51 protein-coding genes and 1 pseudogene (1 of these 52 cut by a window edge) are annotated in these 56,392 nt (G+C 72.7%); 26 read left to right on the plus strand and 26 right to left on the minus strand.

Translation table 11 applies throughout. The features are described 5' to 3' along the window. Nucleotides 1–864: hypothetical protein (locus tag SM793_RS06125; RefSeq protein ID WP_320436988.1), on the plus strand; the 864-nt coding region annotated here is incomplete at its 5' end. A 362-nt stretch (nt 865–1,226) separates the two neighbouring features. Beyond that, on the plus strand, nt 1,227–2,957 hold the full coding sequence (gene metG / locus SM793_RS06130) for a methionine--tRNA ligase (RefSeq protein ID WP_320436989.1): 1,731 nt from the start codon (nt 1,227–1,229) through the stop codon (nt 2,955–2,957). A gap of 196 nt (nt 2,958–3,153) precedes the next feature. Here the strand turns inward: metG and SM793_RS06135 are convergent, their stop codons facing one another. Next, nucleotides 3,154–3,648 carry a MarR family winged helix-turn-helix transcriptional regulator gene (locus tag SM793_RS06135; protein ID WP_413815885.1) on the minus strand — a complete coding sequence of 165 codons (495 nt, stop codon included), beginning with the start codon at nt 3,646–3,648 and terminating at the stop codon, nt 3,154–3,156. A gap of 115 nt (nt 3,649–3,763) precedes the next feature. On the opposite strand from SM793_RS06135, the gene SM793_RS06140 reads away from it, so the two are divergent. The 3 genes from SM793_RS06140 to SM793_RS06150 all read left to right on the plus strand — a co-directional run bounded on the left by SM793_RS06140 (nt 3,764) and on the right by SM793_RS06150 (nt 4,989). Then, on the plus strand, nt 3,764–4,153 hold the full coding sequence (locus SM793_RS06140) for a multidrug efflux SMR transporter (RefSeq protein ID WP_320436990.1): 390 nt from the start codon (nt 3,764–3,766) through the stop codon (nt 4,151–4,153). A gap of 50 nt (nt 4,154–4,203) precedes the next feature. Beyond that, nucleotides 4,204–4,524, plus strand: a complete 321-nt coding sequence (locus SM793_RS06145) for a multidrug efflux SMR transporter (RefSeq protein WP_320436991.1) — start codon at nt 4,204–4,206, stop codon at nt 4,522–4,524. A gap of 126 nt (nt 4,525–4,650) precedes the next feature. Beyond that, nucleotides 4,651–4,989 (plus strand): DUF6087 family protein, encoded by a 339-nt coding sequence (locus tag SM793_RS06150; protein WP_320436992.1) that lies wholly within the window; start codon nt 4,651–4,653, stop codon nt 4,987–4,989. Between the two features lie 62 nt (nt 4,990–5,051). Here SM793_RS06150 and SM793_RS06155 read toward each other — a convergent pair whose 3' ends face one another. Both SM793_RS06155 and SM793_RS06160 read right to left on the minus strand, forming a co-directional pair. Beyond that, nucleotides 5,052–5,981 carry a class I SAM-dependent methyltransferase gene (locus SM793_RS06155; RefSeq protein WP_320436993.1) on the minus strand — a complete coding sequence of 310 codons (930 nt, stop codon included), beginning with the start codon at nt 5,979–5,981 and terminating at the stop codon, nt 5,052–5,054. A gap of 29 nt (nt 5,982–6,010) precedes the next feature. Then, complete coding sequence (locus tag SM793_RS06160; protein ID WP_320436994.1) at nt 6,011–7,084, minus strand: NAD(P)/FAD-dependent oxidoreductase; 1,074 nt, start codon at nt 7,082–7,084, stop codon at nt 6,011–6,013. Between the two features lie 289 nt (nt 7,085–7,373). Between SM793_RS06160 and SM793_RS06165 the strand changes: the two genes are divergently transcribed. Then, nucleotides 7,374–8,432, plus strand: coding sequence for an aldo/keto reductase (locus tag SM793_RS06165; protein WP_320436995.1), 1,059 nt, complete (start codon nt 7,374–7,376; stop codon nt 8,430–8,432). Between the two features lie 32 nt (nt 8,433–8,464). Here the strand turns inward: SM793_RS06165 and SM793_RS06170 are convergent, their stop codons facing one another. Further along, entirely contained in the window at nt 8,465–9,406 is a 942-nt protein-coding gene (locus SM793_RS06170) for an NAD(P)-binding domain-containing protein (RefSeq protein ID WP_413815886.1), read from the minus strand. Nucleotides 9,407–9,563: 157 nt separating this feature from the next. Here SM793_RS06170 and SM793_RS36350 point away from each other — a divergent pair. Then, nucleotides 9,564–9,773 (plus strand): annotated as a pseudogene (locus SM793_RS36350) (winged helix-turn-helix transcriptional regulator); the annotation flags it as partial. 104 nt (nt 9,774–9,877) lie between these two features. On the opposite strand, the gene SM793_RS06180 reads toward SM793_RS36350, so the two are convergent. Continuing rightward, complete coding sequence (locus tag SM793_RS06180) at nt 9,878–10,300, minus strand: DUF350 domain-containing protein (RefSeq protein WP_320436996.1); 423 nt, start codon at nt 10,298–10,300, stop codon at nt 9,878–9,880. Nucleotides 10,301–10,524: 224 nt separating this feature from the next. On the opposite strand from SM793_RS06180, the gene SM793_RS06185 reads away from it, so the two are divergent. After that, a complete protein-coding gene (locus SM793_RS06185; protein WP_320436997.1) occupies nt 10,525–12,357 on the plus strand; it encodes an NHL domain-containing thioredoxin family protein in 1,833 nt (610 codons plus the stop codon). 110 nt (nt 12,358–12,467) lie between these two features. On the opposite strand, the gene SM793_RS06190 is transcribed toward SM793_RS06185, so the two are convergent. Beyond that, complete coding sequence (locus tag SM793_RS06190; protein ID WP_320436998.1) at nt 12,468–13,781, minus strand: M18 family aminopeptidase; 1,314 nt, start codon at nt 13,779–13,781, stop codon at nt 12,468–12,470. 387 nt (nt 13,782–14,168) lie between these two features. Next, nucleotides 14,169–15,998, minus strand: a complete 1,830-nt coding sequence (locus SM793_RS06195) for an acyl-CoA dehydrogenase (RefSeq protein ID WP_320436999.1) — start codon at nt 15,996–15,998, stop codon at nt 14,169–14,171. A gap of 227 nt (nt 15,999–16,225) precedes the next feature. Between SM793_RS06195 and SM793_RS06200 the strand changes: the two genes are divergently transcribed. Together SM793_RS06200 and SM793_RS06205 are read left to right on the plus strand one after the other, a co-directional pair. Further along, complete coding sequence (locus tag SM793_RS06200) at nt 16,226–16,726, plus strand: SseB family protein (protein ID WP_045941044.1); 501 nt, start codon at nt 16,226–16,228, stop codon at nt 16,724–16,726. Nucleotides 16,727–16,868: 142 nt separating this feature from the next. After that, nucleotides 16,869–17,828 carry a pirin family protein gene (locus tag SM793_RS06205; protein ID WP_320437000.1) on the plus strand — a complete coding sequence of 320 codons (960 nt, stop codon included), beginning with the start codon at nt 16,869–16,871 and terminating at the stop codon, nt 17,826–17,828. 151 nt (nt 17,829–17,979) lie between these two features. Here SM793_RS06205 and SM793_RS06210 read toward each other — a convergent pair whose 3' ends face one another. The 3 genes from SM793_RS06210 to SM793_RS06220 form a co-directional block, all read right to left on the minus strand. Next, entirely contained in the window at nt 17,980–18,801 is an 822-nt protein-coding gene (locus SM793_RS06210) for a protein phosphatase 2C domain-containing protein (RefSeq protein WP_320437001.1), read from the minus strand. Between the two features lie 325 nt (nt 18,802–19,126). Then, nucleotides 19,127–19,750, minus strand: coding sequence for a TIGR03086 family metal-binding protein (locus tag SM793_RS06215; protein WP_320437002.1), 624 nt, complete (start codon nt 19,748–19,750; stop codon nt 19,127–19,129). Then, the gene (locus SM793_RS06220; RefSeq protein WP_320437003.1) at nt 19,747–20,706 is read right to left on the minus strand and encodes an alpha/beta hydrolase; all 960 of its coding nucleotides are present in this window, start codon (nt 20,704–20,706) and stop codon (nt 19,747–19,749) included. The genes SM793_RS06215 and SM793_RS06220 overlap by 4 nt, the downstream gene beginning before the upstream one ends. A 152-nt stretch (nt 20,707–20,858) precedes the next feature. Between SM793_RS06220 and SM793_RS06225 the strand changes: the two genes are divergently transcribed. Continuing rightward, entirely contained in the window at nt 20,859–21,503 is a 645-nt protein-coding gene (locus SM793_RS06225) for a TetR/AcrR family transcriptional regulator (protein WP_320437004.1), read from the plus strand. A 39-nt stretch (nt 21,504–21,542) separates the two neighbouring features. Here SM793_RS06225 and SM793_RS06230 read toward each other — a convergent pair whose 3' ends face one another. The 4 genes from SM793_RS06230 to SM793_RS06245 all read right to left on the minus strand — a co-directional run bounded on the left by SM793_RS06230 (nt 21,543) and on the right by SM793_RS06245 (nt 25,380). Then, a complete protein-coding gene (locus tag SM793_RS06230; RefSeq protein ID WP_320437005.1) occupies nt 21,543–22,883 on the minus strand; it encodes an amidase in 1,341 nt (446 codons plus the stop codon). Nucleotides 22,884–22,932: 49 nt separating this feature from the next. After that, nucleotides 22,933–23,208: a hypothetical protein gene (locus SM793_RS06235; RefSeq protein WP_320437006.1), complete on the minus strand. Its 276-nt coding sequence runs from the start codon at nt 23,206–23,208 to the stop codon at nt 22,933–22,935. Between the two features lie 94 nt (nt 23,209–23,302). Beyond that, entirely contained in the window at nt 23,303–24,403 is a 1,101-nt protein-coding gene (gene alc, locus SM793_RS06240; protein WP_320437007.1) for an allantoicase, read from the minus strand. 59 nt (nt 24,404–24,462) lie between these two features. Then, nucleotides 24,463–25,380: a LysR family transcriptional regulator gene (locus SM793_RS06245; protein ID WP_413815887.1), complete on the minus strand. Its 918-nt coding sequence runs from the start codon at nt 25,378–25,380 to the stop codon at nt 24,463–24,465. Nucleotides 25,381–25,551: 171 nt separating this feature from the next. On the opposite strand from SM793_RS06245, the gene SM793_RS06250 reads away from it, so the two are divergent. Together SM793_RS06250 and SM793_RS06255 are read left to right on the plus strand one after the other, a co-directional pair. Next, a complete protein-coding gene (locus SM793_RS06250; RefSeq protein WP_320437008.1) occupies nt 25,552–26,502 on the plus strand; it encodes an LAETG motif-containing sortase-dependent surface protein in 951 nt (316 codons plus the stop codon). 103 nt (nt 26,503–26,605) lie between these two features. Further along, nucleotides 26,606–27,676 carry a hypothetical protein gene (locus SM793_RS06255; protein WP_320437009.1) on the plus strand — a complete coding sequence of 357 codons (1,071 nt, stop codon included), beginning with the start codon at nt 26,606–26,608 and terminating at the stop codon, nt 27,674–27,676. Between the two features lie 520 nt (nt 27,677–28,196). Here SM793_RS06255 and SM793_RS06260 read toward each other — a convergent pair. The 7 genes from SM793_RS06260 to SM793_RS06290 all read right to left on the minus strand — a co-directional run bounded on the left by SM793_RS06260 (nt 28,197) and on the right by SM793_RS06290 (nt 37,418). Further along, nucleotides 28,197–28,982, minus strand: coding sequence for a DUF6339 family protein (locus SM793_RS06260; RefSeq protein WP_320437010.1), 786 nt, complete (start codon nt 28,980–28,982; stop codon nt 28,197–28,199). Next, on the minus strand, nt 28,979–29,905 hold the full coding sequence (locus SM793_RS06265; protein ID WP_320437011.1) for a hypothetical protein: 927 nt from the start codon (nt 29,903–29,905) through the stop codon (nt 28,979–28,981). Before SM793_RS06265 ends, SM793_RS06260 begins: the two co-directional genes overlap by 4 nt. Then, nucleotides 29,902–31,764, minus strand: a complete 1,863-nt coding sequence (locus SM793_RS06270) for a hypothetical protein (RefSeq protein ID WP_320437012.1) — start codon at nt 31,762–31,764, stop codon at nt 29,902–29,904. The genes SM793_RS06265 and SM793_RS06270 overlap by 4 nt, the downstream gene beginning before the upstream one ends. Before the next feature lie 104 nt (nt 31,765–31,868). After that, nucleotides 31,869–32,894, minus strand: coding sequence for a PD-(D/E)XK motif protein (locus SM793_RS06275; protein WP_320437013.1), 1,026 nt, complete (start codon nt 32,892–32,894; stop codon nt 31,869–31,871). Continuing rightward, complete coding sequence (locus SM793_RS06280) at nt 32,891–35,539, minus strand: Z1 domain-containing protein (RefSeq protein WP_320437014.1); 2,649 nt, start codon at nt 35,537–35,539, stop codon at nt 32,891–32,893. The genes SM793_RS06275 and SM793_RS06280 overlap by 4 nt, the downstream gene beginning before the upstream one ends. Before the next feature lie 103 nt (nt 35,540–35,642). Continuing rightward, nucleotides 35,643–36,014 (minus strand): very short patch repair endonuclease, encoded by a 372-nt coding sequence (locus tag SM793_RS06285; RefSeq protein WP_413815888.1) that lies wholly within the window; start codon nt 36,012–36,014, stop codon nt 35,643–35,645. 1,050 nt (nt 36,015–37,064) lie between these two features. Beyond that, the gene (locus SM793_RS06290) at nt 37,065–37,418 is read right to left on the minus strand and encodes a hypothetical protein (protein ID WP_320437015.1); all 354 of its coding nucleotides are present in this window, start codon (nt 37,416–37,418) and stop codon (nt 37,065–37,067) included. On the opposite strand from SM793_RS06290, the gene SM793_RS06295 reads away from it, so the two are divergent. Beyond that, complete coding sequence (locus SM793_RS06295; RefSeq protein ID WP_320437016.1) at nt 37,393–37,776, plus strand: hypothetical protein; 384 nt, start codon at nt 37,393–37,395, stop codon at nt 37,774–37,776. The two genes, SM793_RS06290 and SM793_RS06295, sit on opposite strands and share 26 nt — an antisense overlap. A gap of 71 nt (nt 37,777–37,847) precedes the next feature. On the opposite strand, the gene SM793_RS06300 is transcribed toward SM793_RS06295, so the two are convergent. Beyond that, entirely contained in the window at nt 37,848–38,501 is a 654-nt protein-coding gene (locus tag SM793_RS06300; protein WP_320437017.1) for an ATP-binding protein, read from the minus strand. 228 nt (nt 38,502–38,729) lie between these two features. Between SM793_RS06300 and SM793_RS06305 the strand changes: the two genes are divergently transcribed. The 10 genes from SM793_RS06305 to SM793_RS06350 all read left to right on the plus strand — a co-directional run bounded on the left by SM793_RS06305 (nt 38,730) and on the right by SM793_RS06350 (nt 51,403). After that, nucleotides 38,730–39,563 (plus strand): hypothetical protein, encoded by an 834-nt coding sequence (locus SM793_RS06305; RefSeq protein ID WP_320437018.1) that lies wholly within the window; start codon nt 38,730–38,732, stop codon nt 39,561–39,563. Nucleotides 39,564–39,769: 206 nt separating this feature from the next. Then, the gene (locus tag SM793_RS06310) at nt 39,770–40,540 is read left to right on the plus strand and encodes a YcnI family protein (RefSeq protein WP_320437019.1); all 771 of its coding nucleotides are present in this window, start codon (nt 39,770–39,772) and stop codon (nt 40,538–40,540) included. A 100-nt stretch (nt 40,541–40,640) separates the two neighbouring features. Then, nucleotides 40,641–41,321: an SCO family protein gene (locus SM793_RS06315; RefSeq protein WP_320437020.1), complete on the plus strand. Its 681-nt coding sequence runs from the start codon at nt 40,641–40,643 to the stop codon at nt 41,319–41,321. Then, nucleotides 41,318–41,824, plus strand: a complete 507-nt coding sequence (locus tag SM793_RS06320) for a copper chaperone PCu(A)C (RefSeq protein WP_320437021.1) — start codon at nt 41,318–41,320, stop codon at nt 41,822–41,824. Before SM793_RS06315 ends, SM793_RS06320 begins: the two co-directional genes overlap by 4 nt. Before the next feature lie 11 nt (nt 41,825–41,835). Beyond that, nucleotides 41,836–44,076 carry a FixH family protein gene (locus tag SM793_RS06325; RefSeq protein ID WP_320437022.1) on the plus strand — a complete coding sequence of 747 codons (2,241 nt, stop codon included), beginning with the start codon at nt 41,836–41,838 and terminating at the stop codon, nt 44,074–44,076. Between the two features lie 14 nt (nt 44,077–44,090). Then, entirely contained in the window at nt 44,091–45,395 is a 1,305-nt protein-coding gene (gene efeB / locus SM793_RS06330) for an iron uptake transporter deferrochelatase/peroxidase subunit (RefSeq protein WP_320437023.1), read from the plus strand. A 246-nt stretch (nt 45,396–45,641) separates the two neighbouring features. Continuing rightward, a complete protein-coding gene (gene pheA, locus SM793_RS06335) occupies nt 45,642–46,577 on the plus strand; it encodes a prephenate dehydratase (protein WP_320437024.1) in 936 nt (311 codons plus the stop codon). A gap of 495 nt (nt 46,578–47,072) precedes the next feature. Then, entirely contained in the window at nt 47,073–48,347 is a 1,275-nt protein-coding gene (gene serS / locus SM793_RS06340) for a serine--tRNA ligase (protein ID WP_320437025.1), read from the plus strand. Nucleotides 48,348–48,401: 54 nt separating this feature from the next. Beyond that, the gene (locus SM793_RS06345) at nt 48,402–49,250 is read left to right on the plus strand and encodes an HAD family hydrolase (RefSeq protein ID WP_320437026.1); all 849 of its coding nucleotides are present in this window, start codon (nt 48,402–48,404) and stop codon (nt 49,248–49,250) included. 290 nt (nt 49,251–49,540) lie between these two features. Further along, a complete protein-coding gene (locus tag SM793_RS06350; protein ID WP_320437027.1) occupies nt 49,541–51,403 on the plus strand; it encodes an LCP family protein in 1,863 nt (620 codons plus the stop codon). A 61-nt stretch (nt 51,404–51,464) separates the two neighbouring features. On the opposite strand, the gene SM793_RS06355 is transcribed toward SM793_RS06350, so the two are convergent. Next, on the minus strand, nt 51,465–52,229 hold the full coding sequence (locus tag SM793_RS06355) for a sporulation protein (protein ID WP_320437028.1): 765 nt from the start codon (nt 52,227–52,229) through the stop codon (nt 51,465–51,467). Between the two features lie 204 nt (nt 52,230–52,433). On the opposite strand from SM793_RS06355, the gene SM793_RS06360 reads away from it, so the two are divergent. Next, nucleotides 52,434–53,174, plus strand: a complete 741-nt coding sequence (locus SM793_RS06360) for a FadR/GntR family transcriptional regulator (protein WP_320437029.1) — start codon at nt 52,434–52,436, stop codon at nt 53,172–53,174. A 76-nt stretch (nt 53,175–53,250) separates the two neighbouring features. After that, on the plus strand, nt 53,251–54,546 hold the full coding sequence (locus tag SM793_RS06365; RefSeq protein WP_320437030.1) for an MFS transporter: 1,296 nt from the start codon (nt 53,251–53,253) through the stop codon (nt 54,544–54,546). Nucleotides 54,547–54,607: 61 nt separating this feature from the next. Here the strand turns inward: SM793_RS06365 and SM793_RS06370 are convergent, their stop codons facing one another. The 3 genes from SM793_RS06370 to SM793_RS06380 form a co-directional block, all read right to left on the minus strand. Further along, the gene (locus SM793_RS06370; RefSeq protein ID WP_320437031.1) at nt 54,608–55,324 is read right to left on the minus strand and encodes an ABC transporter permease; all 717 of its coding nucleotides are present in this window, start codon (nt 55,322–55,324) and stop codon (nt 54,608–54,610) included. A 94-nt stretch (nt 55,325–55,418) separates the two neighbouring features. After that, nucleotides 55,419–56,336 carry an ABC transporter ATP-binding protein gene (locus SM793_RS06375; protein WP_320437032.1) on the minus strand — a complete coding sequence of 306 codons (918 nt, stop codon included), beginning with the start codon at nt 56,334–56,336 and terminating at the stop codon, nt 55,419–55,421. A 9-nt stretch (nt 56,337–56,345) separates the two neighbouring features. Continuing rightward, nucleotides 56,346–56,392: the final stretch of an ABC-2 transporter permease gene (locus tag SM793_RS06380; RefSeq protein WP_320437033.1), read on the minus strand. 865 nt of this gene lie beyond the right edge of the window; the window shows 47 of its 912 coding nt (coding positions 866–912); its start codon lies beyond the right edge, outside the window; its stop codon occupies nt 56,346–56,348.

A 56,392-nucleotide genomic window follows, 5' to 3' on the forward strand; every position in this document is an offset into this window, starting at 1 on the left:
GTGGGCGGCATCATGACCGACACCGACGCGGAGGTCGCCCACCTCGCACTGGAGATGATCGAGAACAACCTCCGCGCCGGCACCCTCACCATCAGCCGCGAGACCGTCCCCACCTGCCGGGCCTGCGGCCACATGACCGGCACCGGCGGCCACCCCTGCAACGCCTGCGGCAGCACCGACACCGAAAACCGCACCGGCCTCCACCTCGTCGCCCAACCCGCGAAGGACCGCCCCGTCCTCGACCGCTCGGACATCCACGCCAGCCACCGCCAGCAGCCCAAGCACCTCCAACACACCGCCGGTCGCGTCGCCGAGCGCCTGATCCTCTCCCGAACCCGCGACCACGGCATCGACCTCTCGCCTCTCGGACTCAACGGCCTCGTCCTCGACCCCCGCGTCGGCGTCCACGCCACCGTCCTCGCCGCCGCCAGGCGGCACGAAGCGGACACGGCCGTCATGACCATCACCGAGAACGCGGCCAACCACATCGCCGCCCACGGCCGGCACTTCCGCGAACACAACGGCATCCGGCTTCAGTACGCCCTGCACGGCCACCTCCCGTACGACCACACGGCCAGCCTGCAACCGCTGCACGAGGCGTACCGAGCCACCCGCGAGATCACGAACGCCTTCGAACTGTGGTTCCTGCCGCTCCTCTCCCTGAACGCCAAGACCATCACCCGGCCGGACCAACTCTCCGCGCTCTTCAAGCACTACATGCGGGCGTGCCTGGCCGGCCCCGCCGGAGCGGACAGTGCTCTCCTCGCCTCCGTGCGGCACTCGGTCTCCGTCGGCGAGACCACCTGGATCACCAGTCGTCGGGCGCTGGCCGCCGTGGTGGCCGATCGGCGGGACGGGCACTGATTGTGCACCTCATCCGGATTCTGGCTGCCGAGCGCGAAGGTACCGGCGGCCCCATTCACGACTGGGAGCCGCTGCCCTGACAGTTGCCGGTCGCGCGGGTGGGGCCGGCGGTCGGGCAGGAAGTCGGACGGGTCGACTTCCGGTGCGGCGGGAGTGCCCGGGGCTCGGTGGGCGCCGGGGAAATGGGAGCGAAGGGACGGGGGTGCCTTGGATAGGATTGCGCAGCCCACAGTGGAACGTCGCTCTGGCCGGCCGACCGGGAGTCGGCGACTGTGCCCGGTTCCCGCCGCCGCCCCAGAGCCTGCGCCTGTCACGGCACTCCGGGACAGGGGTGCGTGCGGGAGAAATCGGAGCATCCGAGGATGGCTCGGCACCTGATCACCAGCGCCCTTCCGTACATCAACGGGATCAAGCACCTGGGCAACATGGTCGGGTCCATGCTGCCTGCGGACGTCTACTCGCGGTACCTGCGCCGGCGCGGCCACGAGGTGCTCTACATCTGCGCGACCGACGAGCACGGCACGCCGGCCGAACTGGCCGCGCAGGAGGCCGGGTTGCCGGTCGCGGAGTTCTGTGCGCGGGCGCACGGGCAGCAGCGGGCGGTGTACGACGGCTTCCGGCTGTCGTTCGACCACTTCGGTCGCAGCTCCTCGCCGCAGAACCGGGAGATCACCCAGGAGATCGCGCGCGAGCTGCACGCCAACGGCTTCATCGAGGAGCGGGCGATCCGCCAGGTGTACTCCAACACCGACGGCCGCTTCCTGCCGGACCGCTACATCGTCGGCACCTGCCCGCACTGCGGCTACGACAAGGCGCGCGGCGACCAGTGCGAGAACTGCACCCGGGTGCTCGACCCGACCGACCTGCTGGAGCCGCGCTCGGCGATCAGCGGCAGCGCCGACCTGGAGGTGCGGGAGACCACGCACCTGTTCCTGCTCCAGTCGAAGCTGACCGGGCAGGTGGAGGACTGGGTCGCCGCGCACGCCGACGAGTGGCCGGTGCTCGCCTCCTCGATCGCCCGCAAGTGGCTGACCGAGGGCCTCCAGGACCGGGCGATCACCCGCGACCTGGAGTGGGGCGTGCCGGTGCCGGCCGACGTGTGGCCGGAGCTGGCGGCCTCGGGCAAGGTCTTCTACGTCTGGTTCGACGCGCCGATCGAGTACATCGGCGCGACCAAGGAGTGGTCGGACGCGGCCGCGGCCGGTGAGCTGCGGGACTGGAAGTCCTGGTGGTACGAGGCCGACGAGACCGTCCGCTACACCGAGTTCATGGCCAAGGACAACGTCCCGTTCCACACGGTGATGTTCCCGGCGACGATCCTCGGCTCGCGCCGCCCGTGGAAGAAGGTCGACTACGTCAAGGCGTTCAACTGGCTGACGTACTACGGCGGGAAGTTCTCCACCAGCCAGAAGCGGGGCATCTTCACCGATGTCGCGCTGGAGCTGCTGCCGGCCGACTACTGGCGCTACTTCCTGATGGCGCACGCGCCGGAGTCGGACGACTCCAGCTTCACCTGGGACCTCTTCGCCTCCGTGGTCAATAAGGACCTCGCCGACACCCTCGGCAACTTCGTCAACCGGGTGCTGTCGTTCAGCCGCAAGCGGTTCGGCGAGGAGGTGCCCGCCGGGCACGCGGCGGGCGAGGCCGAGGAGCGGCTGGGCGCGCAGATCGCGGAGCTGCTGGCCGACTACGAGACCCAGCTGGAGGCGCTCAACTTCCGCAAGGCGACGCAGAGTCTGCGCACGCTGTGGAGCGCGGGCAACGCCTACCTGGACGAGAAGGCGCCGTGGCTCCAGGCGAAGACCGACCCGGAGGCCGCCGCGCTGACGCTGCGCACGGCGATGAACCTGATCCACCTGTACGCGGTGGTCTCCGAGCCGTTCATCCCGACGGCGGCGCAGGCGATGCGCGAGGCGTTCGCGCTGCCGGCCGGCGCTCCGGCGCGCACCCTCGCCTGGGTGGACGCGGCCGGGGCCCGGGCGCTGGACGCGGTGCCGGCGGGGACGCCGTTCACCGTGCCGCCGGTGCTGTTCGCGAAGATCACGGACGAGGACCTGGCCGCCTGGTCCGCCCGCTTCGGCGGCGGCGAGTAGGCGCGGAAGCGGCGAGCAGGCACGGAAGCGGCGAATAGGCGCGGAGCAGCCCACCTCGCAGTAGAGCACGGCACGACCGCTCGGCCGTCCCTCCCGTTCGCGGGAGAGGCGGCCGAGCCGCGTTTCCGGGGACGGGAGGGCGGGGCGGCGGCGGGCGGGACGGCGGCGGGCGGCCCAGCGGGCGGCCGGCCCGGGTTCAGCCCAGGGCGCTGCGCGCGGCGCCGAGCAGCGGGGCCAGCTCGGGGGCGCCGACGGCGGCCTCGTCGAGGGCGCCGGTGAGGGCCTCCTCGTAGGTGGCGCGGGCCTCCCGGTGGCGGACCCGGCCGGCGTCGGTGAGCACGGTGTAGACGCCGCGCCTGTCGTCCGGGCAGAGGTCCCGGTAGGTGAAGTCGGCGGCGCCGAGGCGGGCGACCAGCCGGGTCACGGAGCTCTGGTTGAGGCCGAGGCCGGTGGCGAGTTCCTGCATCCGCAGCTCGGACTTGGGCGCCTCGGCGAGCAGGCCGAGGGCGCGGTACTCGGACAGCCCCAGGCCGTGCCGCCTCTGCAGGACGGTGGCGAGCCGGGCCTCGACCTGGGCGTGCAGCGCGGTGAGCCGGTTCCACATGCGGGCATCGGCCGCGCCGGGGGCCGCGTCGTCGGGGGCCGCGGACGCGGGGGCGTCGGACAGGGTGGCGTCGGGGGTGGTGGGCACGGGGGTCCTCCCTTGCCGGGCGGGGTGGTTGACACAGCTTACTTGTACATGCATGCTCTTGCCCAGCAGAAAGTGTTTGCACATACATGCAACAACTACCCCGGGGGCTCGTCCCATGGCCTGGATCCACCTGCTCGTCGCCGCCGTCTTCGAGGTCGTCTTCGCCCTCGCCACCAACGCCACCCACGGCTTCACCGAACTGGGCCCGTCCCTGCTGACGGCCGCCGCGGCCGCCGGCGGGATCTTCTTCCTCAGCCTCGCGCTGCGCACCCTCGACGTCGGCGTCGGCTACACCGTGTGGACCGGCATCGGCTCGGTCGGCACGGTCGTCCTCGGCACGCTGATCTTCGACGAGGAGATGAACGCCGGGAAGGCCCTCGCCTTCGTCCTCATCATCGGCGGGGTGCTCGGCCTCAAGCTCGCGGACCGGCTGAGCAGCCGCAGCGCCTCCGCGACGACCGCCGGGGCCGAGTCCGGAGCCGTGTCCGTGTCCGCGTCCGCCTGATTCTCCGCCGACTCTCCCGACCGGCATCCCCACCAAGGAGTTGAACCGTCATGGCCTGGGCCTACCTGGCAGTCGCCGTCGTCTTCGAGATCGTCTTCGCACTCGGTACCAACGCCACCAAGGGCTTCACCCGCCTCTGGCCCTCCGTACTCACCCTGACCGCCGCCGCGGGCGGCATCTACACCCTGAGCCTCGCCCTGCGCACCCTGGACGTGGGCGTCGGCTACACGATCTGGACGGGGCTCGGCTCGATCGGCACGGTGGTGTTCGGCGCGCTGATCTTCAAGGAGCGGATCACCCTGCCCAAGCTGGCCTCCTTCGCCGCGATCATCGCCGGGGCGGTCACCCTGAAGCTCTCCTCCGGACTCTGATCCCCCTCCACCGAGCTCTGATTTCCCCTCACCGGAGGCGTTTTCACCCGATCGTGGAATCGCCCGGTCGGGGACGGATCGGCAAGACTGGCCGTCCCCGACCGACACCCGAGGGAGGCGCGGACGATGGACGCCGAGGAGGGGCCGCCGGCCGATCAGCCGCTGGCCGAGTGGTACGCCGAGCGGGCGCGCCGCCGTCGGGCGCCGGGGACCAGGGACGCGATCACCCTCGCCCCCGGCCCCCGGCGTGCGGCGCACCTCTTCCAGGACGTGCCGCGCCTCGTGGTCGAGTGGGACGGCCACGCCTGGCAGCCGGTCGCGGTGGCCGAGAACTACGCCGAGGCCTACCCGTTGATCGTCCGCCCCGGGTCGGAGTCCGCACCGGGGCCGGTGTTCCCGCAGGCGGACACTCCGGTGCCGCTGCTGCGGAAGGGCACCGGACGGCACCGCAAGCCGGACCGGTGAGGCCCGGCCGGTGAGGCCCTGACCGGTGGGTTCCACCGGTCAGCCCCGACGCCCCCGGGCCGCTACCGGTCGGCGGTCGCCCGAGCCGTGTGGACGGTGATCGCGGTGAGGTAGAAGGCGTCCGGTCGGGCCAGGATGCCGGTGGACGCCTCCCGGTCCAGCAGGGCGTCCAGCACCGCCCGGTCGTCCGCCTCCAGCTGGGTGTCCAACTGCTCGCGCCGGCGGGAGAGCTGGACGTGCAGGAACTCGCGGGCCGCGGCGTCCAGCGGGGCCGGACGGTCGACCAGGAACGTCCGGGTGCCGCTCGGCACGAGCCCGGCCTCGGCCAGCATGGCCGGCCAGTCCTCCACCACCGCGACCGCGCCGGGGGTGGCCTCGCGCATCTGCGCGAACACCTCCTCGTGCGCCGCGTCCAGCCGGGCCTGGAGACCGGGACGGCCGAGACCGAGGTCGCGCGGGAGGTAGCGGGCGGGCAGTCCCCGCTCGGCGACGGCCAGCAGGCCACCGGGGCGCAGCGTCCCGGCCAGGGCGGTCAACGCGGCCTGCTGGTCGCCCAGATGGTGGATCGCGTTGCCGGACCAGATCAGTTCGGCGCTGCCCAGGGTGCCGAAGTCCCCCGGCAGGTCGGCCTGTCGGGTTCCGACGCGGCCGACCGAACGGATCCTGGCCCGCTCCAGCAGGGCGGCCGACTGGTCGACCGCCACCACCTCGGCCGCCGGGAAGGTGTCCGCGAGCAGTCCGGCGATCACCCCGGGCCCGCTGCCCACGTCGAGCACCCGCCGGACGGGGGTGCCGTCCAGCAGTCCGCGCAGCCAGTGCGCGGCCTCGGTGACGGCCGGGGACTGGAGGTCGGCCTCGCGCTCCAGGTGGACGGCGAGGGCGTCCCAGTCGAAGTCGCCTTCGTGGCCGTGCTGGTGGCCGTGCTGGTGGCCGTGCTGGGGAGCGTTCTGGTGCCCGTGCTGCTGCCCGTGCTGGTGGGTGTGCCCGGTCATCGGGTACTCCGTTCCTTCGAGGTGGGTGGTCACCGCGCCGGTGCGGTGGCGGCGGCGGTGCTGTCGGCGGTGGCAGTGCTGTTGGCGGTGGCGGTGCTGTCGGCGGCAGCAGTGCTGTCGGCGGCGGTGCTGTTCGCGGTGGCGGCGGCGAGGGCGCGTTCGATCTCCTCGTCCACCAGATCGTGGTTGAGCGCGAAGGCCGCCGCGGCACCGGCCCCGGCGGCGGTGATCACCTGGGCCCGCGGGTCGGCGACGTTGCCCACCGCCCACACCCCGGGCACGCTGGTGCGGCCCGCCCGGTCGGTGCCGACCCAGCCCTGGGCGTCCCGGTCGCAGTCCAGGCCGAACAGCGGGGCATCCCGGGGCACCAGGTGCGGGAAGAGGAACAGCGCCTCGCGCGGCACGGCCGAGCCGTCGGCCAGTTCGACGCCACGCAGCCGGTCGTCCACGACGACCACCCGCGCGACCTCGCCCTCCACGACCCGGACGCCCCGGGCGGCGAGGCGGGCCCGGTCGTCCGTGGCGAGGTCCAGGGTGTGCGCGAGGAGGACGACGTCCGCCGACCACTGGCGGAGCAGCAGCGCCTGCCCGACCGCGCCCGGGTCGTTGCCGAGCACGCCGAGCGGCCGGTCGCGCACCTCGTAGCCGTGGCAGTACGGGCAGTGCAGCACGTCGCGGCCCCAGCGGCCGGCCAGACCGGGCAGCTCGGGAAGCCCGTCTCGCAGACCGGTGGCGACCACCACCCGGCGGGCCCGCAGGACCGACCCGCCGGCCAGGTGGACGTCGAAGGCGGGGGCATTGGTGCCCGGCACCGACACGATCCGGTCCACCCGGCCGTCGAGCAGATCCGCTCCGTAGCCCCTCAGCTCGGCCCGGCCCGACTCCAGCAGCGCCGCCGGAGCCATGCCGTCACGGGAGAGGAAGCCCCGCATGTGCGCGGCCGGGGCGTTGCGCGGTTGCCCCGCGTCCACCACGGCCACCCGGCGGCAGGCCCGGGCCAGGACCAGGGCCGTGCTCAGCCCGGCGGCGCCGCCGCCGGCCACCACCACGTCGTAGCCGCCCTCGGCGGCCCGGACGCGCACGTCGCTGTGTGTGTCGCTCATCGCGATCACCTCCACCGCCAGGCTGCGCCGGGCACCGGCGGGGAGGCAACTTTCGTTGCTGTTTCAGCAACGCCCCTCTGCCCTACCGGGTGACGCGCCACTTGCGTTCGAGCGCACTCCAACTCCTAAGGTCGGCACGGCCCACCAGACCCCACCGGGCACCCCGGTGCCCCTCGGCGCGGGCCCGGACCCCTCGGCGTGGCCCGGCCCCCCTGCCCGCACCCTCGCCGCACCCGCGCCGCACCCGCGCCGCACCGGCGTCACGCCAGACGAACCAGGAGGAACCACCATGCGCTACCGCGTCCTCGGCGGCACCGGCATCGAGGTCAGTACCTACTGCCTCGGCACGATGATGTTCGGCGCCATCGGCAACCCCGACCACGACGACTGCGCCCGGATCATCCACGCCGCGCTCGACGCGGGCATCAACTTCGTCGACACCGCCGACATGTACTCGGGCGGCGAGTCCGAGGAGATCGTCGGCAAGGCCCTGCACGCCCGCGGCGACCGCGACGACGTCGTGCTCGCCACCAAGGTGCACTTCCCGATGGGCGAGGGCCGCAACCGGAGCGGCAACTCCCGCCGGTGGATCGTCCGCGAGGTCGAGGAGAGCCTGCGGCGGCTGCGGACCGACCGGATCGACCTCTACCAGGTGCACCGGCCCGACCCCGGCACGGACATCGAGGAGACCCTCGCCGTGCTCGGCGACCTGGTGCGGGCCGGCAAGATCCTCGCCTTCGGCTGCTCGACCTTCCCCGCCGAGGAGTTGGTCGAGGCCCACCACGTCGCGGAGCGGCGCGGTCTGCCGAGGTTCCGGACCGAGCAGCCGCCGTACTCGCTGCTCGCGCGCGGCATCGAACGGGACGTCCTGCCGACCGTGCGGCGGCTCGGCATGGGGGCGCTGACCTGGTCGCCGCTCGCCTCCGGCTTCCTCACCGGCCGCTACCGCAAGGACCGGCCGATCGACCTGGGCACCGGTCGCGCCGCCCTGATGCCGGCCAGGTTCGACCCGGCGCTGCCGGTGAACCAGGCGAAGCTGGACGCCGTCGAGAAGCTGACCGCCGTCGCCGAGGACCTCGGCCGCACCCTGCCCGAACTCGCCCTTGCCTTCCCGCTCGCGCACCCGGCGGTGACCTCGGTGATCATCGGCCCGCGCACCCTGGCCCAGCTGGAGGCGGCCCTCAAGGGCGCCGACCTCGTCCTCGACGACGCGGCCCTGGACCGGATCGACGCGATCGTCCCGCCCGGCACCAACGTCTACCACCCGGACGGGGTCTGGCAGCCCCGCGCGCTCACCGAACCGGCCCTCCGCCGGAGGCCGGAGGCCGACCGCCGGGCGGCCGGCTGAGCCCCGCGACGGCCGCCCCCGGTCACCCCTGGTCACCCGCGCAGCAGGTCGACCACGCCGGTGAGGTCCTCGGCCCCGTTGCGGGCGTCGGCCACCAGGCGGCGCCTCATCAGGTCGAAGTAGGGCGTGAGCAGTTCGGCGCTCACGCCCTGCTCCTCGGCGGTGCGCAGGAAGGTCGGCACACCCGCGACCTGCATGGCCAGATCGGAGACGACGCCCCCGGTGTAGTCCCCCGCCACCAGCTGCCCCGCCGTGGTCGCGACCGAGCCGGTCATCGCGGTGAGCCAGGAGGAGAGCAGCGGCGCCAGCGCGACCGGGTCGACGGACTCGTCCCGCACCAGCGCGAACGCGTGCGCGACCCCCGCGAACATCCCGTACATCGCGCTCAGCAGGGCCACGTCGTGCAGCGCGGCGAAGCCCGCGTCCTCGCCGACCCAGCGGGTGCCGGCCGGGACGGCGAGGGCCTCCCGGTGCTCCTCGAACAGCTCCCGCGAGCCGCTGTAGAAGACGTACGGCCCGGCCTGCGGGACACCGATCATCGGCGGGACGGCCATGATGCCGCCGTCCAGGTAGCGGGCACCCCGGGCGGCCGCCCAGGCGGCCCGGGCGCGGGCCGTGCCGGGGGTGCCGGTCACCAGGTTGACGAGGTCCTTGCCGGCCAGGTCGACCCCGGCCAGGGCCTGCCCGACCGACTCGTCGTCCAGCAGGCAGACCACCACCAGCCGGTTGGCGGCGACCGCCGCGGCCGGGGTCGCCGCGAGGGCGGCGCCCTTCGCCGCGAGCGGTTCGGCGCGGGCGGCGGTGCGGTTCCAGACCGTGAGCGGATGCCCGGCGGACAGCCAGGCGCCGGCCAGCGCGGTGCCCATCGCGCCGAGGCCGAGCAGGGTGAGCGGGGTGAGCGGAGCGGGACCGGCGGTGCCGGGACGGGTGTGGGTGGCGGTGTCGGTGTCGGTGGCGGTGTCGTTCGTCGTCATGCCGACCAGGCTCGTCGTACGCCCCGGAAGTGCTCAAGTACGCACTTCGGAGTGGGTGGTTACCCTGAGGTGAGCGAGCAGGTCGGCGGAGGGGCGGGGGCAGGGCATGGCGACTAGACCGAGGCCCGGCGCGTACGTGTGCGGGATCGACGCCGCGATGGACGTGATCGGCGGCAAGTGGAAGGTGCTGATCCTCTGGGCCCTCGGCGAGCGTCCGAGCCTGCGCTTCGGCGAGTTGCGCCGCAACGTCCCCGGGGTCACCGAGAAGGTGCTGGCCGCCCATCTGCGCGAGCTGGAGGCGGACGGCATCGTGCACCGCGCCTCGTACGAGGAGGTGCCGCCGCGGGTCGAGTACTCCCTCACGGCGGCCGGACGGCGGCTCAACGAGGCGCTGGCCCCGCTGGGCGCCTGGGGCAGGCAGCACGTGCTGGACGGCGCCGGCTCCGCGGAGGCGCCCGGCCCCGCGGAAGGTCAGGCGATCGAGGCCGACACGATCGCCGCCACCGCGAGGTTGCAGCTGGCGGTCACCCAGACCGCCGGGTGCGGCTCCGGGTCGACCAGGATCGCGCCCAGCCTGCCCGGCGTCAGCACGTCCACCAGCCAGAACGCGACGGCCATCAGCACCAGGCCGAGCACCCCGTAGCAGCCCGTGGAGACCAGGCCCTTCCCGAAGTCCTCGTAGGTGTACAGGATCGCGGTGGCGACGATGCCGCCGATGCCCAGCAGCGCCGAGCTGAGCAGCACGGCGGCGTTGCGGTTGCGCTCCACCCAGATCTGGTGGCCCAGCCGCCCCGGCGTGAGGGCGTCCACCAGGAGGATGCCGAGCAGCAGCAGGACGACGCCGACACCGCCGAAGGCCGCCGCCGCGCCGAGTCCGTGCAGGATGTCGTTCATGGGTTGTCCAGCCCCCCGGGTCCGTGTCGCAGATCGCTCCTCATGGGACGGGCCACCCGCGTGGGGCCCCGTCCCGCGGTCAAGGATCGGCAAAAGATAACGCATCCGGATCCAGCCCGGGAACGGAGATCCACGGGACCCCCCGACCACATCCCGACCCACTGCCCGCCCACCTGGACGCCCCGTCCGGAATGCCGGGCGGGGCGGTGCTGTTTGATTGGCTCATGGCATCCCGTGCACGTGTACGCGCCCCCGAGCTGGTCGGGGCAGGCGGTTGGCTGAACACCGGTGGCAAGGAGCTCACGCTCGCCGACTTCCGGGGCAAGATCACCGTCCTGGACTTCTGGACCTTCTGCTGCATCAACTGTCTGCACGTCCTCGACGAGTTGCGGGAGCTGGAGGAGAAGCACCGCGACACCGTGGTGATCGTCGGCGTGCACTCCCCCAAGTTCGTGCACGAGGCCGACCACCGGGCGGTGGTGGACGCGGTCGAGCGGTACGAGGTGCACCACCCGGTGCTGGACGACCCGGAGCTGGTCACCTGGAAGCAGTACGCGGTGCGGGCCTGGCCGACGCTGGTGGTGATCGACCCCGAGGGGTACGTGGTGGCCCAGCACGCCGGCGAGGGGCACGCGCACGCGATCGCCCGGCTGGTCGAGGAGCTGGAGGCGGAGCACGCGGCGAAGGGGACGCTGCGGCGCGGTGACGGCCCGTACGTGGCGCCCGAGCCGGTCGCCGGGGACCTCAGGTTCCCGGGCAAGGCGGTCCGGCTGCCGAACGGCCACTTCCTGGTGGCCGACTCCGGGCACCACTCGCTGGTCGAGCTGGAGGCGGACGGCGAGACCGTGGTCCGCCGGATCGGTGACGGGGTCCGCGGCCTGGTGGACGGCGCCGCTCCCCGGTTCAGCGAGCCGCAGGGCCTGGTGCTGCTGCCCGAGGGCGTCGGCGCCGGGTACGACGTGGTCGTCGCCGACACCGTCAACCACGCGCTGCGCGGCGTCCGGCTCGCCGACGGCGAGGTGACCACCCTCGCCGGTACCGGCCGGCAGTGGTGGCAGGGCTCGGCGACCGAGGGCGCGGCCCGCGAGGTGGACCTCTCCTCGCCGTGGGACGTCGCCTGGTTCGACGGCCGGGTCTGGATCGCGATGGCCGGTGTGCACCAGCTGTGGGCGTACGACCCGGCCGCCGGCACGGTCGGCGTCGCGGCCGGCACCACCAACGAGGGCCTGGTCGACGGCCCCGCCGCCGAGGCCTGGTTCGCCCAGCCCTCCGGCCTGGCGGTGTCGGCGGACGGCGAGCGGCTCTGGGTCGCGGACTCCGAGACCTCGTCACTGCGCTGGGTTTCACGTGAAACCAAGGAGGTGCACAGCGCCGTCGGCACCGGTCTGTTCGACTTCGGGCACCGGGACGGCCAGGCCGACCAGGCGCTGTTCCAGCACCCGCTGGGCGTCACCGTGCTGCCGGACGGCTCGGTGGCCGTCAGCGACACCTACAACCACGCGCTGCGCCGCTACGACCCGGCGAGCGGCGAGGTCAGCACGCTGGCCACCGATCTGCGCGAGCCCTCCGGCGCGGTGCTGGTGGACCAGGACATCGTGGTGGTCGAGTCCGCCCGGCACCGGCTGACCCGGCTGCGGCTGCCCGAGGAGGCCGTCCGGGTGGAGGCGGTGGCGCACCGCACCCTGCGGGCCGCCACCGAGGTGGCGCCGGGCGCCCTGCGGCTGGACGTGGTGTTCCGGGCGCCGACCGGCCAGAAGCTGGACGAGCGCTACGGCCCGTCCACCCGGCTGCTGGTCAGCGCCACCCCGCCCGAGCTGCTGGTCTCCGGGGCGGGCGCGGACTCCGCGCTCTCCCGTGAGCTGGTGCTCTCCGCCGAGGTGGCCGAGGGCGTGCTGCACGTCTCGGCGATGGCCGCCTCCTGCGACGACGATCCGGCGATCGAGTACCCGGCCTGCCACGTCCACCAGCAGGACTGGGGCGTGCCGGTACGGCTCACCGCCGACGGCGCGCGCCGGCTGCCGCTGGTGCTGGCGGGCCTGGAGCAGCCCGCGCCGTAGACCGCGCCGTAGACCGCGCCACGACCTGCGCGAAGGGCCCGGCGAGCGTGTGCTCGCCGGGCCCTTCCGGGTGTCGGGGGAGGGGCTCAGCCCTCCGCGGGAGGAGGGGCTCAGCCCTCCAGGAACGCCTTGATCGCGCTCGCCAGCAGGTACGGGTCCTCCGCGCCGCACAGCTCGCGCGCCGAGTGCATGGACAGCGCGGCGATACCGCAGTCCACGGTCTGGATACCGAGGCGGGCCGCGGTGATCGGGCCGATCGTCGTCCCGCAGGGCATGGCGTTGTTGGAGACGAAGGTCTGCCACGGCACGCCGGCCTTCTCGCAGGCCGCGGTGAACACCGCCCGGCCGACGCCGTCGGTGGCGTACCGGTTGTTGACGTTGACCTTGAGGATCGGCCCGGCGTTCGGCATCGGGTGGTGGCCCGGCTCGTGCCGCTCGCTGTAGTTCGGGTGGACGGCGTGGCCCATGTCGGAGGACAGGCACACGGTGCCGGCCAGCGCCCGGGCCCGGTCCTCCAGGCCGCCGCCGCGCGCGTACACGCTGCGCTCCAGGACGTTGCCGAGCAGCGGGCTCTGCGCGCCGGTGTCCGACTCGCTGCCGGTCTCCTCGTGGTCGAAGGCGGCCAGCACCGGGATGTACGGCAGGGCCGCGCCCTCCGTCTCGGCCGCGCCGGCCACGGCGGCGAGCGCGGCGGTGGCGGCGTGCACGGAGAGCAGGTTGTCCAGTCGCGGACCGGCCAGCAGCTCGCGGTCCCGGCCCAGGTAGGAGGCGGGCTGGACGTCGTGGGTCATGAGGTCCCAGCCGGTCACCTCGGCCGGGTCGACCCCGGCCCGCTCGGCGACGTAGCCGATCAGCGCGCCCTCGTCGACCGGCCCGAGGCCCCAGATGGGCGTCAGGTGGCGCTGCTTGTCGAGCTTCATGCCCTCGTTGACCTGGCGGTCCAGGTGGATCGCCAGCTGCGGCACCCGCAGCAGCGGCTCGTCCAGCTGGACCAGCCGCCGGCTGCCGTCGCGCAGGGTGATCCGCCCGGAGAGGCCGAGGTCCCGGTCGAGCCAGGTGTTGAGCGGCACGCCCCCGTAGATCTCCACCGCGACCTGCCGCCAGCCGGCCGTCCCCGTGTCGGGGATCGGCTTGACCCTCAGATTGGGCGAGTCGGTATGGGTGCCGACCACGCGGAACGGCGTCTCCGGGCCCGCGCCGGCCGGCACGTACCAGGCGATCAGCGCGCCACCGCGGACGACGTACCGGCCGCCGGCCACCCCGTCCCAGGCGTCCGTTTCCAGTACCTGCCGGAAGCCGGCTTTCTCCAGCCGCTCGGCCGCGCTCGCGACCGCGTGGTAGGGCGATGGCGAGGTGCCGAGGAAGGCGATCAGGTCATCGGTGTGCGTCCGGTCGAAGAAGGCCTGGCGGGCGGCGGTCGACATGCTGCTCCTGGGTCGAGGGAGGGCCGAGGCCGAATGGGGATCGGCTTCGCACCTTGAGCATATGCCCGTACACGGACATGACACTCGGAGCATCCCAACGGATGCAGAACGCAGACAGAAACGTGAACTGCCGGGATCTGACGGCCCGCCGGGCCTCCACCGGGCACCCGCGGGACGGCCTCGCCGGGCACTCCTCGGACACCCGCCGGACACTCGTCCGACCACCCCGGCGCGCACGCGTCGGACCGCCGCCGGACCGCCCCGCCGCGCACGCGTCGGACCGCCCGCAGGACACTCGTCCGACCACCCGGTGCACACCGAAGGGCCCGGTCGTGGGACCGGGCCCTTCGGCGTGAGGGTGGGGTCAGGCAGTCAGTGCGGGCGGCGTCAGAACGCCCCCTCCGCCAGGTCCATGATCTCGTTGTCGATGCCCTCGGCGATCAGGCGCTGCGAGGCGACGGTCGGCAGGATGTTCTTGGCGAAGAAGCGGGCGGCCGCGACCTTGCCCTGGTAGAACGGCACGTCCTTCTCGGAGGCGCCGGCCTCGAGCTTGGCCAGGGCCACCGCGGCCTGGCGCAGCAGCAGCCAGCCGACCACGACGTCGCCGGAGACCATCAGCAGGCGGGTGGTGTTGAGACCCACCTTGTACATGTTCTTGACGTCCTGCTCGACCGAGGAGAGGTCGGCGAGCAGCTTGCCGACGATGGCCTCGAGGTCACCGGCGGCCTTGGCGAGCAGCTCGCGCTCGGCGGCCAGGGCGTCGCCGCCCTCGGCGGAGCCGAGGAACTTCTGGATCTGCTCGGACAGCGCGGTGAGCGCCTGGCCGCCGTCCTTGACGATCTTGCGGAAGAAGAAGTCCTGGCCCTGGATCGCCGTGGTGCCCTCGTAGAGGGTGTCGATCTTGGCGTCCCGGATGTACTGCTCGATCGGGTACTCCTGCAGGTAGCCGGAGCCACCGAAGGTCTGCAGGGACTGGGCGAGCTGCTCGTAGGACTTCTCCGAGCCGTAGCCCTTGACGATCGGCAGGAGCAGGTCGTTGAGGCGCTCGGCGGCCCCGTCGTGCTCGCCGCGCAGCTTGGCGGCCATCATGTCGTCCTGGACGGACGCGGTGTAGAGCACCAGGGCGCGCATGCCCTCGGCGTACGCCTTCTGGGTCAGCAGCGAGCGGCGGACGTCCGGGTGGTGGGTGATGGTGACGCGCGGGGCGGTCTTGTCCAGGAACTGCGAGATGTCGGCGCCCTGCACGCGCTCCTTGGCGTACTCCAGCGCGTTCAGGTAGCCGGTGGAGAGGGTGGCGATGGCCTTCGTGCCGACCATCATCCGGGCGAACTCGATGATCTTGAACATCTGGCGGATGCCGTCGACCTTCTCGCCCAGCAGCCAGCCCTTGGCCGGGTGCTTGGCACCGAAGGTCATTTCGCAGGTGTTCGAGGCCTTGAGGCCCATCTTGTGCTCGACGTTGGTGGCGTAGGCGCCGTTGCGCTCGCCCAGCTCGCCGGTCTCCCAGTCGAAGTCGAACTTGGGGACGATGAACAGGCCCAGGCCCTTGGTGCCCGGCTTGCCGCCCTCGGGGCGGGCCAGCACCAGGTGGATGATGTTCTCGGACATGTCGTGCTCGCCCGAGGTGATGAAGCGCTTCACACCCTCGATGTGCCAGGAGCCGTCCTCCTGCTTGATCGCCTTGGTGCGGCCGGCGCCCACGTCCGAGCCGGCGTCCGGCTCGGTCAGGACCATGGTGGAGCCCCACAGGCGGTCGGTCATCCGCTTGGCGACCTGCAGCTGCTCCTCGGTGCCCTCCTCGGCGACGACGCCGGCGAAGGCCGGGCCGGAGGAGTACATCCAGATGGCCGGGTTGGAGCCGAGGATCTGCTCCGCGAAGGCCCAGATCAGCGAGCTGGGGGTGACCTGGCCGCCGATCGACTCCGGGATGCCCAGGCGCCACCACTCGGCGTCCATGTACGCCTGGTAGCTCTTCCTGAAGGCGGCCGGGACCGGCGCGGTGCTGGTCTCGGGGTCGAACACCGGCGGGTTGCGGTCGGTGTCGGTGAAGGACGCGGCGAGGTCGTTCTCGGCCAGGCGCGCGATCTCGCTCAGGATGTTCTTCGCGGTCTCGACGTCCATGTCCGCGAACGGTCCGGTGCCGTACACCTGCTCGCGGCCGAACACCTCGAAGAGGTTGAACTCCACGTCCCGCAGGTTGGACTTGTAGTGACCCATGGCCGTTTTCTCCGGTTCGTCGCTTCCGGGAGACCGCCGCGTTCGGGCGCCCCGTACCCACCAGTAGGCCTCATGATGCTACCCAGCGGTAACTTGTTTCAAGCCCCCGCCGGTGAATCCCTCGTGGATTCCACTATGAACGTGGTCACGTCCCACAAGCCGGGGCGGCCACTCCTTGTCAGGATCGACGCCCGCACGGGTGGCCGCGCTCCCGATAGCCTGTCCGTGTGTACGGCTATGACCAGAACGCATACCCGGGCGACCCCTACCAGCAGGCGGGGCCGCAGCCGGGCATGAACGGCATGCCCGGCCCCGGCCCGTACGGCGAGCAGCCACCGGGAGCGCAGCAGTCCCTCTACCCGGAGCCCTCGCCGCCGTCCCTGGCGGACGCCGTCCGGGCCTTCACCACCGGCTCGATGGCGGTGGAGGACTTCCAGGCCATCTTCATCACCTCCAAGGTGCACTGCCCGCGCGGCGAGCGGCCGGGCTTCCTGGCGCTGCACAACACGCCGACGCCGGTGATCCCGATGTTCAGCTCGCTCAAGGAGCTGCGACGGTACGCGGGCAAGGAGTCCAAGTACTTCACCGTGACCGGCGCCGAGGTCCTCGACCTGCTGCCGACCGGATACGGCTTCGCACTGGACATGGAGGGCGAGCACCGGATGGTGTTCGACGCCAAGGCGGTCGAGCAGATGGTCGACTTCACCATGCGCCGGATGTACGGCTGACCGACGATGGGCCAGGGGCCGCCCCGGCCCCGCCGTTCGGCTGACCGCAGCCATTTGGTTCAAAATTCAACTTGCTTCTTGTTGAGGATTGAACTAATCTCGTGGACGTAGGCCAGAGGAACATCCCCCGAAGGAGGCCGACATGCCCGCCGTGACCGTCGACAACCCGCTGACCCTCCCGCGCGTCACCACCCCCGACCCCGCCGTCACGAGTGCCCGGCCGGTCCTCACGGTGGCCACCGCCCCCGAGGGCTTCGAGGGCGAGGGCTTCCCGGTCCGCCGCGCCTTCGCCAAGATCAACCAGAAGTACCTCGACCCGTTCATCATGATGGACCAGATGGGCGAGGTGGACTACGCGGCCGGCGAGCCCAAGGGCACCCCCTGGCACCCGCACCGCGGCTTCGAGACGGTCACGTACATCATGGACGGGACCTTCATCCACCGGGACTCGCACGGCGGCGGCGGCACCATCACCGACGGCGACACCCAGTGGATGACGGCCGGCTCCGGCCTGCTGCACATCGAGACCCCGCCCGAGTCGCTGGTGCGGTCCGGCGGCCTCTTCCACGGCCTCCAACTGTGGGTGAACCTCCCCGCCTCGGACAAGATGATCGCCCCGAAGTACCAGGACATCCGCGGCGGCAGCGTCAAGCTCCTCAGCACCGGGGACGGCGGCGCCCTGCTCCGCGTCATCGCCGGCGAGCTGGACGGCCACCAGGGCCCCGGCGCCACCCACACCCCGATCACCATGATCCACGCCTCGATCAGCCCCGGCGCCCAGCTCACCCTGCCCTGGCGCGCCGACTTCAACGCCCTCGCCTACGGCCTCGCCGGCAACGGCACGGCCGGCACCGACCACCGCCCCTTCCACCGGGGCCAGGCGGTCGTCTTCGGCGACGGCGGCTCGATCACCCTGCGCGCCGACGAGCAGCAGGACTCCCGCGACAACAACTTCGAGGTCGTCCTCCTCGGCGGCCTCCCGATCCGCGAACCCGTCGCCCACTACGGCCCGTTCGTGATGAACAGCCACCGCGAACTCCAGCAGGCCATGGAGGACTTCCAGGCCGGCCGCCTCGGCACCATCCCCGCCGACGGCCACTGAGCCACCGACGGCGTGCGGGCGGCGGAGCCGGGTTCCCGGACCCGCCGCCCGCACGGGCGTGTCGGCCCCGGCCCCAGGGCGCGTCCTCACGGCGCGTCCTCAGGGCGCGTACTCAGGGAACGTCCTCAGGGAATGTCCTCAACGGCGCGCCCTACAGCAGGGCGTAGAGGGCCGAGGCGTCGTCGTGGGCCTTGCCGCGCGGCCAGCGTTCGCAGCTGGCGTCGGCGCGTTCGACCGCGCGGACCTGGGCGATCAGCTCGGCCGGGCCGGACTCGCCGAGCAGGCGCAGGGCGTCGCCCCAGCTGCCGAGGCCGAAGCGGTCGGTGAAGCGGGCCGCGCCGTCGGAGAGGGCGGCCACGGCGCGCAGGCCGGCCAGCGGGACGAGGCCGGTCTCGGCGTGGGCGGCGGCCTTGGGGCTGGCGGCGGCGATCCAGGGGCCGGTGCCGGAGTTCCGGGCGGCGCGGACGGCCAGCGTGTACTCCAGGTGCAGGGCGGCCCGTTCGGCGGAGCCGGGCACCGTCGACCAGACCTGTCGGCGCAGCTCCTCCCCGCCGGGGAAGCGCTGGTTGTCGCCGATCACCCGGGGCGGGCCGTCGGCCGGTTCCAGCACCAGCAGGGAGTCGCCGAGCACCAGGTACTCCAGCGAGGCGCCGTGCCGACGGGCGGCGACCACCATCGCGGCGGGTGTGTTGGGGTGGGCGAGGTCGCAGCGGCCGCCGTGCAGGGCGGCTGTCTCCGCGATGGCGTCGGCCAGGCACTCGGCGATCGAACGGTCCGGGCGGTCGGTGAGCCGGGCCAGCAGGTGCACCCCGAGTCTGCGGACGTACCAGGCGGTGCCGTGGCGGCAGCCGGACTCCAGGCCGGTCGGTGAACTCGAACCGTCGAGGAGGACGAGCGCCTCGGAGGTGGCCGCCGCGAAGTCCTCGCTCTCGCGGTCGGGCCGTCGCGCTTCCCCTGCGAGCTGTACCTGCATCCCGACAGTGTGCGGGCGGGGTGCGGCGCGCGCCCAGACCCGTGCACGCGACCTGCCGCGCGCCCCCGGTGGCAGCGCCGGCGATCCGGCCATACCGTCGGAGCAGGAGTGGACATTTCGGCCAATCGGGGCAGTCCGGGTTTGGGATCACCTTCGGGGGATCCTCACCCCCGGCGCTGACGAGGGCGAGGAGCGAGAGATGTTCTGGCAGTTCATCGTGCTGTTGGTCGCGACGATCGGCTTTCCGACCGCCACCCTGCTGTTCCTGATCGGCGGACCGCGCTTCCCTGACGAGCGGCGCGACGACCGCTGACCGGGAGCGCGTTCAGCGGACGGCCGCGGGCCAGGACGGGTCGCGGCCCAGCAGGGCGAGCGCGCGGTCGAACGGCCCGGTCCCGGCCGGGACCGTCCGGACGGCGGCGAACGCCCGCCCGGGCCCGCGGTCCGGGGCGGTGGCCGGGACCGCCCCGGCCGCCGTGAGCAGCGCCCCGACCAGCGGCGGTTCGGCCTCCACCGCCGCCACCAGCCGGGCCGGCGAGCCCAGCGCGGCCGCCACGTCCCAGGCGTGCACCAGGGTGTCCAGCAGCTGGAAGCCGATCGCCCGGTCGAGCGGGAACGGCCCGCCGTCGCCGATCTCCGGCAGGTACAGCGGGGCGGGCTCCGCCGCCGCGCCGGCGGTGGCGAACGCGGCGGTCAGCCGCTCGGCCGACTGCCGGAACGCGCCCGCCGGATCGCCGTGGACCGGCACGTCGCGCCAGTGCGCCCGGTCCGCCCCGGCGCCGAGGGCGGCCGCGGCGAAGCCGCGGTGCTGCCCCACCACGTGCTCCAGCAGCCACCGCAGCGGCCGGCCGGCGCACGGCGTCGCCAGCACCAGTTGCTCCGGCTGCACGGTGTCCACCACGGCGCCGGCCAACTCCAGGGCGCGGGTGTGCAGTTCGAGGATTCTCATACCGCGCCCACCGCCGTCCCCGCGCCGCCGACGGACCGGCGGGCGGGGACGGCCCCCGGCCCTGGCACGGCCCCCCGACCGTCCACGGTCCGGCGACCTGGCACGGTCCCGGCGGCCAGGAAGCCCGTCACCTGGTCGAGCACGGTCGGCTCGGTGAGGATCCGGCGGTGGCCGAGACCCCGGGTGGCCAGCAGTTCCAGGCGCCCCCCGTACGCCGCCCGGAGCCGGCGGGCGTGCGAGAACGGGACCACGTCGTCGTCCTCGTCGTGCGCGACCAGGATCGGCGGCGTGATCTCCCCGGGGTTGCGGGCGGCGTCGAAGTGGGTGCGGACGTCCGCCACCCCGGGGAACATCGCGCCGCTCGCCTCCCGGCGGCGCAACTCCCTCTCCACGGTGGCGTTCAGGCCCAGCCGGTCGCAGAACGCGGCCGGCAGCCAGGAGAGTTCGGAGGCGCCGGAGAAGGCGACCAGCCGCTCCGCCCGCAGGCCCTCGCGCAGCGCCAGGAAGGCCGCGTTGACGCCCAGCGAGTGGGCGACCACCGCCTCGAAGTCGCCGTACCGCTCCTGGAGCCGCAGCGCGACGGCGCGGTGGTCCAGCACGGTGGCGGTGCGCCCGCCGGAGTCGCCGTGCCCGGGGGCGTCGTAGCCGACCGCGGTCAGGCCGAGCGCGCGCAGCCGGAGCACCAGGTCCGCGAAGCGGGAGGCCCGGGAGCGCCAGCCGTGCATCAGCAGGACGGGCCGGGTGCCGTCGCCCCAGCGGTGGACGACCACCCGCACGCCCCCGTGCCGGAGCGTCCCGGTCTCGGCCCGGTCGTGGACCTCGCGCTCGCCGGGGCGGACCCGGCTGCGGCGCAAGGGGTGGCGGTAGAGCTCGAACGCGGCCCGGCCGGCGAGCCCGGGGGCGGCCAGCGAGGCGGTGTTCAGGGCGGTGCGGATCAGTGCGACGGCCGGGTCCATGCGGAACTCCTGTGGATGCCGAGGGGCGGGAGCCGAACTCGCCGAGATATTAGCACGATCGTTCGTGCTTTTTTCAGGTCGGACAGTGTTCCCCGCTACCCTGGCCACACGGACGGAAAGGCCGGGAAACGGCCGGAGGACTGGGGTGAGCGGTGGCCGGATCGACCACGGACGGACGGGTGCTGCGCGGCGAGGAGACCCGTCGGACGGTCCTGCGCCGGGCCGTCGGAATCGCCTCGGTCGAGGGGCTGGACGCGCTGTCGATCGGCCGGCTCGCCACCGACCTCGGCCTCAGCAAGAGCGGGGTCTTCGCCGGCTTCGGCTCCAAGGAGGAGCTCCAGCTCGCCACCGTGCGGGCCGCCCGGCGGATCTTCGCCGACGCGGTACTCGGACCGGTCCGCGACGAGCCCCCCGGCCTGCGCAAGGTCCGGCTGCTCTGCGAGTCCTGGCTCGCCTACTCGCGCGCCCGGGTCTTCCCCGGCGGCTGCTTCTTCTACGAGGTCAACGCCGAGTACGACGCCCGGCCCGGCCCGCTGCGCGACGTCCTCGCCGCCAACTCGCGGGAGTGGCACGCCACCGTGCTCGGCCTGGTCACCGAGGCCCTCGGCACCGGCGAGCTGCGGCCCGACGCCGACCCGGAGGACATCGCCTTCACCCTGATCGCCCTGCTGGAGAACGCCAACCCGCAGGCCCTGCTGCTCGACGACGACACCCCGTACGACCGGGCCCACCGCGCCGTGCTGCGCCGACTGCGCTCCGACGCCACCGACCCGGACGGGCCCGCGTTCACGCCCTGAGGCGCGGCACCCCGGTACTCCGGTGCCCTCGCTCCCGGCTCAGGCGCCGTCCAGCACCCGTTCCAGCACGGCCGCCAGCGCCAGCAGCCGCTCGTCCGCCCCGGCCTCGCCGACCACCTGGAGGCCGAGCGGCAGGCCCGCCGCCGTCACCCCGGCCGGCAGGCTGAGCGCGGGCAGGCCCGCGAAGCTCCAGGGCAGTGACATCACCGCGCTGCCGGTGCTGTCCAGCCCGAGCGGGGCCGGGCCGGTCGCCGACGGGGCCAGCAGCAGGTCCACCCCGGCCCGCTCCCGCCGCTCGGCGAGCCGCTCCCGGAAGGCCGTCCGGGCGCGCAGTGCGGCCGCGTGGTCGGCCGGGTCGACGGTCCGCCCGTGCCGGATGCTCGCCGACGTCTCCGGCCGGTAGAGCTCGCCGAAGCGGGCGAACCAGTCCGTGTGGCTCGCGGCGATCTCGAAGCGGTTGACCGTCTGTGCCTGCCGCTCCAACTCGTCGAAGTCCGGCAGCAGATCGAGTCTGCGGACCGTCAGCCCGCGCGCGGCCAGCAGGGCCAGCTGCCGGTCGAACGCCTGCCGCGCCTCCGGCCCGGCCCGGTCCAGGTACGGGCCCACCGGCACCCCGAGCACGGGCGCCCCGCCCGCCCACACCCCGCCGGTCGCGCCGTCGCCCGGCCCGGCCGCGCGGTCCCAGTCGTCGCAGAGCAGCGGGGCGGCCAGCGCGGCGCCCGCCAGATCGGCGGTGAACAGGCCCACGGTGTCGAAGCTCGGCGCGTTCGGGATCACACCCGCCGTCGGGATCCGCCCGAAGGTCGGCCGGAAACCCACCACACCGCAGTAGGCGGCCGGTCGGACCACGGAGCCGATCGTCTGGGTGCCGATCGCCAACGGCACCAGTCCGGCCGCGACCGCCGCCGCCGAACCGCTGCTGGAGCCGCCCGGGGTGTGCTCGGGGCGGTGCGGATTACGGGTCCGGCCGGGCGCGCTGCCCGCGAACTCGGCGGTCACCGTCTTGCCCGCGACCAGCGCCCCGGCCGCCCGCAGCCGGTCCACCACGGTGGCCTGCGGCCCGGCCAGGACGCCCGGGGGCAGCACCGAACCGCCGTGCGTGGGCAGGCCGTCGACGTGCACGATGTCCTTGATCCCGACGGCCACCCCGTACAGCGGCGGCGCCTGCGCCGGGTCGGGATGGCGGGCGGCCAGCGCCCGGGCCTCGGCCTGCAGCCGGTCGGCCCGGCCGGGTTCGGGGACGAAGGCGTGGATCAGCGGGTCCAGCTGGTCGATCCGGGCGCAGAGCCGGTCGACGTGGACGGCCGGGGTCGGTACGCCGGCCCGCAGCGCGGCGGCCTCACGGACGAGCGAGCGCGGCCGGACCAGGGACTTGTCCATGGCGCCCACGGTATCCCCGGCCCGCGCCGGACCGCGCCGCCGCCCCGGGTCAGCCCGTCGGCCAGCCGGCGCCCGGCTGCTCGCCGGGAGGTGCCGGCCGGTGCTCGTCCCCGAGGTAGGGGGACTCGCGCAGGACGTACGCGCCGCAGGTGTGGCAGCAGGTTTCGGCGGTGTGCCCCCAGTCCGTCGCCTCCCGGGCGGGTGCCGCCGCGTCGATCTCCCGCCCGCACATCGCCGCGTCCTCGCCGCCTCGGACCATGTGCCACAGCCGCACCCCGGCGGACGCGCCGCCGGCGCCGAACTCGGCCCGCATCTGGTGCATCATGCCCCCATCGTCCGGCGGGGCGCCGGACCCGGCAAACGGAGCGTGGCCCGCCGGGCGGCCCCGGTTCGGACCGGGGCCGCCGGACGGGACCGGGTCAGACCAGCCCGCCGTACAGCCGGAGCCGGGCGATCCCGCCGTCCGGGAAGACGTCCAGCCGGACGTGGGTGGCCGGGCGCGGGGCGTCGACCACCAGCCGGTGCACGGCGTCCGGCTGGAGCCGGGTGCGTGGCACCAGTTCGAACCAGGCCTCGGGGTCGGTGCCCCGCTCGTCGCGTCCCGACAGCGCCGCCCAGCCGGCCGCGTTGCCGACGTAGTAGCCGGTGTCGATCTCCACCGCCCGGATCGCGCCCCGCCCGGCCAGCCGCAGCCGGACCCAGTCGTGGCCGGTGTCCCGGCGCCGCCGGTTCTCCCAACCGTCGCCCATCGCCGTGGACTTGCCGGGCAGGGCGAGGTTGACCGGGGAGGAGAAGAAGCGGTCCGAGGCGTCCTCGACGGCGCCCCCGTTCTCGACCGCAGCCAGGTCGAAGGTGCCCAGCGCGGCCAGCCAGACCGGATCCGGCCGGGCCTCGCCGTGCACCCGGAACCGCGCGATGCCACCATCAGGGAACTGACTGAGCCTCAGATGGGTGAAGCGGCGGCACTCGGCGACGGCGAAGCCGTTGGCGGCGTGGCCCCGCACCGGCGAGCGGGGGACCAGCGGATGCCACTCGGTGGCAGGGTCCAGCAACTCCTCCGGGCCCGGGGTGTCCGGGAGTTCGGCGCCCTCGACGCCGATCCGCCGCGGATAGTTGCCGCGGAAGTGCGCGGTGTCGACGACCACGCCGTGCACGACTCCCGGCACGCCCAGGCGGATCAGCGCCCAGTCGTGGTCCCCGGCGGCCGGGTGCGGATCCCCGGCCCCGGCGCCGCGCCGCCGCCGGGTCTCCCAACCGTCCATGATCTGGCCCTTGTTGCCGAAGGTGTGCGGGCGGAACTCGGCCGCGCCCGGCAGCAGCAGGTTCTCCCGCTCGGCGAACAGCTCGTCGTTGGCGGCGACGACCGCGCCGCCCAATCGGCGGTCGGCGAGGTCGACCAGGCCGGTGAAGGGGAACTCGGCGGCGCGGTAGTCGGCGTAGGGGTTGCCGCCCCCGTACGGCGGGGCGTCGGCGTCGGACAGCTGGTCGGGGCGGGGGCCTGGGTTCCGTTCGGTGGTCATGCTTCCACCCTCACGCCGGGCGACCGCTCAGGTCCATCACAAAGAACTGCGCGAATCGTTCACTCAGACTGAACGGTTCCGGCGACGGCCGCCAGCTCCGCCAGCACCCGCCGCAGTGGGGGCGTCCGCTCCGTACCGGCCCGGACCGCCGCCACCACCCGGCGGGTCGGCAGGTCCGCCGGCAGCGCCCGGACGACCGCCGCGCCGCCCCGCCCCGCCGAGGCCAGCCGGGGCACCAGCGCCACCCCCAGCCCGGCCGCCACCATCGCCAGGATCGCCGCCCAGTCGGCGGCGGTGTGCGCCCGCTCCGGGACGAAACCGGCCTGGGCGCAGGCCGCCGTGGTGATCTCCCGCCAGGGCCCGGCCGCGCCGTAGATCCACGGCTCCGCCGCGAGGTCCGCCAACCGCAGCCCCGGCGCCCCGGCCAGCGGGTGGCCCGGCGGCAGCGCGACGTCCAAGGGGTCGCTGAGCAGCGCCGTTTCGACGAATCCGGGGCCCCGGCCGACCGGTCCGACGGCCAGCGACAGCGCCAGGTCGACGTCCCCCGCCGCCAGCAGCCGGACCGCCTCGTCCGCCTCGGCCTCCACCACCCGCACGGTCAGCTGCGGCGCGGCCTCGCGCAGCCGGGCCACCGCCGGGACGAGCAGCCCGGTGATAGCGGTGGCGAAGGCCCCCACCCTGACCTCGCCCGCCTCACCGTGCAGATAGCCCGCCAGCTCGGCCTCGGCACGCTCGAGCCGGCCGAACACCACGGCCGCGTGACGCAGCACCAGCCGGGCCGCCGGGGTCAGTCGCACCCGTCGGCCGTAGGGCTCCAGCATCGGCGCGCCCAGCTGCCGGGCCAGCGCCGAGATCTGCTGCGAGACCGCCGAGGGCGACAGATGGAGCCGCTCGGCCGCCGCCGTCACCGTCCCGCACTCGTCGACCGCCCGCAGCACCCGCAGCCGCCTCAGGTCCCACTCGCCCACCGCACCCATCGCGCCAGGGTAGGCCGTCGCCTCCACCGCCGCCGATCGCCTTCCGGGCCCCCGGGCCGGACGCTTCGCCCACCCTCCGATATGGTGCCGCTCCTGCGGCGCGCCGGTGATCACATCAAGGCGCCAAGTCGCCCATATCCGGACAGATTTCATCAAGCTGGAGCCAAGACCGTGCGCACTTCCCGCCTTCTGGCCGCGTCCACGCTGATCGCGCTTTCCCTCGGCGCGACGGTCGGCACGGCCACCGCCGGCGCCGCCGCCGTGTCGCCCGCCCCGTCCACGGCGGCCCCCACGACGGCAACCCCGAGCGGCTCCCCGAGCACCGGCGGCACGCCCACGGCGCCCACCTCGCCGAACGCCTCCACCTCGCCGTCGGCGAGCACCGCACCGAAGCCGACCAACCTCCCCACGCCCCCGGCACCCACATTCACGAACCGCTGCCAGGGCGGCGTCCACGGGGGTGACAACCTCAAGATCACCGGCACCGGCCTCTGGGGAACCACCCTGGTCAAGGGCGGACCGGCCCAGGAGGTCCAGGTGACCTTCGAGAACACCACCGGCGTGGACCTCGCCAAGTTCTCGTCCAGCATCTACATCACCGACAACGGGAACGAGCGTCCGCTGGACTGGCGGACCGACTTCTTCACCGTCCAGCTCCGGCTGCCCGGATCGGACTGGAAGCCGGCCGAACTGGTAGACCGCGCCATCAACACCGGGACCCACCGGATCGCCAAGGGCGAGAAGCTCACCATCCAGTTCCGGATCGCTGCCAACACCGCCCCCGTCGGCGACTACGGCGGCAACCTGGGCGGTGGCTCCGAGGCCTTCGACAACACGCCGGACCTCCCCAAGCCCGCTTCCACCCTGCCGAACAGCTGCACCCACTACGGCAACTACTACGAGGGCGGCTTCAAGGTGGCCGACAAGTCCTCCTCCACCACCGCCGCCGCCATCCCCCCGAAGACGACGGCCTCCCCGTCCGCGGCGAGCGGTCCGCACCTGGCCGACACCGGCTCCAGCTCCACCACCCTGCCGATCGCCCTCGGCGGTGCCGCCGTGCTCGCGGCCGGGGCCGGGACGCTGTTCGTGCTGCGCCGCCGCAAGGCCGGCGCGCACAGCTGACACACCACCGCCGGAACGCCCGAAGGGTCCGTACAACCGTGCGGACCCTTCGAACGTCCCCCATGCGCAAGCGGTTTCGTCCGACCTTCACCGGAGCTCCCCTGTGCGCACTTCCCGCCTGGCGGCCACCGCCACCTTGTTCGTGCTGACCGGCGGCGCGCTGGCCGGCGGAACCACCGTGGCGGCCGCCGCCGACGGCAGCCCGTCGCCCTCGGCGAGCGCCACGGCCGAGCCGACAGCGACCGCCACCACCACGGCAGCGGCCACGGCCACCACCGGCGAGCCCACCCCGACCGCCACCACCCCCGCAACGCCGTCGGCCACCGACACGCCCTCGGCCACCGCGACCGCGACCGCGACCTATCCGGCCCCCGGCACCGCGACCGCCACCCCTTCCGCCACCTCGACCCTGCCCGCCGGCTGCGAGTCCGAGTACCAGGTGACGATGCCGACCCACGCCGTGCCGACCGAGGCGACGCTGGTCAGGAGCGGCCCGCCGCAGAACCTCGCCTTCTCCTTCTACAACAGCAGCGACGCGGTGCTGACGGACTTCCGGATCACCTACCGGATCGAGGGCCCGCAGGGCAGCGCCCCGTTCAAGCCCCTGGTCAGGATCCAGGGCGGCCCCTTCACCCCGGTCGAGCCGAACGACGGCACCGGGACGACCGCCATCGGCTCCTTCCGGGTCCCGGCGCACGAGATGATCACCGCCGAGCTGCGGTTCGCCGACGAGCCGGCGACGGCGGCCGGGGACTACGCCGTCACCGTCGTCGGCTCCTCGGAGGTGCTCCCGTACGGGGTGGGCCCGGTCAATGTGAAGTACCGCTGCAACCGGCTGCTCGGCTCGCTCACCAGCAGGCTCACCGTCGTGGACCGCGCCCCGGTCACCACCGCCCCGCCCGCGAGCGCCTCCCCGACCGCGTCGGCGACACCCACCACGAGCACCTCCCCGACCGCGTCGCCCTCACCCTCCGCCACCACCGCGGGCACCACCCCCGGGACCACCGGCGGCGACCCGACCGGCCCCCGGCTGGCCGGCACCGGCGCGAGCGCCGGCAATGTGCCGCTCGCCGTCACCGGCGGCATGGCCGTCGCCCTCGGCCTCGCCGCCGTCGTCGTCGCCCGCCGCCGCCACCGGGCCGCCACCGCCACGGCCACCACCACCCGCGACTGACCCCGGCCCGGGCCCGCCCGCCCCGGCTACGAGGCCCGGCGCAGCAGTGCCCCGTCCTGCCACTTGAGGACCGATTGACCGGCATGGCGCGGTGACCTGCGAGTTTGCCGCCAGAACGCCGCTGACCTGGGCGAACGACCTTCGGTGGTTGACACTGGTCAGCGGCGTTTTTGGCCCCCATGCGACCCAGATATGCCCTTCAGGGCGCCTCCCCCGCCGGAGCGGGGGCGACCTGACATGACGGCTTCTCACCCGCTCGCGGCGGTCAGCGGCTGGCGTCAGTCGCCACTCGGCCTGATCTGCGGATCTCGTAGGCCAACCGCCTGGCCTCCGTAGGCGCGACCACGGGTGAGTTCGACGGGCACAGCTCAAGGCGATCGAGTTTGACCACTTCTGGTCAACGCGCCCCTGAGCGCACCGCAGTCCGAGATGCTGACGCCACCGGGAGGGTGAACAACACGTCCTGTGTCCGCCGTGGACGGCAACACCTGGATAGGCGGCTGACGCAGCTCACAAGGCTTCAGCTCATCGATCGTTGCAACGCGGTCCTGCTCTCCAGCCTGAGCATGCGGACGAGGTGGTCGAGTTCCGGTTCGGCCATCGAGTCGACGTCCAGGAAAGCCGTCAAGCGCAGAAGGCGCATCAGGCATTCTCGGAGAATTCTGCGCGACGTCGCTTCGGCGCCGATGGCGCCCTGGTCGTCCCGGTGGCCGCGCACAACCGCCCGTACCAACGCTGATGACGCCGCGATGGAACCACGTCTCGCCATGATCTGATCCAGATCTGCCTCACCCAGGACGTCCAGAAGGCCGTAGGGTTCGGGGGCCGTGGGTTCATGAAGGATGTGGGCCCGTGTCCAGAGCCGAGCCAGCGAATGGCGGGTGAGGTCCGATCCTTTGAACCGGTCCGCCAAGTACCTCCGGTCGGCGTTCGCCTGCCAACGCCAGACGCAGACATCGGGAAGCAGTACCAGGGCGAGGAAGGCCCACACCTGTCGCTGTGCGGCCTCACCTGACACCATCAGACTCTGTTCATGGAGAATGCGGGCGACTCTCTGGTCGAACGCGTGCCGTTGGGCGATTCCCGGCTGCTCCGGATAGCCCTGCTCCTGAGCGACAGTCAGGATCGCGTGACGCAGATCGTCCAGCTCGTCCCTGGTGATCCGTCGCCCGCCGGTTGCTGCGAACACCGCACGCGGCGAGTGGTTGGCGACCATGGTCCCGTGCGTGCCTACTGGATGGTCGTGCAGCTCGGCGAACAGCCGGTCGGCCTCTCCGGGAAGAAGCCTCGGGTACAGGACGATCATCGTGCCGCCTCTCGGGGAAGTCCGACACCCGTCTGGACCTGTGCGCGGAACTTCGAAGGATCGCCTCGGCGCTCGTCCCTGAGTCGTTTGATCGCAAGCGCAGGTGTCTCGGTGGGATGCGCGAGGTAGGTCCGGACGAGGGCACGGACAAGGCCTGCCATGGTCAGGTCTCCCTCGACCTCCGCCACGTCCTGGTCCTCATCGAAGGCCTCATCGTCCAGAGCTCGTCCGACGAGGTCGGTGACGATGTCGATTCCGAGGGTGTCCCACAGCAAAGCAGTGGTTTCGTCCTTCTCGGCTTCGAGGGCCTTCTGGATCGCGAGGTTGTCAGTGTTGAGGAGCACCAGGAGGCTCCCCATCGCCGCCTGCTGCCAGTCGCCTCCGTCCATGCTGACGTACCACGCGGCGCCGTGTGGAAGGCCGGCCTCGGAGAAGGAGACCGGCACGGTGGGAAGCAGGCCTGCGGCCCCCTCCAAGTGCACTCGCACCTGGTCGTTCCAAAGAATCGATCCGGCCCTGTGCGGTACGAACGGTATGCCCGTGTCGACGTCTGCGGCCAGCTCGACGATGGTCTCGATGGTGAGGTAGCCGCCGAGATCGGTCCCCCTCGCGGTCATCTCCACGACAGTGACGTTCTGCCGTGAATGTATGGGAAGCCGGCTCTCGAACGCCGCGTAGCGTAGGCGAGACGTGGACGGCCAGTACCGAACACAGAGGCGGAGCGGCGCGTCGTCGGGAAGTCCGCAGTCCTCTCGGATGCCCGCCAGGTCGAGGTGTACGACGCGGGCCAGAGTAAGGTCGGTCTGATAGTCCCACGCGGGCAGCGCAGCCGGTAGAAGGGCGCCCGTCAGCTCGTCCGTGCGCCAGCGTTCGGCCTCCACGCGATTCGACGGCCGTCGGTACGGCCACGCCTGCACGCTCATACCTGCCCCGTCACGTTGATCTCGAGAACCGCATCAGGGACGGCGTTCACGATCAGCTCGACCTCGACCAGGCCGTCGGAGTGGTAGAGCACCTCGCCGGGCACGATCTCCCCGCCTGCGATCCGCCATCCGTGGATCGTCGGCTCGATTACCCCGACCGGAGAGACGCCCTCTGTGGCCCCTTCTCCCGTCACGACCTTGACATGGCCTTCGTTGCGCCCGGATCCGTGGATCCTGACCTGCTGGACCAGCACCGGGCGGCCGGCGAGGATCTCATAGCTAGGGTGGGAGACCAAGGTCGGCCTGCGCGTCGCGGTCGTGCGGCCGCCAGAGCCGCTCTTGGGCGCCTTCAGATCGCCGAAGTGGTCGCCGCCAGCTCCGGTCTGAGAGCCGTGCCAGCGCGCCTCGTCGGAGTCCGAGGTCTCGTGGTGCTCACCGGACACCGCCTCCTCCGCCGGAGTGTGCCCGGGGGTGAAGGAGGTTCCCGGCCTTGGTGCAACGTCGACGACTGCGGCGCCCGTGCCACCGGGGCCCGCGAGGAGGTGACCGAGCCGCTGCGCGACGGACCCCACCGCGAAGTCGTCGACTTTGAACGCCTTCTTGTTCGTAGCCCCGCTGATGACGTCGCAACGCTCTTTCAGACGCCGACCCAGCGTGCGCACGAAGGTCGACTCGTGCCCCTTCAACTGCTGATACGCCCAGGCGTCGTGAGTGGGCGGTTCGGAACGCGCGAAGACGGGATCGAGTTCGTCGGTGACCTTGAAGACTCCGGCATAACCGACCTGCGGGTTGGGCCGCTCAGGCCCCGAGTGGTAGCGAGTGACGAGTTCGGGCCCGCGGATCAGGCAGATGTGATGAGGCGCGCCTTCGACGCCCAGATCACGTGCAGCGGGAGACGTCACGGTCGCCCCGTAGGTGTACTCGTACGCGAAGTCGCCCAGTTCCTTTTTCGGCTTGAGGCAGTTGAGGATCTCGCCCTGACCGCCGGCCACCTTCCGGTAGGCGTCCGCGAAGAACGCGAGCGCGGCGTCGTCGGCGGGCGTCGGGACTCCGATCTGCACTCCGTTCGCGGTCACCGACACCGCCATTCGACTCGGCCGTTCTTCCAGCATGATCGGCCAGAGGTTCCAAGCCGCGGCGTCGGCCAGATAGGTACCCGCGTCGTTGGTGTTCATCTCCTCGGCTGCGTCGGTGTCCGGAAGGGTCGGGTCGGTCAGGTCCGGCTCGACGATGACCACTGTCGTCCCGGTGTCTTCTCCACCGAAGGCAGGCAGCCCCATTCGTCGTGCGACGTCGTCGGCAACCGCGTCGTGAAGTGGCTCGCAATGCTCCGCGTCAGGCGTCCCCCACCAGTGCCTGCCGGTGTAGCGCAAGCCTTCGTGCCAGAAGGACCTGCGGATCGCCGAACCGATGAAGCGGGATCGCAGGGTGCCGTCGTCATCGCGAAAACGCGTGTAGACGAACGTGCATCCCACCTTGGAAGTCAGGAAGAACGCGCCCTTCCCATAGCCGAACGTCCCGCCCGTCGAACCATGCTGTTGATCGCCGTCCCGATCCCCGCTGTTGAGGACGAAACGAAGCCACTCACGACGGGTGCTGTGTCCGGCGTCGGAGCGTGTGGGCCCACCCAGCCCGTTGGTTCCGCGGTCGGACACGGCGAGGTAGCGGATCGAGGAGGACTGGGCGAGACTTCTGAACGCGCCGTCGGCGTCGCCCGCCTGGGGCAGGCCGTTCGCGAACAGCCGTCGCCACTCTCCGATGTGTGCGGCACCGACGCTGCTCAGGTCGAGACGGAATCTGACGATCGCCTGGTCGTCGCATCGAGCGTCCCAGGAGTTCTGTGCGGCTTCTCGAACCAAGATCGTCAGGCGAGACAGTTGGGGCCTGCCCAACTGACCCAACAACCCGTCGGCCGTGATGCCTCCGTCTGCGCGGAACGGTTGTGAGTACCAAGTGTGCGCGTTCAAAGATCGGATGCCAGTCGGTTGAGAGCGACGATTCGGTCGGCTCGAGCGGGAACGTTGTCGAGATCGACGAGATACTCCATACCGCCGACACCTGCGGGTACGGCGCCGTGGGTGAAGCTGGCCGGGATGACTCTGGGGAAGGCATCACCCACTTCGTACCAACGTTCGTCCGTCGACTCGAAGCGAGTATCTGCCACAACGGCATTGGCCTCGCCGGTGATCCCCAGCGTCGCGAGCCGCGCGTCCAATAGGTCCACCGCATCGGCCTTGGCTCGACAGCATTCGACCAAGTCGAGAATCGATCTTGCCGCCTGCCCTGTGGAGACCGCGACGCGGAACCATGCGAGGTACAGGGTGCCGCCCTCCGGGGCCTCCAGCTGGTCGACGCCGTGAATGCGAACGATTCGTCCACCGGCCGCCGTGGACGCCTTGACCTCGATCGCGTGGTGAGTGCTCCGGAAGTCCTGGGCGCAGCCCGTCGGTCCCTGCCAGGCGCCAAGGGCATCGGACCTCTCGTCCAACAGGCTCTCGAGAACGACGAGTTCAGCGAAGAGACCGGCAAGTCGCGGAATGGTCCAACGGCCGGTCTGCCCCCCGAACAGGAGACGCCATGAGTTGAGGGTCTGAGCGATGCGGAACGGTGAGCCCTCCGGTTCCGCAGCCACTCTGGCACACACGTCGGCGACGAGTCCGGTGAAGACGCCGGAGAGGTCCCGGCGTCGGCAGAGGAGGTCCGCGAAGCGGACGGGCATGTCGTCCACGAGCAGCACCCGGCTGGTGAGGTGCACGCCTCCGCTGCGCCGGTCGTCGTCCAGCCGCTGGGTCGGCGAGATCGGAACGAGAAGGTGTCGCATGCCGTCGGCATCACGGCCGAGCCTGACGAGGCCATGACGCGTGGTGATCTTGAGCTCTGCGGACAGCATGAGGGCCGGAGGCCCGGACCGAGACTCATCGTCCAGCCGAGTCCACAGCAGTTCCAACGTCTCCCTCAACTGGGCGGAGACGTCCGACGTCGTGCTCACGCGCTTCCCTCTGCATCGCTGTCGAGGTCCTGGTAGAGCACGGACACGTCCTCGGAGTCGTCCTCACCGGCAGACGGGAAGACCTGGCGAAGGTCTGCGGCGACATAGTCGTACTCGACGGCCAGTTCCCTTCCTCCCTTGCTGGGGCGCGGGAAGACCAGGGCGGCGCCCCAGACGATGTCGCCGGGGGCGTCGAGCGGAGCGCGTCCTTCGATCTTCTTCTCCTCGCCGTTGTGCTTACGCACCGGGACCTCGGACCTGGCATCGATCGGGTAGAGCATGACGAGTCCACGCTCAGGCTGCTGTTGAACCCTCAGTTCCTGGAGCCGGCTTCGGTTCACAGATCCTTCACTCTGCGGGATCTTAAGGTCCAGTGCCTCGTCTCGGGAACCGGTCAGCGTCTTGATGTCCGCGACCTCGTCGGAGGCACTGGCGGCCAGACGAGTGCGGGTGACCGGCGCCACGGTGATGCCGTTCGGGAGCGACAGCGGTGTGGAATCGGCCCCTACGGCGTTCCCGATGACGCCGACGTTCCAGGATGCGAGGGCACCTGACTCGTTGCGCCTCCTGATGTACTCCACCATCAGATCCGCGGACGCGTCGACCGACTTGGGGTGGAACTGGTAGGCACCGATGAAGTCCAGCACACGGGTGAGCGGCACTTCCCGCCACAATGCTCGGCCGGGCTTCACAGTCCTGTCCACCCGGCCATCAGTGGAGGCCGCGGCCAGGAAACCGAGGACTGCGTCCGCGTTCCTCTCGTGCCACTTCAAGGCGTCATCGACGGGCAGGCAGGGGAAGTACCGGGTTTCCACGAGCTGCCCGCCGTACGATGCCGCCGTTCGGACCGCCGCACCGGCTTTGGAGGGCGCAGTGACACGCATTTTAGGGTGGCATCGGATACGCACCGCCAGCTCCAAAGGCGACTTGTGCTCCGTGAGGTACCGATCGATCTCCTTGCGCATCTCCTCCTCGACCGTGGCCAGGTGCATGAACCAGCGTCGGGTCTCGTCGGGCATGAAGATCCGAGGTAGGTCCCCGTAGCCTGGACGGTAGCCGAACCAGCGGCCCATCTGGAGAAGTGTGTCGTATACGTTCGAGGAACGCACGAAGAAGCTGACGACGAGTCCTTCGAGCGTGAGCCCGCGAGAGAGCGTGTTCCCGCCGACCGCGATGACATTTACCGGCCCGGAGTCGTAGTCGAGCCGGTCGTTGCTCCGATAGTGGTCCATCACGATCCTCGTCCTCTTGACCACACCGTCCAGATGATCGAGCACCTCGTCGAAGCCGACCGCGAGGTTTCCGAACCCCGATGGGTCGACCCGCGCAGTCTCGTCTTCCCAGAGCAGGCGAAGCTCCTCGAGCAGAGCGGTGTCTCGATCTGCGAGGCCGACGGCCACTTCCTCCTGCAGCGCTCGGAGGGGCGGCCCGTAAGAGTCGTGAACGCGGGTGTCGGAGTGTGCGTGAACCAGCATGGAGGAGTGCTGGTCCTGCTGACCCCGTGAATGCCGAGCGGCGGTGGCCAGCCAGAACCAGAGTGCTGCTCGGCGGAGAGACCTGGTGACCACCGGGGCGAAGCCTGAAGCGGCCGCCTGCTTCTTGGGCCGCAAGTCGTCGAGTTCGTCGTCCGGAATCGTCCTGATCATGTCGAGGCCACCCGGCACCTCCGCAGGATCCTCCCCGTCGAGGGGGTGACGCCCGAAGAGCGTCTCCGGCCCCTGATACTCCGCGCCCCGGGGAAGGCTCAGAATGAAGTCCCTCGGGTAGAAGTCCTCGTGGTCGAGCGGATCGCTCAGCAGATTGGCGAACGGGGTCGCCGTGTAACCCACGTAGCAGACCTTCGGCAGACGGGTAATCACATCCCTGATGAGGGGATTGATCCGGCGGGTCGCCAACGTGGCCTGGTCCGCTTCATCATCGATGATCAACGTCGGGCAGTTGCCGAGCTGTTCCTGAGCCTGCTCGAGCCAGTCACGCAGTTTGCGGAGGACGACAGCGTTCTTCTTGACCACCAGCAGCAGCCTCTGGTCCTTCGAGGCCAGAAACGACTGAGCGTTGGGAGGGGGAACGAAGTCGCGCTCCGGGCTCGTGATCTGGTGCCACAAGGGCGGATTGAGGTTAACGACGTCACGGATGAGCCGGGCCTGGGTCTGACGACGCAATGAGTTGTGGATCCCGGACAGCACGATGAACATGCGGTAGCCACGGTCCGCCGCCTTGCAGACGACGCCGGTGAAGTTGCTCGTCTTGCCGGACTGTACATGCCCCACCACGAGACCCCGTGACCGGAACGCGGGTGTGGCCGGGTGGTCGAGCATCGCGACCACCTTCGTGGACGCCTCGTCGATCTTCTGTGCCGAATCCGCCCCGAGTGCCCGCCGCAGGATGCCCTCGAAGGCCGGCCAGTTCTTGTCTTCGGCACGGGGGCCGGTGTACCAGGGAAGAGTGTTCTCGCGCCCGAGAGCCAGCGGTTCCCTCAGGCTGGCGATCCGCGTGGTCTCGACGTCGTGCCGCCGCAAAAGCTCCTCGATCACATGGTCGGGCACGAACAGGTCGCGCAGCTCCTGCGTGACCTCGTGAGGGAGTGCCGTATCCAGTCTGCTTTGGAACCGCTTCCACGCCGCCTCGATGCGCGGATCTTCCATGATCGCTCCTGCTGCCGGGAGTCGGTGATCGTGGGGCGACCTCGGTCCGACTCGACGAAGACTGGTCGGGACCACACGATAGTGAGGTGCAGTGACAAATACCTCACAGTCGCTGATCTCCGCCTGATCGCTTCCGCGCAGTGGCCTCGGCCATCACGGCGGAACGACGGCCGTACGCCTCGAGGACACGCCTCGCCGCGTCCTGGGTCTCTTCGTGCTCCCAAATGCGCACCACTTCCCAGCCGGCCTCGGCGAGCAAGCGGTCGGTCTCCGCATCGCGTTCGCCGTTCACTCGCACCTTGTCGGCCCAGTATTCGGCGTTCGTCTTGGACCGGGTGTGGTGTTCGGGGCACCCGTGCCAGAAACAACCGTCGAGGAAGACCGCGAGCCCGACCCGCGTGAAGACGAGGTCGGCCGTACGTCGAACGGCCGGCAACGGCCGGGCGGACACTCGATACCGGAGCCCCTGCCGCATGCACGGAACTCCGCAGTTTCAGTTCGGGCCGTGTATCGCGGCCCTCGTTGGAGCGCATGTTGCGTCGTACACCCTCGCTCGACGCCCACGACGCGCCGGCATCAGCCGGGTGACCCCGCTCACCCATGACGATCCCCCTCCCTGACCGAGGAGCGGCCCGCCTCATCATGAGCGCTCATCAGGACAGGCGTCCGCCGATGATCGCGCGGTTCTCCACGGAATGCAGATAGCGCCCCTTCTCCGGCTTCCAGAACGCGGTGCGAAAAATCCGAGACCCTCTCGCCGGACGGCCGATCAACGACGCTATCGATCGCCATATCCCCCGAGCAAGGAATTCAGCGAATCCACTCAAATGATCACACTGGTCGCCGCAGGTAGTCTCCCGGTCAAGCAACTCACCAGCTCAGCACACGTCCTGCACGTCACCGAACGCTGCAACTGCTCGTGCACTCCACAGCTCGATAATGAGCACGGACCGGCTGGGACAATCCGACACCGTCGCGCACTGTCCGGCACTGATGGGACTCATCCGAGGCATTTACTCGATAATCGACCGCCGGTCGATAGAAATCCAACACCCGCCCCGGGCTTCGCTCAGAGCGCGAGTTATCGGGCCTGCGGTCCACCCGACCCCGCGCCGCCCACCCAGCCGAAATCCCACGCCGCCGCTCGCCGACCGCGCTTCCCCATACCCCCGCCCGAAGGAGCCGACTCGGCGACCGTATACGACACCTGGCACTAGACCTACCCCTGCCCGACCGACCAGGAGTGCCGCGAGCACAAGGGCAAGTTCCCCACCGCCGAGCACGGCAAGGGCGAGCGCTGGCAGGTCCGCTACCGCGACCCCGAGGGCAACCAGCGCAAGGAGGACTTCGAGCTCAAGACCAAGGCCGACGACCGCGCCGCTGAGCTCAACGTCGCCATCAGGACCGGCTCGTACATCGACCCGGCCGCTGGCACGGCCACCGTGTGCGAGTACGCGGGGAAGTGGCTCGCCGTCGTGCCTGCCGGCCCGACCACACTGGAACGCCAGGAGGGCGTGATCGACAATCACATCATCTGTCCACGCGAGCACTTGAACCTGCGATTTTTCAAGCCGTCGACGGTCCAGGGGTGGGTGCGGAAGTTCCAGGACGAGGGCTTCGAGCCGTCCACCATCGGCTGGTTCGGTCGATCCTGAACCGGATACTGGACGCGGCCGTCGGTGCCATCGCCACCATCCCTTGCCGGGCCCGGTCCGTCATCTTTTCGAAGGTCGAGAAGGTGCCGGTCATTCCGTGGCCCGCGGAGCGCGTCCACGCCGTCATCGCCGGTCTGCCGCCAGCGCTTCCAGGCCGGCGGCTCGCTCGCGTTCGGCTGTGGCCTGCGCCAGGGAGAGGTGTTCGCCTTCGCGGTGGAGGACATCGACTTCGACCGTGGCGTGGTGGAGATTCGGCGTCAGATCCATTTTGTAGCCGGGAAGATGGTCTTCGCTCCGCCGAAGGGCGGCAAGGTGCGGGGGGTCCCCCTCCCCGACCGACTGGCCGGCGCGCTGAAGGCCCACATGAAGGCGTTCCCGCCGAAGCGGGTCACCCTCCCGTGGCGTACGGCCGACGGCACCGCCCACACCGTGAGCCTGCTGTTCACCGACGACGGCAACCTGATGCCGACCAGCGAGTCGCGGACCCGTTCCGCGATCGACAGGGTGCTTCCGGGTGCGGGCGCGGGGCACACCGCGCCGAAATCCGAGGGCACGTGCCCCACGTGTGCCCTGGCGACCTGATCCCTGGCTCGCATTTGCCGCGACCTGGGCCCCGATAGCGACCGTTCGTCCAGGTCAGAGAGCCAAAACTGCTACGACGCCCGGCGCAGCAGTGCCCCGTCCTGCCACTTGAGGACCTTGTCGAAGCTGACGATCGCCCCCCGCAGCGGGTGGTTGCGGAGTTGGACGTGGTCGGTGAGGGCGTGGATGAGGAAGAGGCCCCGGCCGGACTCGGCGGTGAGGTCGGGGAGGGCGTCCAGGTCCAGCGGCCGGAAGGTGGGCACGGGGTCGGCGGCGGGCGGGAGGACGTGGGTGTCGTACGGGCGGCCGTCGCGGCGCGGGCGGTGGGTGGTGAGCAGCGGCCCGGGGACGGTGGCGCGGCCCCGCCGGGGGCGGCGGCGGGGCTGCGCCCGGCCCTCGGGTCGGGCGGGCGGCGGCGCGGGGACGGCGGCGGGGGCGGGGCGGCGGGCCGGGCGGTCCGGGCCGGGCAGACCGGGGCCGGAGTCGGTCACCTCGATCCGCAGCAGGTCGCCGCTGATCGAGGCGGTGACCTGGTAGCCGTCGTCGGGCCGCCCGCACGCGCCGTGCTCGACCGCGTTGGCGCACGCCTCGCTGAGGGCGACGCCGAGGTCGTGGGCGATCTGCGGATCGACGCCCGCGGTCGCCATCGCGCCGAGCAGTATGCGGCGCGCGAGCGGCACGCTGGCCGGGTCGCGCTTGAGGTGCAGAGTCCACCAGATGTCCACGGGAGGTCCCTCCTGGCTGCGGCTCCACATATAACGAGGTATCTCCGGGTGGTGCGGGGGTGAACCGTGCCGAGGGGCCGCCACCGCCCGTTCGGCGGATGGACGGGGGGACAGGCATGTGCCGAGCAGCGCACACCGAGGGCCGTGCGCGGGGCCGAACGGGGCATTCGTAGGGATTTCCCACCCTGCCGATCCGGTGGGTGTGGGCGATGAGATGATGTCCCGGCCATGAATGCCCCAGCCGCCGCCCCGCACCCGGGCGCCCCCGCACCGGACGCGCCGGTGGGGGCCGCCGCCTGGGACCTGCGGCTTGCCCGGGCGGTTCCGTTCGCCCTGGTGTGCACGCTGATCGCGGCCGCCGGGCACGCGTTCGCGGCGGGCGGCGAGGTCGCCCTGCCCACGCTCGCGGCCGGGTTCGCCGCCGTGCTGGTGCTGGCCACCGCCCTCGGCGGGCGGGAGCGCTCGCTCGGCGCGATCGCCGGGGCGCTGGGCGCGGGCCAGTTCGGCCTGCACCTCCTCTTCCACTCCTACGGCGGCCACGCGGCGACCGGCGCGCACCAGCACGGCGGCCCGTTGGGCTCCGGCCCGCTGACGCTGCCCCAGGTGGCCGGCCGGCTGGTCTGCAACGAGTCCCGCCCCGGCACCCTGACCGGTCTGCCCGGTAGTCCGACCGCCGAGCAGCTGGTGGCCGGCGCGGGTCTGGACCCGCAGGCGTACTCGGTGGCGCCCGGGTGGCAGGGCGGCGTGCTCGGGATGACGCCGGCGATGCTGGCGGCCCACCTCGGCGCGGCGCTGCTGGCCGGCTGGTGGCTGCGGCGCGGCGAGGCGGCGCTCTGGCGGCTGGTGCGGATCACCGCCTCGGCCGCGCGGACCCGGGCGGCGGAGCCGCTGCGGACGGCGTGCGCGCTGGCCGCGGTGCTGCTGCGCGGCCTGCTCGGGCTGCCCGGCGGACCGGTCCGCCGGTCCGGTGGCCGCGGCGGGGACGACCCGCTGCCGGCCGGTGCCGTGCTGCGGCACAGCGTGGTGCGGCGCGGGCCGCCCCTCGGGGCCCTCGCGTACTGACCCGCGCCCCCGTGTCCCCGGTGTCCCCCCACCGGTACCGGTCCGGCGGCGGTCGGGAGTACGCGGCGCCGTGCCGTACCCGCCCGATCCGTGCGGTCCTGCGGCCTCCCCCCACTTCTTCCCCCGCCGCGCGGCCCCGCCGGGGCACGGACCCCTCCGTGCCCGGGAGCGGGCCTGCCGAGCCTCCGAACGGAGACCCGAACCCCATGCGTTCCCTTCCCGCCCGTCGTACCGCCGCCGTCGCCCTCGCCGCCGCCGCCTCGGTGGTGGCCCTGGCCGGTCCCGCCTTCGCCCACGTCACCGTGAACCCGGGCAGCGCCGAGCAGGGCGGCTACACCGCCGTCGACTTCCGGGTCCCGAACGAGAACGACGCCGCCGGCACCGTGAAGCTGGAGGTCAACCTCCCGCTGGACCACCCGCTGGCCTCGGTCCGCACCCAGCCGCTGCCGGGCTGGACCTCCACCGTGGAGAAGGCCAAGCTCGACAAGCCGATCAAGGTCCACGGCAACGACGTCAACGAGGCCGTCGCCAAGATCACCTGGACCGCCGACGCCGGCGTGAAGGTCGCCCCCGGCCAGTTCCAGGAGTTCCGGGTCTCGCTCGGCCCGCTGCCGACCGACACCGACGCGCTGGTCTTCAAGGCCCTGCAGACCTACGACAACGGCGACGTCGTCCGCTGGATCGACGAGGCCAAGGCCGGCCAGCCGGAGCCGGCCAAGCCCGCCCCGGTGCTGAAGCTGACCAAGGCCGCCTCGGCCGACGGCCACGGCGTGACCGCCACCGCCACCCCGTCGGCCGCCGACGGCCACGGCACCGGGCACGGCGACGCGGCCAAGAACGACACCGCCGCCTCGGACGACAAGGCGAGCGACTCCACCGCCCGGGTGCTCGGCGTGGTCGGCATCGTGGTCGGTGTGATCGGCACCGCCGTCGGCGTCCTCGGCCTGCGCCGCCGCAACGGCGGCTCGGCCTCCTGACCCCAGCACCGGCGGGGCCGCGTCCGGCGCCCGTCACGGCCGCGCCCGAGCCCCGGGCGCGGCCCCGCCGGTGATCCACCGCACACGATCGGACCCTCCCATGCCCCGCTCCGCCCGTACCCCCCGCGCCGCCCGCCTGGCCGGTGCCACCGCCGTCGCCCTGGCCGCCGCACTCGCGCTGACGGCCTGCGGCTCCTCCGGCTCCGGCACCGCCGGCCCCGCCAAGGTCGTCCAGCAGAAGACCGACTCGCCCTACGAGGGCACCGTGCTCGGCAAGCACTTCGACAAGCCCGACCTCCAGCTGACCGACACCTCCGGCCAGCCCTACGACCTGCGGCAGAAGACCGGCGGCCGGACCACCCTGCTGTTCTTCGGCTACACCAGCTGCCCGGACGTCTGCCCGACGACCATGGGCGACATCGGCGTGGCGATGAAGAAGCTCTCCCCGGAGGAGCGGCAGAAGGTCGACGTGGTGTTCGTCTCCACCGACCCGCAGCGCGACACCCCGCAGGTGCTGCGCGCCTGGCTGGACTCGATGGGCGGCGACTTCATAGGCCTGACCGGGGACCTGACCAAGGTGAAGGCGGCCGCCAAGGCGCTCGGCATCCTGATCGAGGACCCGGTGACCAACGCCGACGGGACCGTCACCTCCACCCACGGCGCCCAGGTGCTGGCCTTCCTGCCCTCCGACGACAAGGCGCACGTGCTCTACCTCAGCGGCACCGAGGTGAAGACCTTCGAGCACGACCTGCCGCTGCTCGCCAGGGGGGTCGCCGCATGAAGGGCGCCCTCGGCTTCCGCCGGACGGCGCTGGCAGGGGCGGTGCTGGCGACGGCACTGGGCGGCGGCGCCTTCCTGGTCGCCTGCGGGGCCGGCGGCCAGGACGGTGGCGGCGCGCCCGCCGGGGGCGGGGCGGCCCGACTCAGCGTGGCCGACCCCTACATCCCGATGCCGCCGGCCGGCGGCATGGCGGCCGGCTACCTGACGGTGCGCAACGAGGGCGGCGAGGGCGACGAGCTGGTCAAGGTCTCCAGCCCCGGCGCCTCCTCGGTCACCATGCACCGCTCCACCGCCAGCACCATGGAGCAGGTCGAGAAACTCGACGTCCCCGCGCACGGCGCGCTGCAGCTCGCCCGGGGCGGCACCCATCTGATGATCATGGGGTGGCAGAAGGCCCCGGTCCTGGGTGACGAGCTCGAACTCGACCTGACCTTCGCCCGCACCGGCACCATCTCGGTCAAGGTGCCGGTCAAGGAGCTCACCTACCGGCCCGGCCAGCAGTAAGGGATCGCACGATGCTGATGGGACGGACGCCCGAGGCACGGACGCCCGAGGCACGGCCGGCGACGGCTCGGACTGCGACGGCTCGGACGACGGCAGTACGGGCCGCGACGGCGCGGGCGGCGACGGCGCGGCTGCTGGGACGGCGGATCACCGGGCTGCTCGGCGTGCTCGGCGCGGTCCTCGCGCTGCTGCTCGCCGGCGCCGGACCGGCCTCCGCGCACGCCGCCCTGCAGTCCACCGACCCGGCGCAGAACGCCGTCCTGCCCGCCGCACCGCAGGCCGTCACCCTGACCTTCAGCGAGGCCGTCTCGCTCTCCTCGGACTCGGTGCGGGTGCTCGACCCGACCGGCCGGGCGGTGGACTCGGGCAGCCCCGCGCACGCCGACGGCAAGGACAACACCGCCCGGGTCGGGCTCGGCCCCGGACTCGCCAACGGCACCTACACCGTCGCCTGGCGGGCCGTGTCGGAGGACTCGCACCCGATCGGCGGGGCGTTCACCTTCTCCATCGGCGCGCCCTCGGCCACCACCGTCTCCGCCACCGCCCTGCAGGACGCCGAGGCCGACAGCCTGGTCGCCGCGCTCTACGGCACCGGCCGGACGGTCGCCTACGCGGCGTTCGCGCTGCTCGTCGGCGCGGCCGGCTTCGTGCTGCTCTGCTGGCCGGCCGGGGCGGCCCGGCGTCCGGTGCAGCGACTGCTGATGACCGGTTGGGTGGCCCTGCTGGTGTCCACCGTCGCGGTGCTGATGCTGCGCGGACCGTACGAGCGGGGCTCGGGGGTCGGCAGGGCCTTCGACCTGTCGCTGGTCCGGGCCACGCTGGACGAGCGGATCGGCACGGCGCTGGCGGCCCGGCTGCTGCTGCTCGCGGCGAGCGGGGTGTTCCTCTCCCTGCTGGTCGGTCAGCTCGGGCTGCCGCAGGGCGGCGCCGCGAAGGCCGCCGGACCCGCCGCGACCGGCGGGGCCGGCGGGGCCGACGAGGCCGGTACGGCCGGTACGGCCGGTACGGCCGGTACGGCCGGTACGGCCGGTACGGCCGGCGATCCGGAGGAGGCCGAGCTGCGGGAGCTGGAGCGGCGCGCCGCCGAACGCCCGCAGCGCGAGGCCCGGTTGGGCCTCGGGGTGGCCGGACTGGTGCTGGCCGTCGCGCTCTCGGCGACCTGGGTCGGCGCGGACCACGCCTCGGTGGGCATCCAGGTCTGGCTGGCGCTGCCGCTCGGCATGCTCCACCTGGTCGCCATGGCGCTCTGGCTGGGCGGCCTGGCCGCGATGCTGGTCGGGCTGCGCGAGGGGATCGGCGCGGAGGTCGCGGACCGCTTCTCGAAGATCGCGTTCGGGGCCGTCCTGGTGCTGGCCGGCACCGGCGTCTACCAGTCCTGGCGCGGCCTCGGCAGCTGGGGCGCGCTGACCGGCACCGACTACGGACGGCTGCTGCTGGTGAAGACCGGCTGTGTGATCGCCATGCTCGGCGTCGCCTGGATGTCCCGCACCTGGCTCGCCCGGCTGCGCGCCACCCCGGCGGAGGCGGCCGAGGTCGCACCGGAGGCGGCCCGGACCGCACCGGAGCCGGCCGCGGTCGCCGCCGCCCCGGCCGGCCGGGCGGAGGCCGAGGACCCGGTCCGGCAGGCCCAGCTGGCCCGTCAGCGGGTTGCCCGGGCGAACGCCGACCGGGACCGGGGGCTCACCCCGACCCGGGCCGGGCTGCGCCGCTCGGTGCTGGTCGAGGCCGCGGTCGCGGTCGCCGTCCTGGTGGTCACCACTCTGCTCACCAACTCCCCGCCCGGACGGGTGGCGGGCGAGGTCGCGGCCGCCGCGGCGAACGGCGCCGCCACGACGTCCGGCGGCACCTCCGGCGGGACGACCGGCGGGACCACCGGGGGGGCGCCCGCCCCGCAGACGGTGCCCGGCCGGACCGTGGAGCTCAAGCTCCCGTACGACACCAAGGGCCGGACGCCGAACGCCAAGGGCACCGCGACCGTCACCCTCAACCCGGCCGGTACCGGGTCGAACGAGGTGCACCTGAAGCTGGACGGCGCGGACGGCTCGCCCGTCGAGGTGCCCGAGGTCGAGCTCGCCTTCACCCTGCCGGACCGCGACCTCGGCCCGCTCACCGTCCCGCTCACCGCCGAGGGCACCGGGCGCTGGACCGGGACGGCGCAGCTGCCGCTCGCCGGGAACTGGGTGGTGTCGGTGGTGATCAGATCCTCCGACATCGACCAGACCACGGAGATCAAGCAGCTGAAGATCGGATAGGGCGGACCATCCCCATGGAGACCAGCACCAGCACCAACGCCAACACCGGCGACGCCGCCGCCCCCGCCGGCCGGGCCCCCGGCCTGACCCGGCGGACGCTGCTGGGAACCGCCGGGGCCGGCCTGGTGGTCGGCGCCGGCGCCGGGGCCTCGACGGCCCTGGCCGTGGAACGGCGCGACCCCGGCCCGGCGCGGGCGGCGACCGGGGCGGGCCCCGGTCTGGGGCCCGCCGCGGTGGGATTCCACGGCGAGCACCAGGCCGGGATCCTCGAACCCCAGCAGGCCCGGGTCCAGCTGGCCGCCTTCGACCTGGCCGGCGGGGTCGGCCGGGACGGCGTGCGGGCGCTGCTCCGGCGCTGGTCGCGCACCGCCGGCCGGATGGCGGCGGGCGAGCCGGCCGACGAGTTCGAGAACCAGATCGCCCTGGACGCCGGTCCCTGCTCGCTCACCGTCACCTTCGGCTTCGGCGCGTCCCTCTTCGACCGGACCGGGCTGGCCGACCAGCGCCCGGCCGGGCTGGAGCCGCTGCCCGCCTTCCCGGCCGACGCGCTGGACCCGGCCCGCGGCGACGGCGACCTGTTCGTGCAGATCGGCGCCGACGACGCCCTGGTCGCCGTGCACGCGCTGCGGGTGCTCCAGCGCCAGGCGGCCGGGACCGCGGCGCTGCGCTGGCAGATGTCCGGCTTCGCCCGGACGCCCGGCGCCACTCCCGGCCCCATGACCGGACGCAACCTGATGGGCCAGGTCGACGGCACCAACAACCCCCGGCCGGACGAGGACGGCTTCGCGGCCAAGGTGTTCGTCGCCGCCGGGGGCGAGCAGCCGGCCTGGCTGGCGGGCGGCTCGTTCCTGGTGTTCCGGCGGATCCGGATGCTGCTGGACCACTGGGAGGCGCTGCCGGTGGACCGCCAGGAGCGGGTGATCGGCCGGCGCAAGTCGGACGGCGCACCGCTCGGCGCGGCAGCCGACGCGGGCGAGCGCACACCGGTGGACCTCGCCGCGCAGGGGGCGGACGGGTCGCTGGCCGTGCCCGCGGACGCCCACATCCGGGTCGCGGCGCCGGCCGCCAACGGCGGGGCGGCCATGCTGCGGCGCGGGTTCTCGTACCACGACGGGCTGCTGGCCGACGGGTCGCCGGACGCCGGGCTGCTCTTCCTGGCCTTCCAGGCCGACCCGCGCAAGGGGTTCACCCCGGTGCAGCGCAAGCTGGCCCGGGGGGACGGGCTGTCCCGCTTCCTGCGGCACGAGGCGAGCGGGCTGTACGCCGTCCCGCCGGGGGCGTCGCCGGACGGGTACGTCGGGCAGGCCCTGTTCGGCTGACCGGCCGCTCCGACGGCGACCGGCGGGCGGCGGCCCTTCCGCCGCCCGTCCGTCGCCCGCCCGGGGCCCGTCGCGCAGCCCGCCCGCAGCCCGTCGCGCACCGGCCGTCGTGCCCCGGCCGTCCACCGGTCGTCCGGAGTCCTCCCACGGAGCGGGACGCGATCGTGGGCGGCGCCCGGAGTGACTAAGGTGACTCTTTTCGGCGGACCGCCGATCCCCGCTGGTCCTGTTCCCCTTGGAGGCGTTATGTCGGCCACCCGCTACACGTACCTCGGGCCGGCCGGGACCTTTACCGAGGCGGCCCTGCGCACCCTGCCGGAGGCGGCGACCCGGGAGCTGGTGCCGATGTCCTCGGTGCAGCTGGTGCTGGACGCGGTGCGGGGCGGCGAGTCCTCGGGCGCGTTCGTGCCGATCGAGAACTCGGTCGAGGGCGCCGTCACGGCCACCAACGACGAACTCGCCTCCGGCGCCCCGCTGATGATCTACCGCGAGGTGCTGCTGCCGATCACCTTCGCGCTGCTGGTGCGGCCGGGCACCGGGCTGGCGGACGTCAAGACCGTCACCAGCCACCCGGTGGCGCAGGCCCAGGTCCGCCGCTGGCTCGCCGCCAACCTCCCGGACGCGCACTGGGAGGCGGCCGCCTCGAACGCCGACGGCGCCCGGCTGGTCGCCGAGGGCCGGTACGACGGGGCGTTCGCGGGCGAGTTCGCGGCCCCGATCTACGGGCTGGACCCGCTGGTCAAGGACATCGTGGACGTGCAGAGCGCGACCACCCGGTTCGTCCTGGTGGGCCGCCCGGGGCGGGTGTCCTCGCCGACCGGGGCGGACAAGACCTCGATGGTGGCCTGGCTGCCGGACGACCACCCGGGCGCGCTGCTGGAGCTGCTCCAGGAGTTCGCGGTGCGCGGCGTCAACCTGATGCGGATCGAGTCCCGGCCGACCGGGGAGGGGCTCGGCAACTACTGCTTCCTCATCGACTGCGAGGGGCACCTCAGCGACCGCCGGGTCGGCGAGGCGCTGATGGGCCTCAAGCGGATCTGCCCGCAGGTGCGGTTCCTCGGCTCCTATCCGCGCGCCGACCGGCAGGCGTCCGGGCACCAGCGGCCCGGCACCTCGGACGCGGATTTCGGCGCCGCCGCGGACTGGCTCTCCCGTTGCCTCGACGGGCGCGGGGACATCTGAGGACATCCGGGGGACATTCACCGTCCACGTGTCCTTTTAGAACCGTTTTCTGCACCGCCGGGCGGTCGTCCACAGGGCGGCCGCCCCGGCCCCCGGCTTGTCCACAGGGGCTTCCACTGTCCACAGGCTCGAGTTATCCACAGGCTTGGGGACGAGTCGACAAACCGGTATAGCCACTACACACATCGGTCGGATCATCGGTTTGCGTCGCAGAGATGACTAATCGGACCAGAGTCACCCGGGTGTCGGCAAATCACCCGTCCGAGTGCTTCAATTCCCTCACCCAAGAAGGTCAAGCGAGGTTTCAAACCCGAATTCCATGGTTCGTTCCGCAGTTCGCCGACACCGCCCCACGATCCACAGGCCCGGCCTCGAGCCTGTGGATAACCGGGCCGAGGGCCGTTTTCCACCAGAGTTATCCACAGGCTGGGGCGAGTTATCCCCAGGCGAAAACCGGTACCGGGGGACGGGCCCCCGCCCGGTAGGCTTGGGCCCGTGATTGACCTTCGCCTGCTCCGTGAGGACCCTGACCGAGTGCGCGCCTCGCAGCGCGTCCGTGGCGAGGACGTCGACCTGGTCGACGCCCTCCTCTCCGCCGACGAACGGCGCCGGTCCTCGGGCACGCGCTTCGACGAGCTCCGCGCCGAGCAGAAGTCGCTCGGCAAGCTCGTCGCCAAGGCCCAGGGCGACGAGAAGACCGCCCTGCTCCAGCGCACCAAGGAGCTGGCCGCCGAGGTCAAGGCCGCCGACTCCGAGCAGGGCGAGGCCAAGGAGGAGGCCGAGCGCCTGCTCCGCTCGCTGGCGAACCTCATCGACCCGGCCGCCCCGGTCGGCGGCGAGGAGGACTTCGTCACGCTGGAGGAGATCGGCACCCCGCGCGACTTCGCCGCCGAGGGCTTCGAGCCCCGCGACCACGTCGAGCTGGGCCAGCTGCTCGGCGCGATCGACACCGAGCGCGGCGCCAAGGTCGCCGGTGCCCGGTCCTACTACCTGACCGGTGTCGGCGCGCTGCTGGAGCTCGCCCTGGTCAACATGGCGATCGCCCAGGCCACCGCCGCCGGCTTCGTGCCGATGATCACCCCGGCCCTGGTCCGCGCGGCCGCCATGGACGGCACCGGCTTCCTCGGCCAGGCCGCGGAGAACGTCTACTACCTGGAGGACGACGAGCGCTACCTCGTCGGCACCAGTGAGGTCCCGCTCGCGGCGTACCACATGGACGAGATCCTCGACGCCGACAAGCTGCCGCTGCGCTACGCCGGCTACTCGTCCTGCTTCCGCCGCGAGGCCGGCACCTACGGCAAGGACACCCGCGGCATCATCCGCGTCCACCAGTTCGAGAAGGTGGAGATGTTCGTCTTCACCACCCCCGAGGACGCCGAGAACGAGCACCGCCGCCTGCTCCAGTGGGAGAAGGACTTCCTCAACGCGCTCGAACTGCCCTACCGGGTCATCGACGTCGCCTCCGGCGACCTCGGCGCCTCGGCCGCGCGCAAGTTCGACATCGAGGCCTGGGTCCCCACCCAGGGCAAGTACCGCGAGGTCACCTCGACCTCGAACACCACCGAGTACCAGGCCCGCCGCCTCTCCATCCGGATGCGCGAGGACGGCAAGGTCCGCCCGGTGGCCACGCTGAACGGCACCCTGGTCGCCGTTCCGCGCACCATCGTCGCGATCCTGGAGAACCACCAGCAGCCCGACGGCTCGGTCGTCGTCCCCGAGGCGCTCCGCCCCTACCTCGGCGGCCGCACCGTGCTGGAGCCGGTCAAGTAGCACCGGCCCCGCCGGTCCGCAGTGAAGAAGCAACTCCCGGGAGACGCACGGCCCATGAGCACCACCAGCCCCAGCCCCGTCTCCCCCTCGGACGGTGGCGGCCTGCCCTTCAAGCTGGTCGCCACCGACCTCGACGGCACGCTGCTGAGCAGCTCCGAGACCGTCACCGCGCGCACCCGCGCCGCGCTGGCCACCGCCACCGCGGCCGGGGCGCTGCACATCATCGTCACCGGCCGCTCGGCCACCTGGGCCCGCCCGGTCTTCGACGAGATCGGCTACCGGGGCATAGCGGTCTGCGGCCAGGGCGCCCAGGTCTACGACGCCGGCGCGCACAGGCTGCTCACCTCGCTCACCCTGGACCGCCGGGTGGCGGCGCTCGCGATCGAGAAGATCGAGGCCGAGGTCGGCCCGCTGGCGGTCGCCGCCAACCAGGACGGCCTGGAGGGCGACGTCCTGGCCGGCCCCGGCTACCGGCTGCAGATCGGCTCCGAACTGCCGGTCGTCCCGGTCGCGGCGCGCGACCTGCTCGCCGCCCCGATCAGCAAGCTGTACATACAGCACCGCGAGCTCGGTGACGACGCCCTCGCCGAGGCCGCCCGCACCGTGGCCGGTGACCTGGTCGGTGTGGTGATGGCCGGCGCCGGTGTGGTCGAACTGCTGCCGCTCGGCCTCTCCAAGGCCACCGGGCTGGCCGTCGCCGCCCGTCGGCTCGGGGTGACGGCGGCCGACACCATCGCGTTCGGCGACATGCCCAACGACGTGCCGATGTTCGGCTGGGCCCGGCACGGCGTCGCGATGGCCAACGCGCACCGGGAACTCCTCGCGGTGGCCGACGAGGTCACCGTGAGCAACGACGAGGACGGGGTCGCCACCGTGCTGGAGCGCCTCTTCCCGGCGCTCTGAGCCCCGGCGCTCCTCGCGACCCCAGCTCTCCTCGCCACTCCAGCTCTCCTCGCCACTCCATCTTTCTTCGCGACCCCGGTGCCCGCACCGGGGTCGCGGTCCGTCCGCGCACGCCGGGGTGAACCTGCCCGCGCCGCCCGCCGGTTCAGCCGTTGGAGTGACCGTACGGCGGCCCGGTACGGCGAACGCCCGGGTCGGCGGGGGTGCGGCCGGGTTCGACGGCCGGGCGGCGGCGCAAGAGTTTGTATGCTCCCAGGGTTGCCCGCTTCGGTCACTGAGAGGTGCGCGCCATGTCAGTCCAGTGGGACGGGAGCCCGCCGGATCCGGCGGGGCGGGGGCGCGCCGACGGCGGCGGTGTCCGCACCGACGACGCGGTCCGGACCGAGTGGCCCGAGGACGGCCCCGGCCGGCTCCCCGCGCCGCGTCCCGGCGGCCGGGCCGAGACCCGTCGGGCCGCCCAGAACCGCGCCGTACCGGTCCGCCCCGGCCGCGGCGGGACCGGTGAGGGCGGTCGGACGGCCGCCCGGTCCGCACGTCGGGACACCCCCAGGGAGCCCCGCGCCGACGGCCGGAGCGGAAGCGGCGGGAGCGGGCGGCGGAGCGCCGCCCGGAGCCCCGGACGGGACGGCCGGGGCGGCGCCCGGCGGCTGATCGCCTGGTCCGTGGCCGGGGTGCTGGTGGTCCTGGCCGGCGCCGGCGGTGCGGTGTACTACAAGCTGAACGGCAATCTCCGGTCCTTCGACGCGGATGCCATCGCCCCCGACCGCCCCCCCGAATCGGCCGCCGACTCGCACGGCCACCGACCCGTCAACCTGCTGCTGATCGGCTCCGACTCACGCGCCGGGAAGAACAGCGACCTGGGCGGCGGCGACGAGGCCGGCGCCCGCTCGGACACCACGATCCTGCTGCACGTGTACGCGGACCACCGGCACGCCGTCGGCATCTCGATCCCGCGCGACGCCCTGGTGACCGTGCCCCGGTGCAAGCTGCCGAACGGCAAGTGGACCCGGGAGCAGCCCGGACAGATGTTCAACTCGGCCTTCTCGGTGGGCAATTCCGAGTTCGGTAACCCGGCCTGCACGCTGAACACGGTGGAGCGGCTCACCGGCATCCGGGTGGACCACACCATCGAGGTCAACTTCGAGGGCTTCGCCGCGATGACCGGCGCCGTCGGCGGGGTGGACGTCTGCCTGCCGAACGACATCCACGAGGGGAGCATCAACCCCAATCTGGGCCGGAGGGGCAAGGTGGTCCTCGCCAAGGGCCGCCAGCGCGTGTCCGGTCAGCAGGCGCTGGACTACGTGCGGCTGCGGCACGGCATCGGCGACGACTCGGACGTCGGCCGGATGAAACGTCAGCAGGCCTTCCTGTCCTCCCTGCTGGCGAAGATCAAGAGCAAGGGCCTGAGCCCCGGCACCCTGCTGCCGCTGGCCGACGCCGCGACCCGTTCGATGACGGTCGACCCCGGCCTCGACTCGGCCGCCAAGCTGGTGGACTTCGCCCTGACGCTGAAGGGCATCGACCTGCACGAGGTCAAGTTCCTGACCACGCCGTGGCGTTACTCCGGCGCCCGGATCGATCTGGTGCACCCGGCGGTCGACACCCTGTGGCGGACCCTCCAAGCCGATCGGACCATCGACGGCCAGGACGCCACCGGCCGCCGGACGGACGCCGGGCCGACGGCCGAACCGACGGCCGCACCGACGCCCGCACCCGCGCCGAGCGCCGAGCCCACCCCGGCGGCCGGCGCCGACGGCACGCCGATCCGGGTCACCGTCTACAACGCCGCCAACGCCTCCGGCCTGGCCGCCCGGGCCGCCGAGACGCTGCGGGCGGCCCGGGTCACCGTCGCCGGGACGGCCACCAGCCGCGGCACCGCGCGGGCGACCACCACGGTCGAGTACGGCGCCGGGCAGCGGGCCGCCGCGGAGAAGGTCGCCGCGCTGTTCCCGGGCGCCGCGGTGGCTCCGGGGCAGGCGGCCGGGATCAGTCTGCGGCTCGGCCGGGACTACGCGGCGGGCGGCGCCGCGAGCGGCTCCCCGTCCCCGACCGCCACCGGCCCGGCCGGCGCCCCGGCCCCGCTGCCCACCGAGGTGGTCAGCGAGGCCAGATCGGGTGACGACGACATCTGCAGCAACGTCTCCTACGGCTGATCCGGCCCCGGGGTACCGGACCGACGCCGCTCCGGTACCCCGGGACCGGTCCCGCCCGGCCTCAGAGCGCGGCGCGGATCCAGCCGTCCACCAGCGCCGTGAGGTCCTCGTCCGCCTGGCCGTGGCCGACCACATGGGTGCGGATCACGTCCCCGCCGCCGCCGAACAGGCCGCCCCGGCGGTCCGCCTCCAGCACCACCTCGACCTTGTCCGGGGTGGTCACGAAGCTGACCTCCAGCGAGTTGCAGGAGTGCGCGTACTGCGGCGCCGCGGAGTACTCGATCTCCTGGTAGAACGGCAGGGTCTGCCCGGTGCCGCGGATGTGCCCGGCCTCCAGGTCCGCCGAGCGGAACCGGAAGCCCAGCTGGAGCAGGGTCTCCAGGATCCGGTGCTGCACCGGCAGCGGCTCGACCTCCAGCGGGTCGGAGTCGCCCTTGTCGAGCGCGCCCGCGATGTCGACCTCGGTGCGCACACCGAGCCGCATGCCGTGCAGCTGCTGCCCGGCGACGGTGGTGACCGGGGTCTCCCACGGCACCTGGACGGCGAACGGGATCGAGCGGTTCTCGCCCGGCGCCAGCTTCAGCGGCGCGGTGACCGAGAACCGCGCGAACGGGTACAGACCGGTGCTCTCGCCGTCCTCGTGCTCGACCTCCACCCGGGCGACCAGGGTCAGCGTGATCCCCCGGATGTCCGCCTCCACCGTCCCCCCGGTCAGCTCGACCGTGCCGGCCATCGTCCCGCCGGGCCGCACGACCGGCGTGCTCAGGACGGTGTCGACACCGGGACCGCCGACGCCCAGGGCACCGAGCAGCTTCTTGAACACCATGCGGACGTTCTCCTCGCATCAGGGGGTGTGGACCGGGCCCGTCCTTCCGGATCCTTCCGGAGCGGTCCGGAGCGCCGGTCGTCCGGAGCAACGCGAGGCCGCCGCGGACGGTTCCCGGGCCGTTCATCCCCAGTTGTAGGATGACCGGGCAAGCGGTTGTAGGATGACCGACGACCAAGCCTCGACGCGTCAGGAGGGCCCGCCATGAGCAGCGCGCACAGCGGCAACGACACGCTGCAGACCGCCGGGCGGCGCTCCCTGGTGGACACCGCGATCGACCAGCTCCGGGAGCAGCTGAGCAGCGGCGTCTGGCCGGTCGGCTCGCGGATCCCGACCGAGCACGAACTCGCCGAACGCCTCGGCATCGGACGGAACACCGTCCGCGAGGCGATCCGGGTGCTGGTGCACGCGGGGATGCTGGTCTCCCGGCAGGGCGAGGGCACCTTCGTCCGCTCCACCAGCGACCCGGCCGCCGTACTGCGCGGGGTGCAGCGCTCCGGCGTGCGGGACGTCCTGGAGGTCCGGGCCGCCCTGGAGGCCGAGGCCGCCCGGCTGGCGGCGCTGCGGCACACCCCCGAGGACATCGTCCGGATGCGGACCGCGCTGGCCCGCGAGGCCGAGGTGATCGCTTCGCACCCCGAGCGGGCCGGCCGCGAGGCCACCGTCGAGCACGACCTGGAGTTCCACACCGCCATCGTCGAAGCCGCGCACAACCCCGCGCTGACCGAGGTGTACCGCTACTTCGGCGCCTCGGTGCGCGAGTCGATGCGGACGGCGTTCGGCGACCACGACATGCCCGAGGTGGTCGTGGCGACCCACGCGGCCCTGGTCGACGCGATCGAGAGCGGCGACCCGGACCGGGCCGAACGGGCCTGTCGCGAGCTGCTCGCCGAACCCACCGCGGCCGTCGAGCAGCTCCTCGCCGCCATCGCCGCCCGGAAGTGAGCGGGCCGAGGCCCCCCTTCCGTTCCGTCCGCCCGCTCGGACGCACTCCGAATCCCACGAAAGAGCAGCACCACCCATGGCCGTCACCCGTGCCCAGCAGCCGGTTGCCACCACCGCCGTCCCGCTCCCCGTCCGCTCCCGGCTCGCCCACCCCGCGCTGCTGCTGACCGGCATCCTGCTGGTCGCCCTGAACATGCGCGCCTGCCTGGCGGCGGTGTCGCCGATGGTGGGCGAGATCCAGCGCTCCTTCGGGCTCTCCGCCACCGCGAGCGGACTGATCACCACCGTGCCGGTGCTTTTCCAGGGCGTCGGCGCGCCGCTCACCCCCCGGCTGACCCGGCGCTTCGGCACCGAGCGGGTGGTGCTGGGCGCGGTCCTGGTGCTCGGCGCCGGGGTGCTGCTGCGGGTGCTGCCCTCGGTGGCGGCGCTCTACGCCGGGTGCGTGGTGATCGGGGTCGCGATCGCCGTGCTGAACGTCTCGATGCCCGGCCTGGTCAAGCGCGAGTTCCCGGACCGGGCCGCCACCATGACCGGCGTCTACTCGACCACCATGCTGGTCGGTGCCACCATGGCGGCCGGTCTCTCGGTGCCGCTGGAGCACGCGCTCGGCGGCGGCTGGGAGGCCTCGCTCGGCGCCTGGTCGCTGCTCGCGCTGGTCGCGGCGGTGGCCTGGCTGCCGCAGGTGCTGCGGGCCCGGGCCGCCCGGGCGGGCGCCGCTGTCGCCGCCGCCGGTACCGCTGTCGGTGCCACCGGTACCGCTCCCGGTGCCGCCGCCAAGCCGGCCGCGCCGGGCCGGCCGGTCCAGGGGATCTGGCGCTCGCCGCTGGCCTGGCAGATCAGCCTGTTCATGGGCATCTCGTCGCTGCTGGTCTACACGCTGGTCGCGTGGATGCCGACCATCCTGGCCGACCACGGGATGGACCGCGGCGAGGCCGGCCTGGTCTTCGCCTTCTCCAACCTGGTCCAGGTGGCCGGCGCCTTCCTGGTGCCGCTGTTCGCCGGACGGATGACCAACCAGCGGGCGCTCGCCGTCGCGATGGCCCTGCTCAACGCGGTCGGCATCGCCGTCCTGCTGATCGCCCCGGTGCCCGGCGCCTGGGCGGCGGCCGTCATCCTCGGCGTCGCCCAGGGCGGTTCGCTCGGCCTCGGCCTCGCCTTCATTGTGCTGCGGACCGACAGCGCCGCCGGCGCCGCCCAGTTGGGCGGGATGTCGCAGGCGGTCGGCTATCTGGTCGCGGCGGCCGGACCGGTCGGGGCCGGGGCGCTGCGCCAGGCGACCGGCGGCTGGACCACGCCGCTGGCGCTGATGCTGGTCCTGGTCAGCGTGGTCGCCGTCGCCGGCTGGGGCGCCGGGCGGAACCGCACGCTCTGACGCGGACGGCCCGCACGGCTCGGTGAGCCGTGCGGGCCGCAGGGGCTGTGCTCCGGGCTGCCTACTCCTCCGAGGCCAGGGTGAGCCCGGCCAGCTTCACCGAGGCGAGTACGGTCGCCGCCACCGCGACCACCAGCAACAGCGCGACGGCGGCGCCGAGCGAGACCACCGAGGTGATCGAGCCCTCGGCGGCCACCGACTCGGCCACCGCCATCCCCCACTGCTGGATGCTCAGCTTGCGGGCCCCCTCGACGAAGTTGCCGATCACCGCCTCCCACACCAGCGCGTACGCCAGCCCGGCCACCACCGCGTGCCGGGTCACCACGCCGAGCAGCAGGAACAGCGCGCTGTACGCGGCGCCGGCGACCAGCGCGGCGACCGTGTAGGCGAGCGCCAGGCCCTCCTTGGTGCCGTACATCAGCAGCCCGGACAGCAGCATCGGCACCGCCGAGAAGGCCCAGGTGATGCCGATCGCCACGGTCAGCTTGGTGGTGATGATCTTCCAGCGCGGCAGGGGCTTGGCGAGCAGGTAGACGATCGAGCCGTCGTCGATCTCGGTGGCGATGGCACCGGTGCCGACGACCAGTCCGAGGATCGGCAGCAGGGTCCCCAGACCGAGCTTGCCGAGGATGTCGACGACCAGGTCGTGGTGGTTCCCGTCGGCGGCGGCGGCGAACGCCGAGACGAGCAGCAGCAGGACGGGGACCACCAGCAGCAGCAGGCCGCGGCGGCGGCCGAGCAGGCCGCGCAGCGTCAGCCTGGCGACGGTCGGGTTCATGGTGGGTCGGCCTTCCTGGGGTTCCTGGTCCTGGTGAGGGGTGCGGGTCGGCGGTCTGCCGTCGGCGGTCTGCGGTATCAGAGGCCCGCCGGGACTACGCGGAGACGAGGTAGGAGAACACGCTCTCCAGCGACTCGTCCGCCGGGGCCACGGTGTACAGCCGGATACCGGCCCGCTGGGCGACCTGCGGCAGCAGGGTGGTGAAGCCCTGGAAGTTCACCGCCTGGATCCGCAGCGCCTTCTCCTTCCAGTCCAGCTCGATGCCGGCCGTCGACGGGTCGGCGATCAGCGCCGCCGCGAGCTTCCGGTCGTCGCTGGAGCGGACCAGGTAGCGGTGCGGGCGGTCGGTCATCAGCCGGCGGATCTTGCGGAAGTCCCCGGAGGCCGCGTGCCGTCCGGCCACCACCACCTCGATGTGCCGGGCCAGCTGCTCGACCTCCTCCAGGATGTGCGAGGAGAACAGCACCGTCCGGCCGTCCGAGCCGAACCGCCGCAGCAGGTCCATCAGCTGGAGCCGCTGGCGCGGGTCCATACCGTTGAACGGCTCGTCGAGCAGCAGCACCGCCGGGTCGTGGACCAGCGCCGAGGCCATCTTGACCCGCTGCTTCATGCCCTTGGAGTAGGTGCCGGTGCGCCGTTCCTGGGCGTACTCCATCTCGACCAGGGCGAGCGCCTTGCGGGCGGCGGCGCCCGGGTGGGGCAGTCCGTGCAGCTCGGCGTTGGCGAGAACGAACTCCCAGCCGGTCAGGTAGTCGTACATCGACTCCCGCTCGGGGACCAGGCCGATCTGCCGGTACACCTCCTGGTTGCGCCAGATCGGCGCGCCGTCCAGGGTGACCGTGCCTGTGGACGGCGCCAGGAAGCCGCTCATCATGTGGATGAGGGTCGACTTGCCGGCACCGTTCGGACCGAGCAGACCCGTGATGCCGGGGCCGATCGTCATGCTGACGTCGTTGACGGCGACCACGTTCCCGAACCAGCGGGAGACCTTGTCGATGGTGATGGTGGCCATGACGCCCTCTCAAACGTTCCGGTAGCGGCGCAGCAGCAGCCGGTACGAGCCGGCCA

The sequence above is a fragment of the Kitasatospora purpeofusca genome, from assembly GCF_034043715.1.
Classification (GTDB): domain Bacteria; phylum Actinomycetota; class Actinomycetes; order Streptomycetales; family Streptomycetaceae; genus Kitasatospora; species Kitasatospora purpeofusca_A.

Bases quoted from the DNA above. Each gene is read 5' to 3' on its own strand.
- alc (WP_320437007.1), bottom strand. From the start codon at position 24,403: ATGACCACCGAACGGAACCCAGGCCCCCGCCCCGACCAGCTGTCCGAC.
- SM793_RS06325 (WP_320437022.1), top strand. From the start codon at position 41,836: ATGCTGATGGGACGGACGCCCGAGGCACGGACGCCCGAGGCACGGCCG.
- SM793_RS06190 (WP_320436998.1), bottom strand. From the start codon at position 13,781: ATGTCGACCGCCGCCCGCCAGGCCTTCTTCGACCGGACGCACACCGAT.
- SM793_RS06345 (WP_320437026.1), top strand. From the start codon at position 48,402: ATGAGCACCACCAGCCCCAGCCCCGTCTCCCCCTCGGACGGTGGCGGC.
- SM793_RS06290 (WP_320437015.1), bottom strand. From the start codon at position 37,418: ATGTCCTCCACCGCGAAGGCGAACACCTCTCCCTGGCGCAGGCCACAG.
- SM793_RS06145 (WP_320436991.1), top strand. From the start codon at position 4,204: ATGGCCTGGGCCTACCTGGCAGTCGCCGTCGTCTTCGAGATCGTCTTC.
- SM793_RS06195 (WP_320436999.1), bottom strand. From the start codon at position 15,998: ATGGGTCACTACAAGTCCAACCTGCGGGACGTGGAGTTCAACCTCTTC.
- SM793_RS06205 (WP_320437000.1), top strand. From the start codon at position 16,869: ATGCCCGCCGTGACCGTCGACAACCCGCTGACCCTCCCGCGCGTCACC.
- SM793_RS06260 (WP_320437010.1), bottom strand. From the start codon at position 28,982: ATGATCGTCCTGTACCCGAGGCTTCTTCCCGGAGAGGCCGACCGGCTG.
- SM793_RS06320 (WP_320437021.1), top strand. From the start codon at position 41,318: ATGAAGGGCGCCCTCGGCTTCCGCCGGACGGCGCTGGCAGGGGCGGTG.
- SM793_RS06140 (WP_320436990.1), top strand. From the start codon at position 3,764: ATGGCCTGGATCCACCTGCTCGTCGCCGCCGTCTTCGAGGTCGTCTTC.
- SM793_RS06155 (WP_320436993.1), bottom strand. From the start codon at position 5,981: ATGACCGGGCACACCCACCAGCACGGGCAGCAGCACGGGCACCAGAAC.
- SM793_RS06235 (WP_320437006.1), bottom strand. From the start codon at position 23,208: ATGATGCACCAGATGCGGGCCGAGTTCGGCGCCGGCGGCGCGTCCGCC.
- SM793_RS06365 (WP_320437030.1), top strand. From the start codon at position 53,251: ATGGCCGTCACCCGTGCCCAGCAGCCGGTTGCCACCACCGCCGTCCCG.
- SM793_RS06215 (WP_320437002.1), bottom strand. From the start codon at position 19,750: ATGAGAATCCTCGAACTGCACACCCGCGCCCTGGAGTTGGCCGGCGCC.
- SM793_RS06350 (WP_320437027.1), top strand. From the start codon at position 49,541: ATGTCAGTCCAGTGGGACGGGAGCCCGCCGGATCCGGCGGGGCGGGGG.
- SM793_RS06180 (WP_320436996.1), bottom strand. From the start codon at position 10,300: ATGAACGACATCCTGCACGGACTCGGCGCGGCGGCGGCCTTCGGCGGT.
- metG (WP_320436989.1), top strand. From the start codon at position 1,227: ATGGCTCGGCACCTGATCACCAGCGCCCTTCCGTACATCAACGGGATC.
- efeB (WP_320437023.1), top strand. From the start codon at position 44,091: ATGGAGACCAGCACCAGCACCAACGCCAACACCGGCGACGCCGCCGCC.
- SM793_RS06355 (WP_320437028.1), bottom strand. From the start codon at position 52,229: ATGGTGTTCAAGAAGCTGCTCGGTGCCCTGGGCGTCGGCGGTCCCGGT.
- SM793_RS06220 (WP_320437003.1), bottom strand. From the start codon at position 20,706: ATGGACCCGGCCGTCGCACTGATCCGCACCGCCCTGAACACCGCCTCG.
- SM793_RS06165 (WP_320436995.1), top strand. From the start codon at position 7,374: ATGCGCTACCGCGTCCTCGGCGGCACCGGCATCGAGGTCAGTACCTAC.
- SM793_RS06170 (WP_413815886.1), bottom strand. From the start codon at position 9,406: ATGACGACGAACGACACCGCCACCGACACCGACACCGCCACCCACACC.
- SM793_RS06375 (WP_320437032.1), bottom strand. From the start codon at position 56,336: ATGGCCACCATCACCATCGACAAGGTCTCCCGCTGGTTCGGGAACGTG.
- SM793_RS06230 (WP_320437005.1), bottom strand. From the start codon at position 22,883: ATGGACAAGTCCCTGGTCCGGCCGCGCTCGCTCGTCCGTGAGGCCGCC.
- SM793_RS06150 (WP_320436992.1), top strand. From the start codon at position 4,651: ATGGACGCCGAGGAGGGGCCGCCGGCCGATCAGCCGCTGGCCGAGTGG.
- SM793_RS06305 (WP_320437018.1), top strand. From the start codon at position 38,730: ATGAATGCCCCAGCCGCCGCCCCGCACCCGGGCGCCCCCGCACCGGAC.
- SM793_RS06245 (WP_413815887.1), bottom strand. From the start codon at position 25,380: ATGGGTGCGGTGGGCGAGTGGGACCTGAGGCGGCTGCGGGTGCTGCGG.
- SM793_RS06160 (WP_320436994.1), bottom strand. From the start codon at position 7,084: ATGAGCGACACACACAGCGACGTGCGCGTCCGGGCCGCCGAGGGCGGC.
- SM793_RS06370 (WP_320437031.1), bottom strand. From the start codon at position 55,324: ATGAACCCGACCGTCGCCAGGCTGACGCTGCGCGGCCTGCTCGGCCGC.
- pheA (WP_320437024.1), top strand. From the start codon at position 45,642: ATGTCGGCCACCCGCTACACGTACCTCGGGCCGGCCGGGACCTTTACC.
- SM793_RS06310 (WP_320437019.1), top strand. From the start codon at position 39,770: ATGCGTTCCCTTCCCGCCCGTCGTACCGCCGCCGTCGCCCTCGCCGCC.
- SM793_RS06265 (WP_320437011.1), bottom strand. From the start codon at position 29,905: ATGAGCGTGCAGGCGTGGCCGTACCGACGGCCGTCGAATCGCGTGGAG.
- SM793_RS06210 (WP_320437001.1), bottom strand. From the start codon at position 18,801: ATGCAGGTACAGCTCGCAGGGGAAGCGCGACGGCCCGACCGCGAGAGC.
- SM793_RS06360 (WP_320437029.1), top strand. From the start codon at position 52,434: ATGAGCAGCGCGCACAGCGGCAACGACACGCTGCAGACCGCCGGGCGG.
- SM793_RS06185 (WP_320436997.1), top strand. From the start codon at position 10,525: ATGGCATCCCGTGCACGTGTACGCGCCCCCGAGCTGGTCGGGGCAGGC.
- SM793_RS06315 (WP_320437020.1), top strand. From the start codon at position 40,641: ATGCCCCGCTCCGCCCGTACCCCCCGCGCCGCCCGCCTGGCCGGTGCC.
- SM793_RS06280 (WP_320437014.1), bottom strand. From the start codon at position 35,539: ATGGAAGATCCGCGCATCGAGGCGGCGTGGAAGCGGTTCCAAAGCAGA.
- SM793_RS06285 (WP_413815888.1), bottom strand. From the start codon at position 36,014: ATGCGGCAGGGGCTCCGGTATCGAGTGTCCGCCCGGCCGTTGCCGGCC.